General features: G+C 71.9%; 40 protein-coding genes and 3 pseudogenes. 21 read left to right on the top strand and 22 right to left on the bottom strand.

Translation table 11 applies throughout. The features are described 5' to 3' along the window. Nucleotides 1-23: 23 nt before the first annotated feature. The 4 genes from C3486_RS21625 to C3486_RS21610 all read right to left on the bottom strand — a co-directional run bounded on the left by C3486_RS21625 (nt 24) and on the right by C3486_RS21610 (nt 7,129). Nucleotides 24-1,379, bottom strand: a complete 1,356-nt coding sequence (locus tag C3486_RS21625; protein WP_181138640.1) for a cytochrome P450 — start codon at nt 1,377-1,379, stop codon at nt 24-26. 237 nt (nt 1,380-1,616) lie between these two features. Next, nucleotides 1,617-2,585 (bottom strand): phosphotransferase, encoded by a 969-nt coding sequence (locus tag C3486_RS21620; RefSeq protein ID WP_103834395.1) that lies wholly within the window; start codon nt 2,583-2,585, stop codon nt 1,617-1,619. Nucleotides 2,586-2,780: 195 nt separating this feature from the next. Beyond that, the gene (locus C3486_RS21615) at nt 2,781-4,121 is read right to left on the bottom strand and encodes an SWF or SNF family helicase (protein ID WP_103834394.1); all 1,341 of its coding nucleotides are present in this window, start codon (nt 4,119-4,121) and stop codon (nt 2,781-2,783) included. Beyond that, nucleotides 4,118-7,129 carry a DEAD/DEAH box helicase gene (locus C3486_RS21610; protein WP_103834393.1) on the bottom strand — a complete coding sequence of 1,004 codons (3,012 nt, stop codon included), beginning with the start codon at nt 7,127-7,129 and terminating at the stop codon, nt 4,118-4,120. The genes C3486_RS21615 and C3486_RS21610 overlap by 4 nt, the downstream gene beginning before the upstream one ends. Before the next feature lie 147 nt (nt 7,130-7,276). On the opposite strand from C3486_RS21610, the gene C3486_RS21605 reads away from it, so the two are divergent. Further along, the gene (locus tag C3486_RS21605) at nt 7,277-7,459 is read left to right on the top strand and encodes a hypothetical protein (protein ID WP_103834392.1); all 183 of its coding nucleotides are present in this window, start codon (nt 7,277-7,279) and stop codon (nt 7,457-7,459) included. A gap of 280 nt (nt 7,460-7,739) precedes the next feature. Here the strand turns inward: C3486_RS21605 and C3486_RS21600 are convergent, their stop codons facing one another. Then, nucleotides 7,740-8,489: a hypothetical protein gene (locus C3486_RS21600; protein WP_103834401.1), complete on the bottom strand. Its 750-nt coding sequence runs from the start codon at nt 8,487-8,489 to the stop codon at nt 7,740-7,742. Nucleotides 8,490-8,707: 218 nt separating this feature from the next. Next, entirely contained in the window at nt 8,708-9,019 is a 312-nt protein-coding gene (locus C3486_RS21595; RefSeq protein WP_258052919.1) for a hypothetical protein, read from the bottom strand. Nucleotides 9,020-9,115: 96 nt separating this feature from the next. On the opposite strand from C3486_RS21595, the gene C3486_RS21590 reads away from it, so the two are divergent. Beyond that, nucleotides 9,116-10,015, top strand: coding sequence for an oxygenase MpaB family protein (locus tag C3486_RS21590; protein WP_258052918.1), 900 nt, complete (start codon nt 9,116-9,118; stop codon nt 10,013-10,015). Nucleotides 10,016-10,072: 57 nt separating this feature from the next. Here the strand turns inward: C3486_RS21590 and C3486_RS21585 are convergent, their stop codons facing one another. Next, nucleotides 10,073-10,723, bottom strand: a complete 651-nt coding sequence (locus tag C3486_RS21585; protein WP_103834391.1) for a class I SAM-dependent methyltransferase — start codon at nt 10,721-10,723, stop codon at nt 10,073-10,075. 184 nt (nt 10,724-10,907) lie between these two features. Between C3486_RS21585 and C3486_RS21580 the strand changes: the two genes are divergently transcribed. The 3 genes from C3486_RS21580 to C3486_RS21570 all read left to right on the top strand — a co-directional run bounded on the left by C3486_RS21580 (nt 10,908) and on the right by C3486_RS21570 (nt 14,378). Next, nucleotides 10,908-13,205, top strand: a complete 2,298-nt coding sequence (locus tag C3486_RS21580) for a nitrate- and nitrite sensing domain-containing protein (RefSeq protein WP_103834390.1) — start codon at nt 10,908-10,910, stop codon at nt 13,203-13,205. Next, nucleotides 13,205-13,627 (top strand): roadblock/LC7 domain-containing protein, encoded by a 423-nt coding sequence (locus C3486_RS21575; protein WP_103834389.1) that lies wholly within the window; start codon nt 13,205-13,207, stop codon nt 13,625-13,627. The genes C3486_RS21580 and C3486_RS21575 overlap by 1 nt, the downstream gene beginning before the upstream one ends. Nucleotides 13,628-13,760: 133 nt before the next feature. Then, complete coding sequence (locus C3486_RS21570) at nt 13,761-14,378, top strand: ATP/GTP-binding protein (protein ID WP_103834388.1); 618 nt, start codon at nt 13,761-13,763, stop codon at nt 14,376-14,378. 25 nt (nt 14,379-14,403) lie between these two features. Here the strand turns inward: C3486_RS21570 and C3486_RS21565 are convergent, their stop codons facing one another. Beyond that, a complete protein-coding gene (locus C3486_RS21565) occupies nt 14,404-14,832 on the bottom strand; it encodes a PPOX class F420-dependent oxidoreductase (RefSeq protein ID WP_103834387.1) in 429 nt (142 codons plus the stop codon). A gap of 163 nt (nt 14,833-14,995) precedes the next feature. Between C3486_RS21565 and C3486_RS21560 the strand changes: the two genes are divergently transcribed. Both C3486_RS21560 and C3486_RS36975 read left to right on the top strand, forming a co-directional pair. After that, nucleotides 14,996-15,403, top strand: a complete 408-nt coding sequence (locus C3486_RS21560) for a roadblock/LC7 domain-containing protein (protein WP_103834386.1) — start codon at nt 14,996-14,998, stop codon at nt 15,401-15,403. Between the two features lie 80 nt (nt 15,404-15,483). Next, nucleotides 15,484-16,806 (top strand): DUF6397 family protein, encoded by a 1,323-nt coding sequence (locus C3486_RS36975; RefSeq protein WP_146075034.1) that lies wholly within the window; start codon nt 15,484-15,486, stop codon nt 16,804-16,806. On the opposite strand, the gene C3486_RS21550 is transcribed toward C3486_RS36975, so the two are convergent. Beyond that, a complete protein-coding gene (locus C3486_RS21550; protein ID WP_103834384.1) occupies nt 16,737-17,606 on the bottom strand; it encodes an acyl-CoA thioesterase II in 870 nt (289 codons plus the stop codon). The genes C3486_RS36975 and C3486_RS21550 overlap by 70 nt on opposite strands. A 121-nt stretch (nt 17,607-17,727) precedes the next feature. Further along, nucleotides 17,728-20,241, bottom strand: coding sequence for an RNA helicase (locus C3486_RS21545; RefSeq protein ID WP_103834383.1), 2,514 nt, complete (start codon nt 20,239-20,241; stop codon nt 17,728-17,730). Between the two features lie 175 nt (nt 20,242-20,416). On the opposite strand from C3486_RS21545, the pseudogene C3486_RS21540 reads away from it, so the two are divergent. Beyond that, a pseudogene (locus tag C3486_RS21540) lies at nt 20,417-21,207 on the top strand (metal-dependent hydrolase). 1,328 nt (nt 21,208-22,535) lie between these two features. Here C3486_RS21540 and C3486_RS21535 read toward each other — a convergent pair. Together C3486_RS21535 and C3486_RS21530 are read right to left on the bottom strand one after the other, a co-directional pair. Beyond that, entirely contained in the window at nt 22,536-24,317 is a 1,782-nt protein-coding gene (locus tag C3486_RS21535) for an ABC transporter ATP-binding protein (protein ID WP_103834382.1), read from the bottom strand. A 368-nt stretch (nt 24,318-24,685) separates the two neighbouring features. Further along, a pseudogene (locus tag C3486_RS21530) lies at nt 24,686-26,689 on the bottom strand (ABC transporter transmembrane domain-containing protein); the annotation flags it as partial. Nucleotides 26,690-26,979: 290 nt separating this feature from the next. Here C3486_RS21530 and C3486_RS21525 point away from each other — a divergent pair. Both C3486_RS21525 and C3486_RS21520 read left to right on the top strand, forming a co-directional pair. Next, the gene (locus tag C3486_RS21525) at nt 26,980-27,921 is read left to right on the top strand and encodes a hypothetical protein (protein ID WP_374936905.1); all 942 of its coding nucleotides are present in this window, start codon (nt 26,980-26,982) and stop codon (nt 27,919-27,921) included. 250 nt (nt 27,922-28,171) lie between these two features. Beyond that, entirely contained in the window at nt 28,172-29,638 is a 1,467-nt protein-coding gene (locus C3486_RS21520) for a cation:dicarboxylate symporter family transporter (RefSeq protein WP_258052917.1), read from the top strand. Between the two features lie 58 nt (nt 29,639-29,696). Here C3486_RS21520 and C3486_RS21515 read toward each other — a convergent pair whose 3' ends face one another. Then, nucleotides 29,697-31,187, bottom strand: coding sequence for a Gfo/Idh/MocA family protein (locus tag C3486_RS21515; RefSeq protein WP_103834381.1), 1,491 nt, complete (start codon nt 31,185-31,187; stop codon nt 29,697-29,699). Nucleotides 31,188-31,611: 424 nt separating this feature from the next. Here C3486_RS21515 and C3486_RS21510 point away from each other — a divergent pair, with 424 nt between their 5' ends. Beyond that, on the top strand, nt 31,612-32,991 hold the full coding sequence (locus tag C3486_RS21510; RefSeq protein WP_103834380.1) for an alpha-amylase family protein: 1,380 nt from the start codon (nt 31,612-31,614) through the stop codon (nt 32,989-32,991). Between the two features lie 37 nt (nt 32,992-33,028). On the opposite strand, the gene C3486_RS21505 is transcribed toward C3486_RS21510, so the two are convergent. Beyond that, the gene (locus tag C3486_RS21505; RefSeq protein ID WP_103834379.1) at nt 33,029-35,971 is read right to left on the bottom strand and encodes an FAD-binding and (Fe-S)-binding domain-containing protein; all 2,943 of its coding nucleotides are present in this window, start codon (nt 35,969-35,971) and stop codon (nt 33,029-33,031) included. Nucleotides 35,972-35,999: 28 nt separating this feature from the next. Further along, a complete protein-coding gene (locus C3486_RS21500) occupies nt 36,000-36,560 on the bottom strand; it encodes a MarR family winged helix-turn-helix transcriptional regulator (RefSeq protein ID WP_103834378.1) in 561 nt (186 codons plus the stop codon). Between the two features lie 209 nt (nt 36,561-36,769). On the opposite strand from C3486_RS21500, the gene C3486_RS21495 reads away from it, so the two are divergent. Together C3486_RS21495 and C3486_RS21490 are read left to right on the top strand one after the other, a co-directional pair. Then, a complete protein-coding gene (locus C3486_RS21495; RefSeq protein WP_258052916.1) occupies nt 36,770-38,701 on the top strand; it encodes an ABC transporter ATP-binding protein in 1,932 nt (643 codons plus the stop codon). Nucleotides 38,702-38,711: 10 nt separating this feature from the next. Then, complete coding sequence (locus C3486_RS21490; RefSeq protein WP_103834377.1) at nt 38,712-39,344, top strand: AAA family ATPase; 633 nt, start codon at nt 38,712-38,714, stop codon at nt 39,342-39,344. Between the two features lie 42 nt (nt 39,345-39,386). Here the strand turns inward: C3486_RS21490 and C3486_RS38805 are convergent, their stop codons facing one another. The 4 genes from C3486_RS38805 to C3486_RS21475 form a co-directional block, all read right to left on the bottom strand. Beyond that, a complete protein-coding gene (locus tag C3486_RS38805; protein WP_181138639.1) occupies nt 39,387-39,485 on the bottom strand; it encodes a hypothetical protein in 99 nt (32 codons plus the stop codon). Between the two features lie 321 nt (nt 39,486-39,806). Continuing rightward, the gene (locus tag C3486_RS21485) at nt 39,807-40,451 is read right to left on the bottom strand and encodes an LUD domain-containing protein (RefSeq protein WP_103834376.1); all 645 of its coding nucleotides are present in this window, start codon (nt 40,449-40,451) and stop codon (nt 39,807-39,809) included. Further along, nucleotides 40,448-41,941 carry a lactate utilization protein B gene (locus C3486_RS21480; protein WP_103834375.1) on the bottom strand — a complete coding sequence of 498 codons (1,494 nt, stop codon included), beginning with the start codon at nt 41,939-41,941 and terminating at the stop codon, nt 40,448-40,450. The genes C3486_RS21485 and C3486_RS21480 overlap by 4 nt, the downstream gene beginning before the upstream one ends. Nucleotides 41,942-41,987: 46 nt before the next feature. Continuing rightward, on the bottom strand, nt 41,988-42,740 hold the full coding sequence (locus C3486_RS21475) for a (Fe-S)-binding protein (RefSeq protein WP_103834374.1): 753 nt from the start codon (nt 42,738-42,740) through the stop codon (nt 41,988-41,990). A 407-nt stretch (nt 42,741-43,147) separates the two neighbouring features. Here C3486_RS21475 and C3486_RS21470 point away from each other — a divergent pair, with 407 nt between their 5' ends. After that, a complete protein-coding gene (locus C3486_RS21470; RefSeq protein ID WP_103834398.1) occupies nt 43,148-44,488 on the top strand; it encodes an MFS transporter in 1,341 nt (446 codons plus the stop codon). 106 nt (nt 44,489-44,594) lie between these two features. On the opposite strand, the gene C3486_RS21465 is transcribed toward C3486_RS21470, so the two are convergent. Continuing rightward, complete coding sequence (locus tag C3486_RS21465; protein ID WP_103834373.1) at nt 44,595-44,939, bottom strand: helix-turn-helix transcriptional regulator; 345 nt, start codon at nt 44,937-44,939, stop codon at nt 44,595-44,597. A 73-nt stretch (nt 44,940-45,012) separates the two neighbouring features. Between C3486_RS21465 and C3486_RS21460 the strand changes: the two genes are divergently transcribed. From C3486_RS21460 to C3486_RS21440, 5 genes are all read left to right on the top strand, one after another. Further along, entirely contained in the window at nt 45,013-46,335 is a 1,323-nt protein-coding gene (locus tag C3486_RS21460) for an MFS transporter (protein WP_258052915.1), read from the top strand. A gap of 45 nt (nt 46,336-46,380) precedes the next feature. Next, nucleotides 46,381-46,857, top strand: a complete 477-nt coding sequence (locus tag C3486_RS21455; protein ID WP_103834372.1) for a hypothetical protein — start codon at nt 46,381-46,383, stop codon at nt 46,855-46,857. A 557-nt stretch (nt 46,858-47,414) separates the two neighbouring features. Then, nucleotides 47,415-48,170: a hypothetical protein gene (locus C3486_RS21450; RefSeq protein WP_146075033.1), complete on the top strand. Its 756-nt coding sequence runs from the start codon at nt 47,415-47,417 to the stop codon at nt 48,168-48,170. Between the two features lie 184 nt (nt 48,171-48,354). Beyond that, on the top strand, nt 48,355-48,870 hold the full coding sequence (locus C3486_RS37390; protein WP_181138638.1) for a hypothetical protein: 516 nt from the start codon (nt 48,355-48,357) through the stop codon (nt 48,868-48,870). A 609-nt stretch (nt 48,871-49,479) separates the two neighbouring features. After that, nucleotides 49,480-49,989, top strand: a complete 510-nt coding sequence (locus C3486_RS21440; RefSeq protein WP_103834370.1) for a hypothetical protein — start codon at nt 49,480-49,482, stop codon at nt 49,987-49,989. Between the two features lie 1,292 nt (nt 49,990-51,281). On the opposite strand, the gene C3486_RS21435 is transcribed toward C3486_RS21440, so the two are convergent. Further along, complete coding sequence (locus tag C3486_RS21435; protein WP_103834369.1) at nt 51,282-52,355, bottom strand: class I mannose-6-phosphate isomerase; 1,074 nt, start codon at nt 52,353-52,355, stop codon at nt 51,282-51,284. A gap of 385 nt (nt 52,356-52,740) precedes the next feature. Here C3486_RS21435 and C3486_RS21430 point away from each other — a divergent pair, with 385 nt between their 5' ends. After that, on the top strand, nt 52,741-53,847 hold the full coding sequence (locus C3486_RS21430; protein ID WP_103834368.1) for an acyltransferase family protein: 1,107 nt from the start codon (nt 52,741-52,743) through the stop codon (nt 53,845-53,847). Nucleotides 53,848-54,030: 183 nt separating this feature from the next. Next, complete coding sequence (locus C3486_RS21425; RefSeq protein ID WP_103834367.1) at nt 54,031-54,534, top strand: Asp23/Gls24 family envelope stress response protein; 504 nt, start codon at nt 54,031-54,033, stop codon at nt 54,532-54,534. A 248-nt stretch (nt 54,535-54,782) separates the two neighbouring features. Here C3486_RS21425 and C3486_RS21420 read toward each other — a convergent pair. Further along, nucleotides 54,783-55,133 (bottom strand): annotated as a pseudogene (locus tag C3486_RS21420) (FUSC family protein); the annotation flags it as partial.

The following is a 55,133-nucleotide window of genomic DNA, read 5'->3' as shown; positions in this document are numbered from 1 at the left end:
CCCCCTCGGCCTTGTGCGCGGGTTCAGCCGTCGGCAGCCGCTCCGCGCGGCCGGCAGGTCATGAGCAGCGGTCCGGGACCGAGCGTTCCCCGGACCCGGACCCGCATCTTGGCACCGGGGTCGGGATGCACGCTCCAGCGGGCGCAGACGCTCGCCAGCGCCATGGTCATCTCCACCAGCGCGTACTGGTCACCGATGCACTTGCGGTTGCCGCCCCCGAAGGGGACGTGCGCGCCCCGAGGCGCGGCGTCGCCGCCCCCTTGGAGCCAGCGTTCGGGAGCGAACCGCTCGGGGTCGGGGAAGAGCTCGGACCGGTGGTGCAGCAGATAGGCGCTGTACAGAAGCGCCGTCCCCTTGGGGAGCTGCTGCCCGGCCAGGGTGGTGTCCGCGGTGGTGACGCGGGTGAAGAACCAGCCCGGTGGATACATTCGCAGCACTTCATGGACGACGCTGCGGGTGTAGGGCAGGCCGTCCATGTCGGCCGCGGTGGCGGTCCGTCCGGCCAGTGTGCCGTCGACCTCCTCGTGCACCCGTTTCTCGATCTCGGGATGCTGGCTGAGCAGCCAGAACGCGAACGCCAGGCTGTTGGCGGTGGTTTCGAAGCCGGCCCCGCTCATCACCACGAGCTGGTCGCGGACGTCCTTGTCGGACATCGGCGCACCCGTGTCGTCATGCGCCTCCAGGAGCATGCTGACCAGGTCGTCGCCTCCGGGCGAGGCCCGGCGCTCGGCAATGATGCCGTCGATGGCGCGGTGCAATCGGGTGCAGGCGCGGCGGTAACGGCGGTTGCCGGGGGTGGGCAGGCGGTAGAGCGGCCCGAGGGGCAGCATCACCCGCTGGTAGACGCCGTCGATCACGGTGTGCAGGCTGTGCTGCACCGCGGCGACGGCCTCGTCCTCCGCCTCGGCGGCGAGCACGCTGCGGGTGACGATGCGCAGGGTCAGGGTGGTCAGCGCGGCGGTGAGGTCGAAGCGCAGGCCCGGCCGCCAGGGGGCGGTCATGCGGTCGATCTCCTCGGCCATCACCGTGGCGTACGCGTCGATCCGCTCGGGCTGGAAGGCGGGCTGCATCTGGCGGCGCTGCCAGCGGTGCTCCCGCCAGCCGGCCATGGGCAGGCTGCTCCCGAACAGCACGCGGGCCTTGTCGAAGAACGGCCCGCCCTTGTCGAACGTGCGCGAGTCGGTGAGCATCCGGTGGGCCGCGTCCGGATCGCAGACGACGTACGCCGGATAGGGGCCCATCCCGATGCGTACGAGGGCGCCGTGGGCCGGGAGCGAGTTCAGGAACTCCAGGGGGCGGGAGTGCAGCTGCCAGGCGTGGCCGAGCAGCGGCCATGCGCCGGGGGCCGAGCCTGCGCGGGGCAGTGGGGTCGTGGTCACAACGGGGCACCTCCGGGGAACGAGCCGGGCTCTGAGCGCGGGTGGCCCCCGGATGTTCTCCCTCTCCGTACGGCCGGAACCCGGCGCGAAGGAGCCGACGCGGGCGCATCGGCGCCCAGCGCGGCGTCTTCCCGTGTGGAGGCGACGGCGGCGCCTTCGGGCCGAACGGACCGTGCCGGTGCCGGGCGGCGCAGCACCGGACGGTGCGGGCTGCGCAGGCGCCCGGCAGGTGCTGGGCTAGCGGCTGAGGACCTCCGGCGTGAGGGGAGCACGCCGGCGCCACTGGTCGACCATGGGCGCCATCATCGGGCCCAGCTCCGGCATCGACGGCACGACCGCCAGCGCGGCCACGATCTGCAGCAGGCGGGCCCGCTCCATGACGTCGAGCAGCGCGCGGTCCAGGGGCCGCCCGCTCGCCTCCTCGTACGCGGCCTGCGCACGCGGTGCCAGCAGGGCCAGGTCCCACTCCACGGGGCCGCGCGTGACGTCCTCGAAGTCGCTGAAGACATATCCGTCGGCGGTCCGCAGCAGGTTGTACGACGGCCCGTCCCCGTGCAGCGGCTGCACACGCGCTCCGGGGAAGTGGCCGGGCACGTCGGCCACGAGGGTCTCGAGGACCGCGTACTCCTGCTGCGCCCGGTCCAGTTCCGCCGTCGTCAGCCCCTGCGGGTCCTTCCGCAGCGCTTCCAGTAGCGGGGCGAGGGTGGGCACCAAGGGAGACAGCACCGGCAGTTCGCCGGGGTACCGGGCCAGGAAGGAGTGCAGTTCCGCCGCCCAGCCGGTCTGCTCGACGAAACGGTCCTCCAGTGCGTCCATGCCCGCGGCGGCGGCCTCCCGCATCGGCTCGCGCTCGTCGATGAACTCCCAGAAGACGAGCGACCTGCCCTCGCACTCGACGGGCTCCCGCGGCACCAGCGGGCTGGGCCTCACGACCGGCGCTCCGGCGTCGGCCAGCCAGCCCACGACGTCCAGTTCGCGCTGCTGCCGGGACGCCTGCTCCTCGGGCGGTACGAGGGCGAGCGACGGCACGCGCGCCACCACGGGATGCGGCGCGAGATGCACCAGTACGTTGAACATGTCGTGCAGGACCCGCGGTTCGTCCGCCCGCAGGCCCAGCCGCCGCCCGGCGCCGACCGCGATACGCACGGCACGCTCGGCACGTTCACTGAGCGGGGTACCGGAAATGTCCGACTGAGGATTCGTCATGGGGTGATCATGGCGCCCTACGGGGCGGACGTCGACGCGTTTTCGGGCGCTCGGGCACGAGGGGGGCGGCCGGCGCCTATCGGGTGGTGGGCAGCGGTGCGGCCTACGGAGAGGCGCGCTGCTGCCTTACAGGAGCCGGGCAGCGCTGGCCCCGAGGGAACCGTCGTCGTCGCCCCCTCGGAGCCGGAGCTTGGCCTACCCCTGATCCGTCTCTGCTGCCTCCGCCGTTCCGGTGGCGGAGGCCAGCGCCGCTGCGGGGTCCTCGTCCGGCGGCCCCGAAGGCAGCCAGTGACCCCGCTCCTTGCGGTACGGCCACCAACGGCCTTCCCGGTCCAGCCGCAGCTGCGCACCGGTGCCGACCACCGTCCACCGGTTGCGGGTGACCCGCATCCGGGGCCGGTCCGCGTCGTCGGCCCAGGATGCGGCGAGCCCGGCTGTGGCACGCGCCAGTTCCTCGGCCCCCGGAGTCCACTCCTTCTCCAGCACCGCGAGACCGGCCGGGCCACCCTGCCGCCATGCCCGTACGGCCGCCGCCAGGCCCTTGGCGTCCCGCCCGGAGCCGGCCGCGAGCCGCCCGGCGACCGCCGCGGGCGGACCGGCCGCGGCCATCCGCACCGCGTCCTCGGAGAGCGTCGGCCCGGGCGTCGGCGGGGTGTCCGCGTGCCAGGGGGACAGCGCCTCGGCGAGCTGCCTCCCGGCCCGCTCCGCGGAGTCGCGGATCAGGAACTCCAGGGCCGCGATGTCGACCCCGGGCCCGGGCGGGGCCCCGCCGCCCAACGCCGGCGCGGCGCCCGCCTCGTCCACCCGTGGCGGCGGTGCCGGCAGCGGCGCCGGCTCCTGCCCGGCCGCGAACGCCTCGGCCGCCAGGACACCGGCCCCGGCCACCGGTACCAGGCCGCTCTCCCCGTCGGCTTCCGGCTCCGGCGCGTACGCCTGCGCGCGGGCCGCGCTGCGCGCTTGGAGCTCGCCCAGCAGCTCCTCCTCGCCCCGCCCGCGCAACAGGAGCAGCACGAACGGGTCCTGGTCCAGCAGCCGCGCCATCTGGTAGCAGAGCGCCGCCGTGTGCGCGCAGTGGTCCCACGCCTCGCAGCCGCAGGACGGCTCCAGGTCGCCGATGCCGGGGAGGAGTTCGACGCCGGCCGCCGCCGCGTCCTCGACGAGCTGCGGAGGCATGTCGCGGTCCAGCAGTGCGGCGAGGTGCCCCGCCCGGTCGGCCACCATGTCCAGCAGACGGTCCCAGTCCGCTGCGCGCAGCTCCTGGAGGAGCACGTCCGCACGGTGCGCGGTGCCGTCGCGGTCCCGTACGACGGCGGTGAGGCGGCCCGGCCGTACGGACACCGCGCCCACGGCGCCCGCGCGGGCGTGCCGGCGGCCCAGCTTCACCTGCTGGCCGTCCAGTGCCGTGTCCTCCAGGGCCTGCAGCCAGGCGTGCCCCCACCAGGTGCGCGCGAAGCCGCGCCCTCGTGCGGGCGGCAGCGCCTCGAAGGTGCGTGCCTCGCGGTGCGTGCCGTCCTCGGTGCCGTGGAAGTCGCTCATCGTTCGCCCCCTCGGAGCTCGACCAGCTCCGCCAGTTCCGCGTCGGTCAGTTCGGTGAGTGCCGCCTCGCCGGCGCCGAGCACGGCGTCCGCCAGCCGCTGCTTGCGCGCGAGCATGTCCGCGATCCGGTCCTCGACCGTGCCCTCGGTGAGGAAACGGTGGACCTGTACCGGCCGGGTCTGCCCGATCCGGTGGGCGCGGTCGGTGGCCTGGGCTTCGACGGCGGGGTTCCACCAGCGGTCGAAGTGCACGACGTGCGAGGCCCTGGTGAGGTTCAGGCCGGTGCCGGCCGCCTTCAGGGAGAGCAGGAAGACGGGCACGTCGCCGTTCTGGAACCGGCGCACCAGCTCCTCCCGTTGGGCGACGGACGTGCCGCCGTGCAGCAGTTGTGCGGTGACGCCGCGCGCCGCCAGGTGCGCCTCCAGCAGTCGCGCCATCCGCACGTACTGGGTGAAGACGAGCACGCCGGCTCCTTCGGCGAGCAGTGTGTCCAGGAGTTCGTCCAGCAGCTCGACCTTCCCCGAGCGCTCCGCGAAACGGCGCGTGCGCCCTGCCCCGGCGCCGTCCTCCTTGAGGTACTGCGTGGGGTGGTTGCAGATCTGCTTCAGCGAGGTCAGCAGTTTGACGACCAGGCCGCGGCGGGCGAAGCCGTCCGCTCCTGCGATGCCGGCCAGCCCCTCGCGCACCACCGCCTCGTACAGCGCTGCCTGTTCAGCGGTGAGCGCCACGGCGCGGTCGGTCTCCGTCTTCGGCGGCAGCTCGGGCGCGATGCCGGGGTCCGTCTTCCGGCGGCGCAGCAGGAACGGCCGTACGAGCCGCGCCAGGCGCTCAGCGGCGGCGGGGTCGGTCCCGCCCTCGACGGCCTGCGCGTAGCGCGCACGGAAGCGGCTCAGGGGCCCGAGGAGGCCCGGCGTGGTCCAGTCGAGGATCGCCCACAGCTCGGAGAGGTTGTTCTCCACCGGGGTGCCGGTCAGGGCGACCCGGGCGCGTGCCGGCAGCGTCCGCAGCTTCCTCGCGGTCGCGGAGAACGGATTCTTCACATGCTGGGCCTCGTCGGCGACGATCATGCCCCAGTCCACGCCCGCCAGTTTCCCGGCGTCCACCCGCATCGTCCCGTACGTGGTGAGCACGAACTCCCCGTCCGTCAGGCCGGCGAGGTCGCGCCGCCCCGCGTGGAAGCGGCGTACGGGCGTACCGGGCGCGAACCGCTCGATCTCCCGCTGCCAGTTGCCCATCAGCGAGGTCGGGCAGACCACCAGCGTCGGCCCTGCGGCCGCGGGGACGGTACGGCGGTGCAGATGGAGCGCGATCAGCGTGATCGTCTTGCCCAGGCCCATGTCGTCGGCCAGGCAGCACCCGAGGCCGAGCGACGTCATCCGGTGCAGCCACGCCAGGCCGCGCAGCTGATAGTCGCGCAGCGTCGCGGCGAGCGCGGCGGGCTGTGCCGGCGCCTCGCCCCCGCTGCCCTCCGGATCGGCGAGCCGGTCGCGCAACTCCCGCAACGGGCCGGACGCCCGCACCTCCACGTGCGCGCCGTCGCCGCTGTCGGCCGCCCCCGTGAGCGCCGCTCCGAGCGCTTCCATGGGCGTGACCTTCCGGTCCCGCCTCTGGTGCGCGGCCCGCAGCGCCTCGGGGGCGACGAGCACCCACTGGTCGTGCAGCCGTACGAGCGGTCGCCCGGCCTCCGCCAGCCGGTCCAGCTCCACCCGGCTCAGCTCGTGCTCCCCGATGGCGAACCGCCAGCTGAACGACAGCAGCGCATCGGCCGACAGCAGCGAGGGCAGCGCGGACTCCGTACGGCCGGGCGCCTGCTCTCCGGAGCCGGCCGCGTCGGGAGAGCCCACCACCGCATGCGCGGCGAGGCTCCGGGCGAGCCGCTTGGGCCAGTGCACCTGTACCCCGGCCGCCGCGAGGGCCCGCGAGCCGGGGCCCAGCAAGTCGCCGATCTCCTCCTCGGCGAGGTCCAGCGCGTCCGGTACGGCCGCGGAGAGCAACGGGGACAGCGGAGCCCACGCGGAGGCCGCCCGCCGCAGCGTCAGCAGCGTGTCCGTACGAGCGCGCGCCCCGAACGCCCGGCCTGCCGGGGAGTCACCCGCCCACACCTCGGACACGTCGGCGACCAGAGCCGGATCGCTGGGGCTGTGCAGCTGGAGCACGGCAGTGAAGCGCGGACGGGCCGCCACGGCATCGGAGAGGCGTGCGGCGGCGTCCGGAGAGGCTGTCGCGTCGCCGTCAGCGCCCCCGCCACGGCCGGCGGAGGCCAGGCCCGCGCCACCCCCGCCCTCGTGGCCGCCCAGCCCGGGGATCTCGATCCGGAGGGACAGGCGGACACCGGCGTCGTGCCCCGCCGCCACGTCGGCCGCCCATGCGCGCTGCTCGGGAATGTGCTGCGGGAGCGCCGCCGCGTACGCAGGGCCGCCCGCGGCCAAGACGGCGGCGGGGGAGCGCGGCAGCCCGTCGGCCACGGCGTCCAGGAAGGAACGCAGCAGCGGTTCCGGTTCGGGCAACCGCAACGGGCTGCTTCCGGGGACCGGCGCGGCGTGCGCATACGGGGGCATCGCCGCGGCCAGCTCCCGTATGCGGGTCAGATCGGCGGGCTCGAGAGGGCCGCATCGCCAGGCGTCGTGGTCACCGGCGCTCAGCCCCGGAAGGAGCTTGCCGCGCGCCACTACGTGCAGTGCGATCAGGGCAGCCGCGCCCCAGAAGGCGGCGGCAGGGTGCGCGGTACGGGAGGCGCGGGCGCGGGTCAGTACGGGGAGCGCGGCGGCGACGGACAGCAGCAGGGCGGGCACCTCCCGAGAGGCGACCTCGCCTCCTTGCCGCGGGAGGGCGAGGGTCAGATGCTCGGCCGCCACGCCGTCGATGCCGGAGCCGTCCGGCAGCGGCTCACCGTCCGGCCGCCAGAACGCGACGCGCCCCGTGCGCGGTGGATCACCCGGCACGTACACCGCGGCGCACCGGGAGAGAGCGGCGATCCGGTCGAGGCTGAGCGCGGGAAGTTCGGGCACGTGCCGTCGACTCCTCAAATTTGACTACCTGCCTTCGGAGCGGCCGAGGGTACAGGACGGACCGGGCTTTCGTGGAACCTCCGGCGCCGATCCGGCGTTCAATGGAAGACAACGGACGCGGCAGCCGCCGCGGAAAGGTCGTGAAGGATGTCCACACGTGCGAAGGTCGCCGTCGGCGGCGTGGCGGCAGGCGTGATCCTGCTGTGGCTGCTGCCCTTCTGGGCGGCGTTGCTGGTCATGATCGGGGTGCCGGCGGTCGCCTATCTGACGCTGGACCCCTCGCAGCGGCGGCGACTGCGCCGCGTCACCCGCAAGGAGCTCGGACGCTGAGCACCCCCGGACCCGGGAGGGCAGGGGCGTCCGGGTGCCGGGCCTACGGGTGACCTGACGTGCGGGTCTTCAGGGCACGCTGCCGTAGGGCCCGGGCGCCGACGCACCATGCCCACCGGGGCAGGGCATGTCCCGTACTCGGCAGCGCGCGGCCAGGCCCGGGCGGCGGACCTGCGCAGCACTCGCCGCCGCGGCCGAGCGTGAGTGCGCATGAGGGCTGCGCGGCGCGTACACGGGGCCGTGCGCGCCAGTACCACGTGGTCCCGCGCTCGCGCCGCTCTCAGACCGGCCGGAAGGCCATCGCGTCCAGCGACTGCAGCAGCCCCGGAAGCTCCGGGCCGCGGCCCACCGGGAGCACCTCGCCCGGCTCGTCGTCGAGCAGCACGAAGGCGATGTCGTCGGTCCGGGCGACCATGCTCCAGCCCGGCCCGTCCACGCGCAGCGTGCGCGCCTCACCGGCGGCGAACGACGAGCGCACCCGTCCCGGCGGCGGAGGCTGCTGCACGTACCCCCGCGCCTCGTCCAGCACCCTGCGCACGCCCGGATGCGGCTTGGCGCCCGGCTCCACGAACGTGACCTCACCGTCGACCTGCTCGCGCCAGGCCGCCCACTGCAGGGCGATCTCGTCCGCGCCGAGGCGCCGTTGGGCCGGCCCCCACTCCAGCGCGTCCGGCGGCGTCAGGGGCTCGGGATCGCCCTCCTCGGGGGCCGGGTCGTGCGGCGCCGGCACTCCGGGCGCCGCCACCGCCAGGGCGAGCGGCCAGCCCGGCAGGGCCGCCACGATGCTGTTCTCGTCGGGGGAGAGGTCGTACTCCATGCCGCAGTCCCAGGCCGCTATCGCGCAGGCCACGAGGGAGACGTCGTCGGTCGCCACGGTCCAGCGCGCGCCGCGACCGTCCTGCCCGAGCACCAGCCCGTAGCCCTCTTCGTACGGCTCCAGGCGCAGCTTGGCGCACACCTCGGGATAGTCGTCACCGAGCACACTCGGGAACTGCCCGGGCGTCAGCAGCACCGCGGTCAGTACGAACAGCTGGTCGTCGTCGACCTCGCCGACGTCGCCGACGTCGCTGCCGTCGCCGACGTCGCTGCCGTCGCCGACGGCGCCCTCCGTCGCGGACACTCGGGCCTCCCATTCGCTCGCGGCCGGAAAGTCACCGGCCGCACAGATCACGTCGTCGGCGCACCTTAATTGGCCGGACAGGCGGTTGTCACGGCCCCGGCACCCGCATCCGGTGATATCGCCGCCGCTCAGGCGGCCGGCAGGCTGAGCAGGTCTCTGGCGACTTCCTGCGGCGACTGGCGGCGCTCCCGTGCGAGGGCGATCAGCGCCCGGCAGGCCAGCTCGTTGATCCCGAAGGCCAGCGCCTCGGGGGACACCCAGTCCGCCGCCTCGGCGCCCCGGTCCTCGTCGCCTTCGGCGCACGCCGCCACATGCGTGGCCGCCGCCTCGAAGAGGTTGTGCGGGCCCTTTCTGGCCGGTGGCCGCTGCGCACGCGGCCGCCCCGGTCCGGACCCGCCCCCGGTGAGACGGGCCCGGAGTCCGCGAAGGAAATCGGTCATCATTCCCCCATGCCGGTGGAGAAGCGTATGAGGCCTTCCAAGTCTCCCCTCTCCTCGTACTGTTGGACCTTCGGCGACCGAAGGGACGGTTCTCTCGTGGGGCGTTACGACCTGCTCAAGGAGATTCAGCGGCTGGATCCCGAGAAGGACTATCTGCGGATCTTCCGCATCACAGTGACGTATGAGTTCCCATGGGACATCACCAGAGCGCTTGAACTCGCCCTTTACCGCACGTACGCAGTGCCCAGCATCGGCCGTCTGCTGGCCGAAACCGCCGAGCTGACCGACCGTACGCAAAAGCGCTACGACGACACCGCGCTTCTACTGGACTCCGTGGTCGAGCACGGCTTCGATACGGAGGACGGCCGCACGGCCATCCGGCGCATCAATCAGATGCACCGCAGCTACGACATCAGCAACGACGACATGCGCTATGTGCTGTGCACGTTCGTGGTCGTACCGAAGCGCTGGATCGACCAGTACGGGTGGCGGCGGCTGAGCGAGCACGAGAAGCACGCGATGGCCGTGTACTACCGGACGCTCGGCGCGCACATGGGTATCAGCGAGCTGCCCCGCACCTATCAGGAGTTCGAGCGCTACCTGGACGACTACGAGCACGAGCACTTCGGCTGGGACGAGGGCGGCCGGCGCGTCTCGGACGCCTCGCTCGGCCTCATGGCCGGGTGGTACGGCCCGCTGGCCCCCGTAGTGCGCGCCGCGAGCACGGCGCTCCTGGACGACGCCCTCCTCGACGCCTTCCGGTACGAGCGGCCGCACCCCGCCGTACGGACCGCCGTACGCGGCGCACTCCGGCTGCGTGCCAAGGCCGTCCGTCTCATGTCGCCCCGCCGCGCCCCGCACTACGCCCGGCAGAATCCCGAGATCAAGGGCTATCCGAACGGTTACCGCATCGCCGAACTCGGCACCTTCCCTCAGCGGCGGCGGACCGGCACGGGCTGTCCGGTCCCGCACGCCGACGGCGCCGCGACGTCCTGACCGCACCGTCTTCTGGCGCTGCCGAACGTACCGGCGCCGGTCAGCACCGGCGTACGGTCAGCCCTGGCGTACGGCCAGCGCCAGGAAGCGCGCGTCCTCGTCGGCGTAACGGACCAGCTCCCAGCCGCTGCCGGCCAGCAGCGGCCGCAGGTTCGGCTCCGCCCGCAGGTCGTCCGGGGTGAGCTCGTGGCCCTTGCGGGCGGCGAGGGCCGCCCGCCCGATCGGATGGAAGAGGGCCAGCCGCCCGCCGGGCCGCACCACCCTGGCCAGCTCCGCGAGGTCGCGCGCAGGGTCCGCCAGGTGCGAGATCAGGCCGGCCGCGAAGACGCCGTCCAGCGCGCCGTCACGGACCGGCAGCGCGGCGACGTCCGCGCGCAGCAGGGCCCCCTCCGCGTCCCGTCCGGCCCGTACGGCCGCCTCCAGCATCTCCGGCGTCAGATCGGCCGCAAGCACCGTGCCGGACGGTCCTACGGCCGCACGCAGCGCCGGCAGGGCCCGGCCGGTGCCGCATCCGGCGTCCAGCACGCGGTCGCCCGCACGCAGGCCCAGCTCCGCGACGCCCGCCGCGAAGGCCGGCCCGTCATCGGGGAAGCGGGTGTCCCAGGTCAGCGCCCGTTGCCCGAAGAACTCCCGTACGTCGTGCGCCCGGCGGCCGGAGCGGCCGCGAGCACCGCCGTCGGACCGAGGGCTTTCGCTGAATTCGCTCATAGTGACGACATGATCCCCCATGGGGCGAGCCGCGCGGGCCCTTGGTTCCCACGAGAAGTGGGGGTCCGTGCGGCGCACACGTTCGGGCAACGGCCGATCGAGCGCTGGCACGGCGCCGCCAAATGGCAGCAGTTCCGGACTGTACGCGGGTGTGCCGCCTCTGCGGGTCTAGCGTCCCGGAGCCATGGGACACCTGGACCGCACGCCCATGAGGCGGCTGCTGAACGGCGCACGAGGGCGGGCCTTCCGCCGCCGTACGGTCCGCGCCCGCGTCGCCCGGCTGCTCGTGGTCCCCTCCGTGTCCCTGCTCGGCCTCCTGGGCTTCGTCACCGTCGGCGCGGTGCAGGAGGCCGCGGCGGCTCGGCGGGCGCAGCACATCGAGGACGAGGTCCGTGCGCCTCTGTACCAGGTGGTGCGCGCGCTCCAGGAGGAACGCCGGGCCGCCGTCGCCTACCTGGCCGCACCCACCCGGGCCCGGGAGGACGCCTTCGGAACGCGCGCGGGGGAGACGGCGAAGGCGGCGGCCCGGCTGCGGCTCGACGGCCGTCGGACGGCCGCCACCGGCGCAGGGCTCCCGGACCGTGCGGCGGACAGCCTGACCGCCCTTGACGGCGCGCTCGACGCGGTGACGAAGCAGCGCCGGCCGACGAGGGAGCGCGCCCTCCTCTGGCCCCAGGCGCACGGCCGCTACACCGCGGCCATCACCTCGGCCCTGACCGCCGACGCAACACTGGACGGAACGGACACCCGGCCGCCGGCGCGGCTTCTGCAGGCCGGCGAACTGCTTGCCCAGGAGGATGCCGTCCTGACCGCCGCGGACCTCACCGGGACCCTGGACACGGCCCAACAGCGGTCGTTCATGGGAACGGTCGCGGCGCGGCGCCTCATGGAGCGCACCGCCACCGACGACCTGCCGAAGGACGCGGCCACGGCGTGGCGCACCCTCGCCACCGGCCCTGAGTACGCCGACCTCCGCACCATGGAAGACGCGGTGAGCGCCGCCGCTCCGGGACGCGACGCGGCGCGGGCGGCCCCCGGAGGCCGCTGGCGGCCCACCTGTCAGACGCTGCGGCAGGACCTCCGGGTCATCGACAGCAAGGTGACCGCTGATGCCACGCGCCGGCATGACGGCCCTTACGTGTACGGCGTGCGGGCGGCCATCGCAGCGGCCGTCGGACTCGGGTTCCTGGCGCTGGGGCTCTCCTGGTTCGTTGCGGTGCGGGTCGGTCGCGGTCTGGCCGAGGACCTCACCGGCCTCCGTGACAACGCGCTGAGCATCGCCCGCGACGAACTCCCCGAGGCGGCGGGCGAGCCCGGCACCGAGCGGCCGTCCGTCGCACGCGGCGAGGCCGACAACGAGTCCCAGAACCTGCCGGAGAAGCCGCCCGAGGCGCCTGCCGCGCCACTGCCCGCCGACGAGATCAGTCAGGTCCGTGCGGCGCTGGGCAGCGTGCACAGGTCGGCCCTGGACGCGGCCGCGGAGCACGCCGAACTGGCCGACCGGATCACCGGCGTGTTCGTGAACCTCGCCCGCCGCAGCCAGGTCCTCCTCCACCGCCAACTCGCCCTCCTGGACGCCATGGAACGCCGCACCCAGGAGCCGGCCGAACTCGGCGACCTGTTCCGGCTCGACCACCTCACCACCCGTATGCACCGCCATGCGGAGAGCCTGATCGTCCTCTCCGGCGCGGCACCCGGGAGGGCCTGGCGCTCTCCGGTACCGCTCGTGGACGTGGTGCGCGCCGCGGTATCGGAGATCGAGGACTACGCGCGCATCGAAGTGCGGCGCCTCCCCGACGGCGCGCTACCGGGTGCCGCGGTCGCCGACCTCACGCACCTCCTGGCCGAGCTCATCGAGAACGCCGCCCAGTTCTCGCCGCCGCACACCAAGGTGCGGGTGCAGGGCGAACCGGTCGGCACCGGCCACGTCCTGGAGATCGAGGACCGCGGGCTGGGCATGGACGACGAGGCGCTCGAGGAGGCCAACCGGCGCATCGGGGACGCCGGCGCACCCGCGCCCTCGGACCGGGACCGGCTGGGGCTCTTCGTGGTGAGCCGGCTGGCGGCCCGGCACGGGGTACGCGTCGTGCTGCGCCCTTCGGTGTACGGCGGCACGACGGCCGTGGTCCTGCTGCCCCACGCCCTCGTACACCCGACGGGCCTTCCGGTGCCGCCCGCGCCTGCCCCTGGGCCGGTCCCCGACGGGCCACTGGAACGGGTACGGGCACACATCGGACGCCGCACAGGCCGGGCGCTGGCACCGCCGGCGCCCCCGGCCGCTGACAGCGTTCCCGGCGGTCCGGAGGTACTGCCGCAACGTGTCCGACAGCGCAGCCTGGCCGTGCGCCTGCGCGAGCCACCCCCTGCCGCCAAGGACCTGCCGCCCGAGGAGGAGCCCACGCTCTCCCCGGAACAGGCACGTGCACGTATGACCGCCTACCGCCTGGGCTGGGCGCGCGGTCTCACGGAAGGAGAACCGTGATGCACGAGGAACGAGCGAGTCGCACACCGTCGCGCCCCCGGAGCGAAGTCGGCCGGCTCCTGGACGACCTGGCCCACCGCGTACCGGAGGTCCGGCACGCCGTCGTACTCGGCGGCGACGGACTGGTGGCCGGGGCCTCGGGCTGCCTCCTGCGGGAGGACGCCGATCACCTGGCGGCCGTGGCCTCGGCCTTCCACAGCCTGGCCAGGGGCACCGGGCGGCACTTCGCCTCCGGAGCGGCGCGCCAGACGATGGTGGAACTGGAGGACGGCTACCTGTTCATCGCCGGAGCCGGCGACGGCTCGTGCCTTGCGGTGCTCAGCTCTTCGGATGCCGATATCGGCCTGCTCGCCTACGAGGTGGCGCGGCTCGTCCGCCGCGTGGGGGAGCTGCGCGGTACCGAGCCGCGCTTCGCCCCCTGAGAAGACCGGCCCCGGCAGCACACGAGAGTGATCCAGTTCACCGAATCACCCCGCGCCGCCGTACCGGACGGACTACGGTCCTGCCCACCCGCGCGCCCCCGACGCGCTCATCGCCTCCTGGAGGACAGCACCGATGGATTCCGTGGACTCCGTGCACCCCGGAACAGAGCGGGACGAGACCGAGCTCGCTCTGAAGATCCTCATAGCGGGCGGCTTCGGCGTCGGCAAGACCACGATGGTCGCAGCGGTCAGCGAGATCCGTCCGCTGCGCACGGAGGAGAACCTCAGCGCGGTGGGAGAAGCGGTCGACGACACCCGCGGTGTGGACAGCAAGGCCACCACCACGGTGGCACTGGACTTCGGCCGCATTACCATCAGACGCGGCCTGTCGCTGTACCTCTTCGGGACGCCGGGACAGGACCGCTTCTGGTTCATGTGGGACGACCTCTCCGCCGGTGCGCTCGGCGCCGTCGTCCTCGCCGACACCCGGAGGCTGGCGGACTGCTTCCCGGCGGTGGACTACTTCGAGAACCGCCAGGTGCCCTTCCTCGTGGCCGTCAACTGCTTCCCCGAGGCGCACTCGTACGGCGCGGACGACGTGGCACGGGCGCTGGACCTGGACAGCGGCACGCCGGTGATGCTGTGCGACGCCCGCGACCGCGACTCCGGCAAGGAAGTCCTCATCCGGCTGGTCGAGCACGCGGGCCGTATGCACACCGCCCGCATGCTCGACACGGCGGGCCGGCCCTAGGTCCCCTGCCGGCCCCTCGCCGGGCTCAGTTCGCGACCTCCGCCAGGGCCACCGCCTTGTCGACGCGGACCCGGACCAGCACCTCACCGGGCACGCCGTTGCGCGCCCCGTACTGCTCGGCCAGCTCGTCACCCATGTAGCGCGCGGCGAGACGAGTCGCCCACGCGCGCACCTCCGGCAGGTCGTCGCTCACCTGCGCGCGTCCCTCGATCACGACGAAGTCGAACGGCGGCCGGTCGTCGTCCACGCACAGCGCCACCCGGCCGTCCCGGATCAGGTTCTTGCCCTTCACCGTGTCAGCGCCGGTGGCGAAGACCACGTCGTCGCCGTCCAGCAGGAACCACACGGGCGCGATGTGCGGCCGCCCGTCCGCCCGCACGGTCGCCAGCTTGCCCGTGCGGGTCCCGGCGGAAAGGAACGCCTGCCACTCGTCCTTGGTCATCTTTCGTGCCATGGGGCCATCCTGCTGTATCGGGCGTCCCGTCGGCAGTAGGGCGCGCGCCGACGTGCCGGGCCGCTTGCCGAGACGGCAGAGGTGAGCGAGGCTGGCACAGCGGTGCGCGACAGGTGGTGCCGCACGCCAGTAGGTAGCACGGTGTTACGGGGAGGAAGCGGGTATGGCACTGAGCAGCGGACTGGACTGGCTGCTGGACGACCTGACAGGACGCGTCGATCAGGTACGGCACGCCCTCGTGCTGTCCAACGACGGCCTGGTCACCGGGGCGAGCAAGGGGCTGGTGCGGGAGGACGCCGAGCATCTGGCCGCGGTCGCTTCCGGGCTGCACAGTCTGGCCAAGGGCTCGGGGCAGCAATTCCGGGCGGGCCGGGTGCGGCAGACCATGGTCGAATTCGACGACGGAGTGCTGTTCGTGACGGCGGCGGGCGACGGCAGCTGCCTGTGCGTGCTGGCCGAAGCCGATTCGGACCTCGGGCAGATCGCGTACGAAATGACCTTGTTGGTGAACCGGGTCGGCGAGCATCTCGCCGTGGCGGCGCGGCAGCCGGAAAGTTATCCACAGGTCTGAGGCGGGGGTTGACCCGCTGTCACACTCCGCGACTACAGTCGTGACTGTCAGTGATTGGACTGTAGCGGGGGAGAAGTGACATGACCGCGATGTACGAGGGCCAGGAAACACTCGCGATGGGGCGAGCGGCCCGAGAACTGGGATTGAAGACCGGCGAGTTCGAGCTCGCCGTGCAGCTCGACGAGGTAAGTACGGTACCGCCGGGGCCCGGCAGCGTGGCCGGCCGCCGGCGGGTGCCCGCAACCGAGATCGCGCGGTTGCGGGAAGAAGGGGGATTCCCCGACACGCTCCGTGAGCGGATCCGAGTGGTCGGCGCGACGGAGGGCGCCGAGCTCATGGGAATCGCGCCCGGCAGGTTCCTCCGGCTGGCCCGCGCCGGCTGCTTCGGTCCCGTCCGCTTCTATGTGAACCGCTACGGCGCGATCGTCTGGCAGTACCTGGCCACGGAGCTGGCGTCCTTCGCAGGCAAGGAATGCGGGCTCATCCACGGGCCTACGCCACCGCCCATGCGGGCGCTGCTGACGTCGGGCCAGGACTGGCGGGGTCGGCTGTGGCGGAGCCGGCGAGTGGCACAACTCGTGACGGCGGCGGATGGTTCCTGGGCGGTTTCCGCCGCGATCGCCGCCGTGCTGCCACCGGAAGAACTGGCATCGCTGGTGCGCGACCCCGCCGAGCGGATCTGGCTGCGTAAGCTCAGGCCCTGCCTCTCCTCGGCCAACGCGAATACGCCCCGCACCCGCGAGGCGGTCGAAAGGGCCGAGACGGCGGAGGAGTTCGACGAGGTGATGTGGTACCGCATCAGCCTCTCCCGGCAGCTCGACGCCGCCCGCCAGGAACACCCGGCCCCGGCCCTGCGGCCCTCGGAGGCTGTCATGCACTTCGGCGCACCGCCTCCGGGGGAGGCCGAGGCAGTGCCGGAAGCCGGAAAGGCGGCCGGCGGACGTACGAAGCCCGGAAAGCGGGACGGCGCTGCCGGACCCCGCGCAGCCGACCAGGCGGCAACTGGCAATGCGGAGACGAGCGGGACCGACGGGATCGACGACCGGCGGGGCGCACTGAGCGTTTCGAGCGCTTGCGAAGTCTCCAGCCCGCCGGGCGCGCCGAGGACACCAGGCCCATCCGGCGCTCCCGGTGCACCGAGCGCGCCGACCACAGCGGCCGTACCGACGGCATCCGCGGGACCCTCACCCCGCGCGCGGCTCACTCGCGCCCGCACGGCTGCCGGCCCGGCGTCCCGGACCCGCCCCAGGCCGGCGGCCACCGGAGGAGCCCCCGCACGGCACGGCGTGTTCCTGACCCGCCGCGCCCGCGGCTCCGCCGGCCGGACCCGGCCTCAGTCACCCAGCTTCCGGAAGAGCCCTTCCTGGACGACGGAGACGAGCAGCCTGCCCTCGCGGTCGTAGATGCGGCCGCGGGCCAGACCCCGGGCACCCGTGGCGATCGGCGACTCCTGGTCGTAGAGGAACCACTCGTCGGCACGGAACGGCCGGTGGAACCACATCGCGTGGTCGAGCGACGCCATGTCGAATCCGCGCGGACCCCACAGCGGTTCGATCGGAATCCGCACGGCATCCAGCAGCGTCATGTCGCTGGCGTACGTCAGCGCGCAGGTGTGGACGAGCGGGTCGTCACCCAGCGGCCCGACCGCCCGCATCCATACGGCACTGCGCGGCTCCGCACCCTCGATCTCCTCCGGCAGCCAGCGCAGCCGGTCGACGTACCGGATGTCGAAGGGCTGGCGACGGGCCATGCGCTCCAGCGCCTCGGGCAGTCCGCCCAGGTGCTCCCGGACCTCTTCGGAAACGGTCGGCAGTTCCTCCGGGGGCGGCACGACACGGCCGATCGGAAGCTGATGCTCGAACCCCGGCTCGGGCTTGTGAAAGGAGGCGGTCAAATTGAAGATCGTGCGCCCCTGCTGGACGGCCACGACGCGGCGCGTGGTGAAGGAACGCCCGTCCCGCACCCGCTCCACCTGGTACACGATGGGCACCCCGGGCCGGCCCGGCCGAAGGAAGTACGCGTGCAGCGAGTGCACCGGGCGGTCGCCTTCCGTGGTCCGGCCGGCGGCCACCAGTGCCTGCCCGGCGACCTGGCCGCCGAAGACGCGTTGCAGGGACTCGTCGGGGCTGCGGCCGCGGAAGATGTTCACCTCGATCTGTTCCAGATCGAGCAGGTCCACCAGCTTTTCCGCCGGATTGGTCATCTACGGGTGTCCTTCGTCGTCGGAGAGCGGTCGGAGCAGAGGCCTTCGGTCGGAGGAGTGTGAGTCCCGGCGCCCGGTCCCGGGCGAGCGCCCGCGACCGGGACCGGACGGATATCCATGGTCAGAGCTGGCCCACGGACGTGACGCGCACGACCGCACGGCCCTCCTCGTCCGAGGCGGCGAGATCCACCTCGGCGGAGATGCCCCAGTCGTGGTCGCCGTTCGGGTCGGCGAAGGTCTGGCGCACGCGCCACAGGCCGTGCTCCGGGTCCTCCTCGATCTGCAGCAGCTTGGGGCCCCGGGCGTCCGGGCCGGTGCCCAGGTCCTCGTACTCGTCCCAGTAGGCGTCCATCGCCTCGGCCCAGGCGTCCGCGTCCCAGCCGGAGTCGGCGTCCAGCTCGCCCAGCTCCTCCACCTTGTCCAGCGCCGCGAGCTCCACCCTCCGGAACATGGCGTTGCGGACGAGCACCCGGAAGGCCCGCACGTTGGTGGTGACCGGCTTGACCTCGTCCGCGTGCTCCATGGCCTCCTCGGCCGTCTCCTCCTCCGGGTTGGCGAGCTGTTCCCACTCGTCCAGGAGGCTGGAGTCGACCTGGCGGACCATCTCGCCGAGCCAGGCGATGATGTCCTCGAAGTCCTCGGACTTCAGGTCGTCGGGCACGGTGTGGTCCAGCGCCTTGTAGGCGCTCGCGAGGTAGCGCAGCACGATGCCCTCGGTGCGGGCCAGCTCGTAGAAGGAAACGAACTCCGTGAAGGTCATGGCCCGCTCGTACATGTCGCGGATGACCGACTTGGGCGAGAGGGGGTGGTCGCCGACCCAGGGGTGGCTGCGGCGGTAGAGGTCGTAGGCGTGGGAGAGCAGCTCCTCCAGCGGCTTGGGGTACTCGACGTCCATGAGGCGCTCCATGCGGTCCTCGTACTCGACGCCGTCGGCCTTCATCTGGGCGACCGCCTCGCCCTTGGCCTTGTTCTGCTGGGCGGCCAGGATCTGCCGCGGGTCGTCCAGGGTGGACTCCACGACCGAGACCATGTCCAGCGCGTAGGAGGGCGACTCGGGGTCCAGCAGGTCGAAGGCGGCCAGCGCGAAGGTGGACAGCGGCTGGTTGAGCGCGAAGTCCTGCTGCAGGTCGACGGTGAGCCGTACGATCCGGCCCTCGGCGTCCGGCTCCTCCAGGCGCTCGACGATCCCGCCGTCCAGCAGCGAGCGGTAGATGGCGATGGCCCGCCGGATGTGCCGCAGCTGGTTCTTGCGCGACTCGTGGTTGTCCTCCAGCAGCCGGCGCATGGCCTCGAAGGCGTTGCCGGGCCGCGCGATCACGGAGAGCAGCATCGCGTGGGTGACGCGGAAGCGGGAGGTCAGCGGCTCCGGCTCGGAGGCGATCAGCTTCTCGAAGGTGTTCTGACCCCAGTTGACGAAGCCCTCGGGGGCCTTCTTCCGCACGACCTTGCGGCGCTTCTTCGGGTCGTCACCCGCCTTCGCGAGCGCCTTCTCGTTCTCGATGACGTGCTCGGGTGCCTGGGCGACGACGAAGCCGGCAGTGTCGAAGCCGGCGCGTCCGGCCCGGCCGGCGATCTGGTGGAACTCACGGGCCCGCAGGGTGCGCACCCGGTTCCCGTCGTACTTCGTCAGCGCGGTGAACAGCACGGTTCGGATCGGCACATTGACGCCCACGCCGAGCGTGTCCGTCCCGCAGATCACCTTCAGCAGGCCGGCCTGGGCCAGCTTCTCCACGAGCCGCCGGTACTTCGGCAGCATGCCGGCGTGGTGCACGCCGATGCCGTGGCGTACGTACCGCGAGAGGTTCTGCCCGAATTTGGTGGTGAAACGGAAATTGCCGATCAGCTTGGCGATCTCGTCCTTCTCGGCCCGCGTGCACATGTTGATGCTCATCAGGGCCTGCGCCCGCTCCACGGCCGCGGCCTGTGTGAAGTGCACGATGTAGACCGGCGACTGGTGCGTCTCCAGCAGCTCGGTCAGCGTCTCCGTCATCGGTGTCGTGCGGTACTCGTACGACAGCGGCACGGGCCGCGTCGCGGACCGCACGACCGAGGTCTGCCGGCCGGTGCGCCGCGTCAGGTCCTTCTCGAACATCGCGACGTCGCCGAGCGTCGCCGACATCAGCACGAACTGTGCCTGCGGCAGCTCCAGCAGCGGGATCTGCCAGGCCCAGCCGCGATCCGGCTCGGCGTAGAAGTGGAACTCGTCCATGACGACCTGGCCGATGTCGGCGTCCTTGCCGTCCCGCAGCGCGATCGAGGCGAGCACCTCGGCGGTGCAGCAGATGACGGGCGCGTCGGCGTTCACGGAGGCGTCGCCGGTGAGCATGCCGACGTTCTCGGTGCCGAAGAGCTTGCACAGGTCGAAGAACTTCTCCGACACCAGGGCCTTGATGGGGGCCGTGTAAAAGGTGACCTGATCATTGGCCAGGGCGGTGAAGTGCGCGCCCGCCGCGACCAGGCTTTTTCCGGAGCCGGTGGGGGTGGACAGGATGACGTTCGCCCCCGAGACCACCTCGATCAGTGCCTCCTCCTGGGCAGGGTAGAGCGAGATGCCCTGCTCTTCGGCCCAGGTCGAAAAGGCTTCGAAGAGGGCATCGGGGTCGGCGTCGTTCGGCAGATGATCGATGAGGGTCACGCCCCCATACTGCCTTCCTTCACCCCCGAAGGGGGAACCGGCGGGTCCTACGGTGATCATCTGACGCTACGCTGTGTCGCCGACCACGCGTCATCTTCGCGACCAGAAGCGCCGGCGGCGCGACCGCGGAGGGCATCGGCGCGAGAACCAAAACGACTAGGGGTGGGGAACAACCATGATGGGACCGGCGCACTCGCTGTCCGGGGCCGCGGCCTGGCTGGGGGTGGGCGCGGCGGCCGGCGCCCTGGGCCACCCGATGCCCTGGCCGGTGGTTGTCGTCGGCGCGCTGATCTGCGCCGGTGCGGCCCTCGCCCCCGACCTGGACCACAAGGCGGCCACGATCTCTCGTGCCTTCGGGCCGCTGTCCCGGGGCCTGTGCGAGGTCGTCGACAACATCTCGCACGCGGTCTACAAAGCCACTCGGATGAAGGGCGACGCACGCCGGTCCGGTGGTCACCGCACCTTGACGCACACCTGGCTGTGGGCGGTGCTCGTCGGCGCCGGCATGTCGGTACTGGCCATGCAGGGCGCCGCTGGGCGGTGCTCGGCATCCTCTTCGTGCACATGGTGCTCGCCATCGAAGGGCTGCTGTGGCGGGCGGCCCGGGTCTCCAGCGATGTGCTGGTCTGGCTGCTGGGTGCGGCCTCGGCGTGGATCCTCGCCGGAGTGCTGGACCAGCCGGGGAACGGCTCGCACTGGCTGTTCACCGAGCCGGGGCAGGCGTACCTGTGGCTGGGGCTCCCGATCGTGCTGGGTGCGCTGGTGCACGACATCGGCGACGCGCTCACGGTCTCGGGCTGCCCGATCATGTGGCCCATCCCGATCGGCCGCAAGCGCTGGTACCCGGTCGGCCCGCCCAAGAGCATGCGCTTCCGCGCGGGCAGCTGGGTGGAGCTGAAGGTCCTGATGCCGATCTTCACCCTCCTCGGCGGCATAGGCGGCCTGACGGCCCTCGGCCTGCTGTAGGCCACTGGCCGGTACGAAAGCGAGACTCGGTACCGGTCGGCCGCCGGCCGGTAGCAGAACGAGACCCGGTGCCGGTCGGTCGTCGGCTCGTAGGGGAACCAGGCGCGGTGCCGTTCGGCCGTCCGCCCGTAGGGGAACGAGGCGCGGACTCGGCTGGCCACTGGGCCGTACGAGAAGGAAGCGCGGCAGTCCACCGGCCCGTGCGGAGGGCCGGAGTCCCGGCGCAGGGGTGCCCTGCCCGGCGGCCGGGCCACCGACGAGTACGTCCGTCGGCAGCGGGGCTTCGCGGCGGTCGATGCGGCCGGGCGGCAGGTGGACTGCTTTCCCAGCGGCCTGGCTGCCCAGCGCCCGCGCGCGCCGAACGGCTCGCGCGGCTGTCGCGGGGCGTGCTCCTCGGAGGCAGGGGGACTCGGCCTTGGACAGGTCTCCGGGTTACGACAGGCCCCCGGACGACGCCAGGCTCCCCGCTCACGGCAGCCTCCCGGGCTCGGCTTTCTGGCGCCCGGCTTGCCGGTAGGTTCGCCGGGGGCCTTGGGGCTCGGCTTCCGGCAGGTGTCCGGGCTGCGACAGGCTCCCCCCTCACGGCAGCCTCCCGGGAGCAGCTTCCTGGCAACCGGCCTGCCCGTAGGTTCCCTGGAGACCCTGGGCTTCGGCCTTCGGCAGGTCCCGGAGCTACGGCACACCTCCGGTCTCCGGCAGGCTCCCCGGCCGCGGCGGGCCCCCAGGTTGCTGCCGGGCCCAGGGCCGCGGCTGGATCCCGGGCACGGCCCCGGCCCTCTGGCGACCGGCCTGACCGCAAGCTTCCTGGCGAACGGCTCATCCGCAGGCCGCCTGGCGACCGGCGGCTCGCCTGCAGGTCCCCAGGCGATCGATCTGCCCGCAGGCTCTCCGGCGACCGGCCCACCTGCCAGCTGCCTGGCGACCGGCCGCTTGCCTACAGGCTCCCTGGCGACCGGCCCACCTGCCGGCCTCCCGGCGACCGGCCACCTGTCGCCCTCCCGGCGACCGGCGGTTCGTCCGTCGGTCCCCTGGCGACCGACCCACCCGTCAGTTGCCTGGCGACCGGCCGCTTGCCCGCAGGTTCCCTGGCGACCGGCCCACCTGTCACCCTCCCGGCGGCCGGCGGCCGGCGGCTCGTGCGCAGGGCCTCTGGCCACCGGCTCATCTGCCAGCTGCCTGGCGACCGGCCCACCTGCCGGCCTCCTGACAACCGGCGGCTCGCCCGTGGGGCGTCCCCTGGCGAACGTCCCACTCGCGGATCCTTCAGTCACCGGGTCGGCGGCCTCAGGTGCCTGGGGCCGTCGGCCGGCGCAGCCGCGGGGCCGTGGTCAGGCGTGCCAGGAGCGCCAGAGGGCGGCGTAGGGGCCGTTGGCGGAGACCAGGGCGTCGTGGCTGCCCAGTTCGGTGATGCGGCCGTCCTCGACCACGGCGATGACGTCCGCGTCGTGGGCGGTGTGCAGCCGGTGGGCGATGGCGACGACCGTGCGGCCGTCCAGGACCTTGCCCAGCGAGCGCTCCAGGTGACGGGCGGCCCGCGGGTCCAGGAGCGAGGTGGCCTCGTCGAGGACCAGCGTGTGCGGGTCCGCCAGGACGAGCCGGGCCAGCGCGATCTGCTGGGCCTGTGCCGGCGTCAGCGCGTGCCCGCCGGAGCCGACCTCCGTGTCCAGTCCCTTCTCCAGCCCCCGCGCCCAGCCGTCCGCGTCGACCGCGCCCAGCGCCGCCCACAGTTCGGCGTCGTCCGCGCCGGTGCGGGCCAGCAGCAGGTTGTCGCGGAGCGAGCCGACGAAGACGTGGTGCTCCTGGTTGACCAGTGCCACGTGGGCACGTACTCGCTCCGCCGGCATCCGGGACAGCTCGGCGCCGCCGAGGGTGACCTCGCCCTTGCGGGGCGCGTAGATCCCGGCGAGGAGCCGGCCCAGCGTCGACTTGCCCGCGCCGGACGGGCCGACGAGTGCCACCCGGCTGCCGGGCCGGACCCGCAGCGAGACGTCGTGCAGGACGTCGACGTCGGCGCGGTAGCCGAAGCGGACGCCGTCGGCGCGTACGTGCCGGCCGTCGGGGGCGATCCGCTCGTCCGCGGCCTCCGGCTCGATCTCCCGCACGCCGACGAGGCGCGCGATCGACACCTGGGCCACCTGCAGTTCGTCGTACCACCGCAGGACCATGCCGATCGGCTCGATCATCATCTGCGAGAGCAGTGCGCCCGTGGTGAGCTGGCCGATCGTCATCCAGCCCTGGAAGACGAAGACACCGCCGAACATCAGGACGGCACCGAGATTCAAGGTGTGGGTGCCGTTGATCACCGGGAAGAGGACCGAGCGGAGGTAGAGCGTGTAGCGCTCCCACTGGGTCCACTCGCGAATGCGCCGCTCCGACAGCCGGGTGCGGCGGTCGCCGAGCCGGTGGGCCTCGATGGTCCGGCCCGCGTCGATCGTCTCGGTGAGCGCGGCGGACACGGCGGCGTATCCGGCGGCCTCGGAACGGTACGCACTCGGCGCCCGTTTGAAGTACCAGCGGCAGCCGACGATCAGCAGGGGCAGCGGGACGAGGACGGACAGGGCGAGTGGCGGTGCGGTCAGGCCGAGCGCCCCGAGGAGCAGTCCGATCCAGACCACGCCGATCGACAGCTGCGGCACCGCCTCGCGCATGGCGTTGGCCAGTCGGTCGATGTCCGTGGTGATACGGGACAGCAGGTCGCCGGTGCCCGCCCGTTCCAGCACGCCGGGCGGCAGAGCGACGGACCGTACGAGGAAGTCCTCGCGCAGGTCCGCCAGCATCCGCTCGCCGAGCATCGCGCCGCGCAGCCGGACCATCCGTACGAAGACGGTCTGGATGATCAGGGCGAGCGCGAACAGGCCGATGGTGCGCTCCAGATGGATGTCGCGCGCGCCGTCCGCGAGGCCTTCCACGAGGCCGCCGAGGAGATAGGGGCCGACCATCGAGGCGATGACGGCGATGGCGTTGACGGTGACGAGGAGGACGAATGCCGTGCGGTGGCGGCGGATCAGCCCCGCGACGTAGCTGCGTACGGTCGCGGGGGAGCCGACGGGGAGGATGGTCGTGGTACGTGCGGCTTCCGGATCGTGCTCCGGCGGCGCCAGGCCGATCATGCCGTCTCCTCGATGGAGTCGAGCGCGCCCACCCGGGCGCGCGAGGGGGTGGAGTCGTGATCCGCGGGCGGCGGAAGGAGCGCGTCGGAGTCGCCTTCCGGGGCGATGCCCGGGGCGGTGCCTGGCACAGTGCCCCGGCCGCCGCTCGGAGGACCGTCGTCTCCGCTGCCGTCCCGTCCGGCGTCCGCGCCGCGGTGCGACGCGTGGGCCGGGTCATCGCCCACCGGACCATCGCCCACCCGGCCATCGCCCATCGGACCATCGCCCACCGGGCCGTTGTCCGGGCCATCGCCCACCCGGCCATCGCGCACCGGGCCGTTGTCCGGGGCATCGCCCGGGCGGGCGGCCGTGTCCCCGGTGGTGTCCTCGTCGGGTTCTCGGGTGACGACCGCGTGGTAGGCCGGGCTGGTGCGGAGGAGTTCGCGGTGCGGGCCGACCGCGGTGACCTTGCCGTCGGGCAGGAAGACCACCTGGTCCGCGCGGTCCAGCAGCAACGGGCTGGAGGTGAGCACGACCGTGGTCCGGCCCTCGCGCAGGGCGCGCAGGCCGTCCGCGATCCGGGCCTCGGTGTGCGAGTCGACCGCGCTGGTCGGCTCGTCGAGCACCAGCACCTCGGGATCGGTGACCAGCGACCTGGCCAGTGCGAGCCGCTGGCGCTGGCCACCGGAGAGCGAGCGGCCGCGTTCGGTGATGCGGCTGCGCATCGGGTCGTCCGATCCATCGGTGCCGGCCTGGGCGAGCGCGGCCAGTACGTCGTCGCACTGGGCGGCGGCCAGGGCCTGTTCGGCGGTGACCGAGCCGGAGGACGGTACGTCGAACAGTTCGTGCAGTGTGCCGGAGAGCAGCACCGGGTCCTTGTCCTGGACCAGCACCGCCGCGCGGGCGGCGTCCCGGGGCACGTCGTCCAGCGCGGTGCCACCGAGTTCGACGGAGGGGACGGGGGAGGGGTGGGCGGTGTGCGCGGGCGCCGCTCCGGTCGCCGCGACGTTGCCGTCAGTGTCGCCGCCCACTGCGTACGCCGGGGCCACGGCGTTGGCCGTATTCATCGCACCACCCCGTTCCGCGGCAGTCGCCGTATCAGTCGCGCCTGCGGTGTTCGCCGCATCGGCAGCCTCCGCGGCAATCACGGCGGCCCGCGCGGTACCTACGGCAGGCGCCGCGTCCGCCGTCTTCGCCGAATCCGTCAGGCCCGCCCCCTGCTCGGGCTCCTCCGGTGCGCTCGCCGGGTGGCCGCCGAGGCGTTCTGCCAAGTGGCCTGCCGCGTCCGGGTCGCCGCAGACCACTGCCGTGAGGCGGCCGGCCGGGGCCAGCAGGCCGGTGACCGGGTCGTACAGGTCGCCGGTGAGCGGAGCGTGGTCCGTGACGCGGCCCTCGGCCGGACGGCTGAGCGCCAGGACGCGGGCGGCCCGCTTCGCGGAAGGGCGGGAGAAGGAGTACGCCTGGGCAATCTCCTCGAAGTGCTGCAACGGATAGAGCAGGAAGGTGACCGCGCTGTACATCGTGACCAGTTCGCCGACCTCGATGCGTCCGTCCAGGGCCAGCCGTACCCCGTACCAGACCACCGCGATCAGCAGCAGCCCCGGCAGGGCCACCTGGACGGCCGAGATCAGCGACCACATCCGGGCACTGCGCACGGCGGCCTTGCGGACGTCCTGGGAAGCGTTGCGGTACCGGCCGAGGAACAGCTCCTCGCCGCCGATGCCGCGCAGCACACGGAGGCCGGCGACGGTGTCGGAGGCCAGCTCCGTGGCGTACCCGGCCTTCTCGCGCTGTTCGTCGGCCCGGCGCGTCGCCCGCGGCAGCAGCGGCAGCACGGCCAGCGCCACGACGGGCACCCCGACCGCGACCACGACGCCCAGCGCGGGCTGGTAGAGCACCAGCGCCACGCACACGCCGACGGAGGTGAGCGCGGCGGCCGAGAAACGGGAGACGGCCTCGACGAACCATCCGATCTTCTCCAGGTCACCGGTGCTCACCGCGACCACTTCGCCGGCCGCGACCCGCCGGGTCAGGGCCGAGCCCAGCTCCGCGGTCTTACGTGCGAGCAGCTGCTGGATGCGGGCGACGGCGGTGATCCAGTTGGTGACGGCGGCGCGGTGCAGCATCGTGTCACCGACCGCGACCAGCACGCCCAGCAGCAGCATCAGCCCGCCCGCGAGGGCGAGCCGGTCGCCGGAGCGGTCGGCGACGGCCTGTACGGCGATGCCCACCGGCAGGGGGAAGGAGGCGACGGCACCGGTGTGCACCAGACCCCAGGCCATGGCCTTGAGCTGGCCGCCCAGTTGCCTGCGGTAGAGCCAGACCAGGAAGCGGCCGCCGGTACGGACGTCGGGGACACCCGGGTCCAGATGCGGTAGATCGCGAATCTGCATGACGTCCAAGCGTTTCGTCGATTGTGGAGGCCGGCGCGAGCCCCGGCCGGAAGAGTGGGGTGGTGCCCCGCCGGGCGAGGCAGGCGCAGCGGACAGGAGCGTGCCGCCGGCGCCCGTGGCGGGAGCGGGGCGGAGCCATGGAAGGTTGGCGTGGAATGGCCGGGTTTTTCAATCGTTTTTCTGACGGAACGCATGGATCGGGCCACGATGTCCGGCCTTTCGTACAGCTCCGTACAGGGGGTGATACCTCGGCGGATCATGCGAGGACGGGCGGTGCGACCATGGGGACCATGCTGAGTACAGGTAGGACGGCCGGGCGGAAGCGGACGGTCGCGGGGATACGGGCTGCCGCGCTGGCTGCCGCGGGGCTCGTTCTCGTCGCCGGCTGCGGCGGAGCGGAGGGCCAGGGCAAGGGCAAGGAGTCCGACGGGCGCGCGGGGGAGCCCGGCAGCATGGCGTCGACGGGGCTGAAGCGGATTCCCGGCGTCGGGCAGCGGCTGCAGTCCCGGATTCCGGCCGACTCCCGGCAGGTGATCGCGGTCTACGGGACCGGCGAGGACGCCACCACGTCGACGGTCGTGCTGTACACGAGAGACGCGGACGGCGCGAAGAACGCGGACGGCGCGGAGAACTCGAACGACGCGGAGAGCGCGAAGAGCGCCAGCCACGTGAAGAACGCCAACAGTGCGAACAACGCCAACAACGCCAACAACGCGAACGGCGCGAAGAACGCGGCGAGCGTGAAGAACGCCAGCGACGCGAAGGAGACCGGGAGCGCCGGCAACACCTGGACCCGCGTCCGCACTTGGCAGGGCCACAACGGCAAGCGCGGGTGGACGCTGGATCACCACGAGGGGGACAAGCGCAGCCCGGTCGGGGTGTACTCGCTCACTGACGCCGGCGGCGTGCTGCCCGATCCGGGCGCGAAGCTGCCGTACACCGCGTCGGCGGCCTTCACCCCGCCCTCGTACTGGGCGAAGCGGACGCGGCACGACTTCGACTACGTCATCGCCATCAACTACAACCGCGCCCAGGGCGTCTCGCCGCTGGACCCGGCCCGTCCCGAGGGGCAGGCCAAGGGCGGCAGCATCTGGCTGCACCTGGACCACGGGAGCGGTACGTCCGGCTGCGTCAGCATTCCGAAGTCCGGCATGCGGTACCTGCTGCGCACGCTCGATCCGGCACAGCACCCGGTCGTGGTCATGGGCGACAAGGCCCACTTGGAGGGCTGACCCTCGGACCTCTGACCCTCGGACCCCTGAACCCTCGGACAGGGCGACCCCCATGGTGACGGAAAGGCGTACCGCCGGTTACTTGGAGCAATCTCCAAGATTTTCTTCGATGTAACACCGGCCTCTTCTATGAGGAACGAGGCTCGGCCATAGTGACGGACCACGGAATTCCCTTTCCGTATCCCAAAATCCGTCCCAGGGAGAGCCCGTGCCGCACGCCACCGGAGCGCTCGTTCGCCGGGCTGGCCGCATGCTGCGCACCAGTCTGTTCACGCAGGTCCTCGTGGCCCTGTTCGTCGGGATCGTCGTCGGACGGCTGTGGCCGGAGTTCGGCTCGGCCGTCCAGCCGCTCGGTGACGGTTTCGTCCGGCTGATCAAGGCGATGATCGCGCCGCTCGTCTTCTGCGTCGTCGTCGCCGGCATCACCAAGGCCGGCGACCTGAAGGCGTTCGGCCGGATCGGCCTGAAGGCGCTGATCTGGTTCGAGGTGGCGACCACCGTCGCGCTGGTCGTCGGCCTGCTCGCGGGCAATGTGTTCGGTCCCGGTACGGGCATGAACGTCGACCCCGCGTCGCTCGACCAGGGCGCGGTGGACGCGAAGACCGGCGGCGGGCACCTGCCCTCGACCGCGCAGTTCATCCTCGAATCGCTGCCGGACAGCGCGGTCGGGGCGTTCGCGGAGAACTCGCTGCTCCAGGTTCTCGTACTGTCCTGCCTGGTGGGCGCCGCGCTGCTGCACCTCGGGCAGACGAGGGTGCCGCAGATCCTGCCGTTCATCGAGCAGGCGCAGGACGTCGTCTTCACGATCGTCGGCTACATCATGCGCCTCGCCCCGCTCGCCGTCTGCGGCGCCACCGCGCACCTGGTGGGCGAGTACGGCCTCGGCGCGATGACGACGTACGCGAAGCTGATCGCGGTCTGCTACGGCGTCGCGCTGGCCTTCCTCGTGCTGCTGGGGCTCGCGCTCAAGGCGGTCACCGGGCTCAGCCTGTGGAAGTTCGTCCGGTACACCCGTGAGGAGCTGCTGCTGGCCCTCGGGACGGGCTCCAGTGAGACGGTCATGCCGCGCATGATGCAGAAGCTGCGGGCGGCCGGCTGCCGGGACGACGCGGTCGGCCTGGTGCTGCCGACCGGCTACTCCTTCAACCTCGACGGAGCGTCGATCTACCTGTCCATCGGCACGCTCTTCATCGCGCAGGCCGTCGGGGTCGATCTGTCGATAGGTCAGCAAATCACTGTCGTGCTGGTGCTGATGCTGACCAGCAAGGGGATGGCGGGCGTGCCCGGTTCGGCGTTCCTGGCGCTGTCGGCGACCGCGTCCGCGCTGGGTGTCATTCCCGCGGCGGCGGTGGCGCTGCTGCTCGGCGTCGACCGGATCATGGACTCGATGCGGGTGGCGACCAACCTGCTCGGCAACTGTGTGGCGGTGTTCGCGGTCTCGCGGTGGGAGGGTGCGCTGGACCGTGTGACGGCGAAGAAGGTCCTCGACGGCGAGCTGCCGGCCGCCGCGCCGGAGACGCCCGGCGTGCCGAAGGTGCCCGGCGCCCCGCAGGCGCCCGCGACTCCGGACGCCGATGCCCCGCAGGCGCCCGCGACTCCGGACGCCGATGCCGCGAAGGCGCCCGCGACTCCGGACGCCGCCGCGCCGAAGGCGTCCGCCGCCGAGACGTCCGCCGCCAAGACGCCCACCGCTCAGGACGCGGCCACCGAGAAGTGAGTACTCGGGACGCCGGAGCCCGGCACGCAACGGCCGGGCTCCGGCGTCCCACCTGCGCTCACCCCTCCGGCTTCGCCGAGTCCATCCCCGGCCGCGCCTTCTTCCAGTCGCCGCGCGTGAAGTCCGGGATCTCCATCGGCTTGCCCTGGGCCTTGATCGACAGGTCGCTGAGCGGCACGGGCGAGGTCCAGGTCGCCGCGTCGTACACGTCGAAGTCCGGGACCAGGCCCAGGTGCATGCACTGGGTCAGCCGGAAGACCAGCATGTAGTCCATGCCGCCGTGGCCGCCCGGCGGGTTGGCGTGTTCCTTCCACAGCCAGTGGTCCCACTCGGCGTACGCGCCGAAGTCGCCCCACTGGTCGTTGCTGTGGTCCGGCTCGAGGTAGATCCGCTCCGGGTAGTCCTCGAAGACGCCCTTCGTGCCGCCCAGGCTGTTGATGCGGCTGTACGGGTGCGGGGTCGAGACGTCGTGCTCCAGCCGGATGACCCGGCCCTTGGCCGTCTGGACCAGGGAGATCGTCCGGTCGCTCTCGATGTACGTCTCCTTCCAGCTCGGGTCGCCGGCCGGCATGTGCGCCTTGCGGTACGCGGCCAGGCCCAGTGAAGGAGTGCCGAAGCTGGAGATCCGTACGGCGCGGTCGCCGCGGTTGACGTCCATGTAGTTGGCGACGGGCCCGAACCCGTGGTTCGGGTACAGGTCGCCGCGCAGCCGGGTGTGCCACAGCCGCCGCCACGGGCCCTCGTAGTAGTCCGGGTCGAACATCAGGCCGCGCAGGTCGTGGTTGTAGGCGCCGGCGCCGTGCAGCAGGTCGCCGAAGAGGCCGGCGTGCGCCATCCGCAGCACCCGCATCTCGTTCCGCCCGTAACAGCAGTTCTCCAGCTGGAGGCAGTGCTTGCGGGTGTACTCCGAGAGGTCGACCAGTTCCCACAGCTGGTCCAGCCGGAGCGCTATCGGGCACTCGACGCCCACGTGCTTGCCGTTCAGCAGGGCCGTCTTCGCCATCTCGAAGTGCCAGTCCCAGGGCGTGGCGACGTACACGAAGTCGATGTCGCCGCGCTTGCAGAGGTTCTCGAAGTCGTGGTCGCCCTTGGCGTAGACGGCGGGCGCCGGCTGCCCCGCGTCGGTGACCTTCTTCGCGGCCCTGGCGGTCTTCTCCTTGACCGGGTCGCAGATGGCCACGACGCGGGTGTTCGGCACGGCGAGGAAGAGGTCGATCATGGAGCCGCCGCGGTTGCCGAGGCCGACGATGCCGACGCGTACGGTGCTGCGGCCCTCGAACGGTACGCCGATCATCGTCTTGCCGCGCCGCTTCGGGGCGGCGGCGGTGTCCGGGGTGGCTTCGGGTGCCGGCGCGGCCGCCGCCGGGGTGCCCCCGCCGAACGCCGCGAACCCGGTCAGGCCGAGCCCGGCACCGGCCGTGGTCGCGGTCCGCAGGACCGACCGGCGGCTCGGGCCGTTCTCCCGCGGCGCCTCGGCCGGCTCCGTGCCGTCCGGGGCGGCGGGGCGGCGGTTCTCGTCGTCGTGCTGCTCGGGTCTTGCCTCATGCATGGGGCCTCCTGGAGTGCGGACAGTGCCCGGCGGCTGCGTACGTGGACCTCGGACGGACCTCGGGTGGGGCTGTGTGCGGACGGGGCTCGGCATGGACGGCCGGGTGCGCCCCGGCCGCCGTGCGGACGTGCGAGTACTCGTGCGCGTGCGGACGGCTCGCGGCACCGCGTATGCCGGCGGACGTTCGCGAACCCCGGTGAGGACCCTGGCGGTTGATACGTACGCGCCACAAGGGGGCGAATTGGACTCCTGAGGCGAACACTTGGACTCTTCTCTTGCGCAAGCCGCTGGAAATTCTTGCGGAATGCCTTGACGTGTTCACTTCGTAAAGGCAGGCTCCCTCGCGGATTCCCCCCACGGCGGCCTCGGCGCGTGGCTGCCTTCGAGGGCGCGGTCCGCCGCGCCCGAACGCTGAAGGAGCCGCATGTTGCAGCATCGTTCCCGGATACTCGGCGGCACACTGGCCGGCGTGCTCGTCGCCGGCGGCCTCGCCGCGCTCGCTCCCTGGAGCTCGCAGGCCACCCCGCCCGGCAAGAAGACCGTCACGGCCACGCTGTTCGAGCGGCCGTACGCGGACGTCGCCAAGATCTGCACCGACCAGCTCGGCCCGGCCGGCTACGGCTACGTCGAGGTCTCGCCGGCCTCGGAGCACATCAAGGGCGACCAGTGGTGGACGTCGTATCAGCCGGTGAGCTACAAGATCGCGGGCCGGCTCGGCGACCGCGACGCGTTCGCGTCCATGGTCTCCGCCTGCCACAAGGCGGGCGTCAAGGTCGTCGCCGACGCCGTCATCAATCACATGTCGTCCGGCTCCGGCACCGGGACCGGCGGCACGCAGTACACGAAGTACGACTACCCCGGGTACTTCAAGGACCAGGACTTCCACTCCTGCCGCAAGGACATCTCCGACTACGGCGACCGCGACAACGTGCAGCAGTGCGAACTGGTCGGGCTGGCCGACCTGGACACCGGCAGCGACGCCGTCCGCACCACCATCGCCAAGTACCTCGACGACCTGCGCTCGCTCGGCGTCGACGGCTTCCGCATCGATGCCGCCAAGCACATGGCGGCCGGCGACCTGGCCGCGATCAAGGGCAAGATGAGCGACCCGGGCTTCTGGGTCTCCGAAGTCATCTACGGGGGCGGCGAGGCGGTGCAGCCCGACGAGTACACGAAGGTCGGCGACGTCGACGAGTTCCGTTACGGGGGCCACCTCAAGAGCGCCTTCCAAGGGGGCAGCATCGCCCAGCTCAAGAATGTCGCCGACGGCAAGCTCAGCAGCGGGTCGGCACGTACCTTTGTCGACAACTGGGACACCGAGCGTAACGGCTCGACCCTCACGTACAAGGACGGCGCGGCGTACACGCTCGCCAATGTCTTCATGCTGGCCTCGCCCTACGGCTCGCCGAACGTCTTCTCCGGCTACGAGTGGTCCGACAAGGACGCGGGCCCGCCCAGCGGCGCCGACGGCTGGACGGACATGCACGCCAAGCAGGAGATCACCGGAATGGTGGGCTTCCGCAACGCGGTCGGCGGCGCCGAGCTGACCGACTGGTGGGACAACGGGTCGAGCGCGCTCGCCTTCGCACGTGACGGCAAGGGCTTCGTCGCGCTCAACGCCGGGGACGGCGAGCTGTCCGAGACCTTCGCGACCTCGCTGCCCGCGGGCACGTACTGCAACGTCGCCAAGGCCGCACCCGACGACTGCGACGGCAACACCGTCAAGGTCGGCGACGACGGCAAGGCCCAGGTGACCGTGCCCGCCAAGGGCGCGGTGGCGCTGCACGTGGGTGCCAAGAGCTGACCCGGCGCCCGTGGCACCGGCGCGCGCGGCCCGTCCCTCAGGCGGGCCGCGTCGCGCGTTCCAGCTCCATCAGCACCGAGTAGTACCCGCGGCCCCGCGTCGCGTGGTCCATGCCCACCTCGCACATGCGGTTCGCCGAGAGGTGCGCATCGAAGTGACGGGACGTCACCTCGGCGGCCTCCCGGGCCGTCGCCGCCTCGGTCAGCTCCCGGTGCAGCATGCCGCGGTCGCCCGCGAAGGCGCAGCAGCCCGCGTCGTCCGGCACGACGACCTCCCGGGCGCACGCCTCCGCGACCGTACGCAGCTGTGCCTCGTCACCCAGGTGGCGCATCGAACAGGTGGGGTGCAGCACCGCGGAGTCCACGGTGCGCAGCACTTCGAGGTGCGGCAGCAGTTCCTCGGCGGCCCAGACGACGGAGTCGACGACGGTCAGCTCGGCGTGCAGCTGCTTGTTGTCCTCGGTGAGGTACGGGACGACCTCGTGGGCGATGCCGAGGGTGCAGGACGAGGCGTCCACGACGAGCGGCAGCCGGCCGCCCGCCGTCCAGCCCCAGGCCGCCGCCACGATCCGGTTCGCCATCACGGCGTTGCCCTCGTCGTATCCCTTGGAGTGCCAGATGGTGGCGCAGCAGGTGCCGGCGACGTCGTCGGGGATCCACACCGGCTTCCCGGCCCGCCGGGAGACCGCGACGACGGCCTCGGGGAGCGAGGGCCCCTCGTATCCGTCCGGTTCGCCGAAGATGCGGTTCACGCAGGCGGGGTAGTAGACGGCGACCGCGTCCTGCTTGCGGGTGGGCGGCAGCCGGCGGGCCGCGGCGCCGGGGACCTCGGGCAGCCAGCGCGGTACGAGGTCGGGGTGCACGGCCCTGCGGGCGGCGTCCGTCACCGTCTCCAGCAGCCGGTCGCCGAGCCGCTCGCCGATCCGGTCGGCCGCCGCGACGGCGAGCCGGGCCGACGCCTCGACCGCCTTGAAGCGCTTCGCGGCGAGCGCGGCGGCCTTCTCCTCGCGCGGGGAGTGCCGCCGGTGCCGGAACTCCTTCATCATCGCGCCGGTGTCGATGCCGACCGGGCAGGCCAGCTTGCACGTGGAGTCGCCCGCGCAGGTGTCCACCGCGTCGTAGCCGTACGCGTCCAGGAGCGCGCCGGTGACCGGCGAGTCCGGGTGCTGGCGCATCATCTCGCGGCGCAGCACGATGCGCTGGCGGGGCGTGGTGGTGAGGTCGCGGCTGGGGCAGACCGGCTCGCAGAAGCCGCACTCGATGCAGGGATCGGCGACCGCCTCGACCTCGGGGATGGTCTTGAGGCCGCGGAGGTGGGCCTTGGGATCGCGGTCCAGGACGACGCGCGGCGCGAGGATGCCGTGCGGGTCGAACAGCTCCTTGATCCGCCACATCAGGTCCGTGGCGCGCGGGCCCCACTCCAGCTCCAGGAAGGGCGCGATGTTGCGTCCGGTGGCGTGCTCGGCCTTGAGTGAGCCGTCGAAGCGTTCCACGGTCATCCGGCAGAACTCGTCCATGAACGCGGCGTAGCGCGCCACGTCCTCGGGCTTGGCGGCGTCGAACGCGAGGAGGAAGTGCAGGTTGCCGTGGGCGGCATGGCCGGCGACCGCGGCGTCGAAGCCGTGCCGGGCCTGCAGTTCCAGCAGCGCGGTGCAGGCGTCCGCGAGCCGCGCGGGCGGTACGGCGAAGTCCTCGGTGAGCAGGGTCGTACCGGTCGGCCGGGAGCCGCCGACCGCCGTGACGAACGCCTTGCGGGCCTTCCAGTAGCCCGCGATGGTGCCCGGGTCGCGGGTGAACTCGTTGGTGACGGACTCGACCGGCGCGACCAGGTCCAAGTCGTTCAGTACCTGCTCGGCGGCGGCCTCGTACGCCGCCTGCCGCTCTTCGTCGGGCGCGCGGAACTCCACGAGCAGCGCGGTCGTTTCCGTGGGGAGTGCCGCCCAGTCGGCGGGCACTCCGGCGACCCGGACCGAGGCGCGCAGGGTGTTGCCGTCCATCAGCTCCACGGCGAGCGCGCCCGCTTCGTTGAAGCGCGGGACGGCGGCGGCAGCGGCCCGCAGATCGGGGAAGAAGAGCAATGCGGTGGAGGTGTGGCGGCCCAGCGGGAGGGTCTCGAATACCGTCTCGGCGATGAAGCCGAGGGTGCCTTGTGAGCCGACGATCAGGCCGCGCAGGATCTCGACGGGCGTGCTGCCGTCGAGGAACGCGTCGAGCCGGTAGCCGTTGGTGTTCTTGAGGGTGTACTTGGCGCGGATGCGGGCGGTCAGCTCCGGGTCGGCCTCGATCTCCGCCTTCAGGGCCAGCAGACCTTCGCACAGTGCCGGTTCGGCGTGGGCCAGCTCCTCGTCGGCGGCGGGGTCCGCGGTGTCCACGACGGTGCCGGAGGGGAGGACGACGGTGGCGGAGGCCAGGGTGCGGTAGGAGTTCCGGGTGGTGCCGGCGGTCATGCCGGAGGCGTTGTTGGCGACGACGCCGCCGACGGTGCAGGCGATGGCGCTGGCCGGGTCGGGGCCGAGCAGCCGGCCGTGCCGGGCGAGCGTGACGTTGGCCCGCGCGACGGTGGTTCCGGGGCCGATGCGGGCCCGCTCGCCGTCGCCCAGTACCTCGATGCCGTCCCAGTGGCGGCGCACGTCGACGAGGATGTCCTCGCCCTGTGCCTGACCGTTGAGCGAGGTGCCGGCGGCGCGCAGGACGACCTTCCGGCCGTGGCCGTGCGCGTAGGAGAAGACCGCCGAGACGTCGTCGACGTCCTCCGCGACCACGACCACCTGCGGCACGAAGCGGTACGGGCTGGCGTCCGAGGCGTATTTCACCAGGTCGGACAGGCCGTGCAGGACCTTCTCCGGGCCGAGCAACGCGATCAGGTCGCCGCGCAGCGGTTCGGGGGTCCCGGACGCCTGCCCGTCCGGCACCCGGTCGACCGTCGGGCCCTCGGTCGTGGCGGGCCGCAGGGCGGTCGGCTCCGGCTCCAGCAGCGGCATGGCTCCTCCTCGTCAGCGGCCCAGCGGGTCAGCAGCGCCGCCCCGGCCCGTCGACCAGGGTGGCCAGCAGGCCGCCCAGCTGCTCGCGCTGGTCGGCGGTCAATGGAGCAAGGATGTCCTCCGCGGCGGCCCGGCGCGCGTTCCGCAGCGCCCCGAGTGTCGTCCGGCCGGTCTCGGTCAGCTCGATCCGCACCACCCGGCGGTTGGCCGGGTCCGGCACCCGGCGTACCGCGTCCGCCGCCTCCAGCGCGTCCACCAGGGTGGTCACGGCCCGCGGTACGACGTCCAGGCGCGCTGCCAGGTCCGCCATCCGGGGCGGGGTGTCGCAGTGCGCCACGATGCGCAGCAGCCGGGACTGCGCGGGGGTGAGGGCGAGCGGTTCCAGGTGCCGCTTCTGGGCGCGGTGCATCCGCCGGGTGAGCCGTACGAGCTGTTCGGCGAGGTCGGTGTCGGGTGCGGCGGGCGTGCCGTCGGGCCGGCCGGCGCGCGCCACCGGGTCCGCGCCGGCCACGGGGCCCGCGTTCGCCACGTGGCCCGTGTCGACGGCCGGGTCCGCGCTCGTACCGGGATCGGTCTGGGGGGAGGGCATGCCCGGAGAGTATCAGGACTAGGTTCATTGTGAGTATAGGTAACAATGGGCTAGGCTCGGCTGGCGCCCGAGCCGCCGGCCTCCGGGCCGCCGGTCTCCAAGCCGCCTGCCACCGGGCCGACGGCTCCGAGCCGCTTGCCTCCGAGCACCGCGGAACGCCCGCGCCGCCGGCCCCGCATACCGCTCGCCGATCTCCCCGAAGGAGCTCATTGCGTCCCGAGACCATCGACTGGACCCCACCGCCCAAGGACGAGCAGCAGCCCGTCCAGCTGCGGCGGATCCTCCGCCTGTTCCGTCCGTACCGCGGCCGGCTGGCCCTGGTGGGCCTGCTCGTGGCCGCCGCCTCGCTGGTGTCCGTCGCGTCGCCGTTCCTGCTCCGCGCCGTCCTCGACGTGGCGATCCCTGAGCGGCGCACCGGCCTGCTCAGCCTGCTCGCGCTCGGCATGATCGCCACCGCGGTGATGAACAGCGTCTTCGGCGTGCTGCAGACCCTGATCTCCACCACCGTCGGCCAGCGCGTCATGCACGACCTGCGGACCGGCGTCTACGCCAAGCTGCAGCGCATGCCGCTGGCGTTCTTCACCCGTACGCGCACCGGCGAGGTGCAGTCCCGCATCGCCAACGACATCGGCGGCATGCAGGCCACCGTCACCTCCACAGCGACCTCCCTGGTCTCCAACCTCACCAGCGTGGTCGCCACCGTCGTGGCCATGGTCGCGCTGGACTGGCGGCTCACCGTCGTCTCCCTCCTGCTGCTCCCGCTCTTCGTCTGGGTCAGCCGGCGGGTCGGCAACGAACGCAAGCGGATCACCACCCAGCGGCAGAAGCAGATGGCCGTGATGTCCGCGATGGTCACCGAGTCGCTGTCGGTCTCCGGCATCCTGCTCGGCCGCACGATGGGCCGCGCCGACTCGCTCACCCGGGGCTTCACCGAGGAGTCCGAGCGGCTGGTCGGCCTGGAGATCCGCGCCAACATGGCGGGCCGCTGGCGGATGGCCACCATAGGGATCGTCATGGCCGCCATGCCCGCGCTGATCTACTGGGCGGCGGGCCTGGTCCTCCAGCTCGGCGGCCCGGTCTTCTCCATCGGCACGCTCGTCGCCTTCGTCTCCCTCCAGCAGGGCCTGCTGCGGCCGACCGTCTCGCTGCTGACCACCGGCGTGCAGATGCAGACCTCGCTCGCGCTCTTCCAGCGCATCTTCGAATACCTCGACCTGCCGGTGGCCATCACCGAGCCCGAGAAGCCGGTACGGCTGGCGGCGCCGCGCGGCGAGGTCCGCTTCGAGGACGTCTCCTTCGCGTACGACCCCGCTGCCGCGCCCACGCTGAGCGGCATCGACCTCACCGTCCCGGCCGGCGGCAGCCTCGCCGTGGTCGGCCCCACCGGCAGCGGCAAGTCCACGCTCAGCTACCTCGTGCCGCGGCTGTACGACGTGACCGGCGGCCGGGTCACGCTGGACGGGGTGGACGTCCGGGAACTGGACTTCGACACCCTCGCCCGATCGGTCGGCGTGGTCTCCCAGGAGACCTACCTCTTCCACGCCTCGGTCGCGGAGAACCTGCGCTTCGCCAAGCCCGACGCGACCGACGAGGAGATCGAGCGGGCCGCGCGGGCCGCCCAGATCCACGACCACATCGCGGCCCTCCCGGACGGCTACGACACCGTCGTGGGCGAGCGCGGCTACCGCTTCTCCGGCGGCGAGAAGCAGCGCCTGGCCATCGCCCGCACCATCCTGCGCGACCCGCCGGTCCTGGTGCTGGACGAGGCCACCAGCGCCCTGGACACCCGTACCGAGCACGCCGTGCAGCGGGCCATCGACAAGCTCTCGGCGGGCCGTACGACCATCACCATCGCGCACCGGCTCTCCACCGTGCGCGACGCCGACCAGATCGTCGTGCTGGACGCGGGCCGGATAGCCGAGCGCGGCACGCACGACGAACTGCTCGCCGCCGACGGCCGCTACGCAGCGCTCGTACGCCGGGACGCACACCTGGCACCGGACGGGGCGGCACCCGAAGCCGCGGGGCCGGACGCGCCCGCGCCGGATGCGCCCGCGCCGGATGCGCCCTCGTCGGCCGCGCACGGGCCGGAACCGGACGGCGGGGAGCCGAAGGCCCCGTCCCGCGCCGCCGTCTCCTAGGCTCGGGCCCATGCTCCTGTGGATCAACGGCCCCTTCGGCGGCGGCAAGACGCAGACCGCGTACGAGATCCGGCGGCGGCTGCCCGGCAGCGTGGTCTGCGATCCCGAGCACATCGGCTTCGGCCTGCACCGGGCGCTGCCGCCCGCGCTGCGCGGCGACTTCCAGGACCTGCCCGCCTGGCGGCAGGGCGTGTACGAGGTACTGGACCGGGCCCTCACCGGCCACGACGGCACGGTGATCGTCCCCATGACGGTCGTGGAACCGGACTACTTCGAGGAGACCGTCGGCCGGCTGCGCGACCGCGGCCACGACGTCCGGCACTTCGCCCTGCTGGCCGACCGCCGCACGGTGCTGCGCCGGCTCCGCGAGCGCGGCGTCGGGCGCGCCCTCCATCTCCTCGCGGGCCAGGACGCGCCCCCGCGCCACGAGACCTTCGCCGTACGGCGGCTGGACCGGTGCCTGGAGCAGCTCGCGAAACCGGAGTTCGCCGAGCACCTGTGGACCGACCGCCTCACCGTCCCCGAGGTGGCCGGCCGCATCACCGCCTCGGCCGGGCTGCGACTGGCCCCGAACACCGACGGCCCGCTCCGGGGAAGGCTCCGCCGCGCCGGGGTCGGCCTGCGCCACATGCGCTTCGACTGACCTGCGACGGCCGCGGACAACCGCGGCCGTCGCAGCCACCCGTCACGCCGGCGTCAGCCGGTACGCATACCTGTACTCCCGGTCGGCATGCAGCAGATACCGCTCCAGCGGCGGCGCGCCCCAGGAGTCGTTGCCGCCCACGCCGGGCAGCTGTCCGCGGGTTCAGGTCGGGACTTCGACGGGAGCGTCGGGCATCATTTGCGGGGACGGAGAGGCAGGAGGGGAAGTGCAGCAACGAGGCGAAGTCTGGCGCGAGTTACAGAGCAGGTTGCTCGACGCGCAGAGCAAGGCGACCGAGTCGGCCGAGGGCCTTCGCCGTTCACTCGGGCGGGCCGACGAGGCACTCAAGGCCCTCGAAGCGGAGCCGGCCGTGCGGTCCAGCCGCCCTCCCCGCTCACCGCGGCGAAGGCCGTTGTCCGCCTCACGCACGCCATTGCGCTCAGAAAGCCACCCAGGCCCCACTCATGGCGTCATCAGCACCACCTCCAGCGCACGCGGTCCGTGTACGCCCTCCACGCGGTCCAGTTCGATGTCGCTCGTCGCGGACGGGCCCGAGATCCAGGTCAGCGGGCGGCGCGGGTCCAGCCGAGCCAGGCCCTGCGGTACGGACGCCACGACCTGGTCCGGCACCCGTACGACGCAGATGTGGTGGTCGGGTACGAGCGTGATGCGGCGCCGGCCCTGGTCGGGGCCCGCGTCCAGGATGATCGTGCCGGTCTCGGCGATGGCCACCGCGCAGCCGGTCACCACGCTGTCGACCGCGTCCAGTTCGGCCGGCGTGGTGTCCGGCGCGTCGGGCACCACCTCGACGTCGCAGTCCGCCAGCCACTCCGGGGGCAGCCCGGCCGGCACCACCACCGACCGTGAGCCGCGCTCGCACAGCAGATGCGCCAGCAGCCCCGGCAGCCCGGCGGCGTGGACCTCGTGGACCACGGCGCGGTAGTCGGCGAGGTTCTCCGCGAGCAGCCGGGCGGTGTCCGCCGCCGGCCGCTCGCCGTGTGCCCGCAGGTAGTCACGCGGGACCGGGGTCTCCTCGGGACCCGCTGCCCGCGGTACGTCCGCCAGCGCCCGGCGCACCCGCGCCAGCACCACGTCCCGGCTGCTCACTCCGCGCCTCCTTCGTGTCCGCCGCGCTCAGCGCCCCGGGTGCGCTGCCACCAGTCCCGGAACGACTCCGCCGGCACCGACGGCAGATCCCGCGTGTCCGACCAGGCGCGGCCCGGCCCCGGCAGCCGCCGGGGATGCAGCTTTCGGGTACGCGCCGCCAGCCGCTGGCCCGCACGCAGCACACCGGGCCGATCGAACGCGAACCCCGCCGCCCGCATCGCGGCCCGCTCCGCCGCATGCCCCTTCGCCGGCCGGATCACCGTCTTCACCCCGCGCCGGGTCACCTTGCCGCCCTCGACGACCCGTTCCCGCAGGTGCACCAGCACTTCGGGAATGTCGATCGCCACCGGACAGACCTCGTAGCACGCGCCGCACAGGGACGACGCGTACGGCAGCGAGGCGTCCAGCTCGCTCGCCGTGCCGCGCAGCTGCGGCGTCAGGATCGCGCCGATCGGCCCAGGATAGGCCGAGCCGTACGCATGGCCGCCGGCCCGCTCGTACACCGGGCAGACGTTCAGGCACGCCGAGCAGCGGATGCAGCGCAGCGCCTGCCGCCCCACCGTGTCCGCGAGCGTGTCCGTCCGCCCGTTGTCCAGCAGGACCAGGTGGAAGGTGCGCGGCCCGTCCCCGTCCGACGTACCGGTCCACATCGACGTGTACGGGTTCATCCGCTCGGCCGTGGACGACCGCGGCAGCAGCTGCAGGAAGACCTCCAGGTCCTGCCAGCTGGGCACCACCTTCTCGATGCCGACGACCGAGATCAGCGTCTCCGGGAGCGTCAGGCACATCCGGCCGTTGCCCTCGGACTCCACGACGACCAGCGTCCCGGTCTCCGCCACCATGAAGTTGGCGCCCGAGATGCCGACCTTGGCGCGCAGGAACTTCTCCCGCAGGTGCAGCCGCGCCGCCTCGGCCAGCTCCGCCGGCCGGTCGCTCAGGCCCTCCGGCGCCGGCCGCCCCCAATCGCCCATCTCGCTGCGGAAGATGTCGCGGATCTCGGAGCGGTTGCGGTGGATCGCCGGCACCAGGATGTGGGACGGGCGGTCCTTGCCGAGCTGCACGATCAGCTCCGCGAGGTCCGTCTCGTACGCGCTGATGCCCGCCTCGGCCAGCGCCTCGTTCAGCCCGATCTCCTGCGTGGCCATCGACTTGACCTTGACGACCTCGCGCTCACCGGTGGCCCGCACCAGCCGCGTCACGATCCGGTTGGCCTCCGCCGCGTCCGCCGCCCAGTGCACCTGGCCGCCGGCGGCGGACACCGCCTCCTCCAGCCGCTCCAGATAGTGGTCCAGGTGGCGCAGCGTACGGTCCTTGATCGCACGCCCCGCCGCGCGCAACTGCGCCCAGTCCGCCAGCTCACCGACGGCCCGCGCGCGCTTGTCCCGGATGGTGTGCGTGGCGTACCGGAGGTTGGCGCGCAGCCGAGTGTCCCGGGTGGAGCGGTCGGCGGCGGCCGGGAAGGCCGGCATGCCCAGGTCGGTGACGCTCACAGCACGTTCCCTTCGCTCGGCGAATCGGCGGAATCGGCCCTTGCCGTCACAGCACGTCCCCTTCCGTACTGGCCAGGATCTCCGCGATATGGACCGGCCGGGCCGTCGAGCCCTGCCGCGAGAGCATGCCGCCGATGTGCATCAGACAGGAGTTGTCGACCGTGCAGACGGCCGCCGCGCCGGTCTCCTGAATGTGCCGGGTCTTGTCGGCGCCCATCGCGGCGGACACCGCGGGGTTCTTCACCGCGAACGTGCCGCCGAAGCCGCAGCACTCCTCCGCCCCCTCCAGCTCCCGCAGCTCCAGCCCCTTCACATGCGACAGCAGGGTGCGCGGCCGCTCCCCGAGCCCCAGCATCCGCAGCCCGTGGCAGGTCGGGTGGTACGTGACCGGGTGCGGGTAGTACGCACCCACATCCGTCACCTTCAGCACATCGACCAGGAACTCCGTCAGCTCGTACGTCTTCGGCACGGCCTCGGCGGCCGCCTCGGTGAGCGCCGTGCCCCGGCCCTCGGCGGCGGCCCGCTCGCCCAGCCGCGGATAGTTCTCCCGCACCATCGCCGCGCACGACCCGGACGGCACGACGACGTATTCGTAGTCCCGGAAGGCCCGCGCGTACCGCAGCGCCAGCGGCTCCGTGGCGTGCCGGTAACCGGTGTTGAACTGCGGCTGCCCGCAACAGCTCTGCGCCGCCGGGAAGCCGACCTCCACCCCCAGCCGTTCCAGCAGGGTGACCACAGCCCGGCCGGTCCGTGGATAGAGCGTGTCGTTGATACAGGTGACGAACAGTGCTACACGCACGTTGCCATCTCCTTTCGGCCGCCCTCGCACCTGGCGGCCACCGGCCTCGCGGGGGCATGATCACCTGGTGGCTCTTCCTGCCCGAGCGGCAGGGTCACGTGAAGCACCCGGGAGCGGAGGCGCATGTCGAGCGCGCAGAACAAGAAGGCGGAACGGGCGGCGGAGGCCCCGGCGGGGGACCGGCGCCCGGTATCCGCGGTACGCCAACATGGTGCCGCGTCCGGGGTGCTGCTCGGTTTCCTCGCCTCCGCCCGGGGCGAAGCGGACTGCCTGCTGTCGGCTTGTCGACTTGGCCGGCGGGCGGTCAGCGGTGCCGCGAGCACCTGAGCCGATTCCTTGCGAGTGCGCATTCCGGAGAGGTCGGCGCGGCGGAATTGCCGTGCCCGTAGACGGGGAGATTCGTGATCATGACAGCTTCCAGCAAAGGGCCCGAGCCCGAGGGCGGGTCGGTTTCCGCTACTGGTGAGGCATCTCGTGCGGGCGCAGTGACCCCTCCGGCGCGCCCTGTGCGGCAGCTGTTCGCGGCCTCGGTCGGCAATGCCGTCGAATGGTACGACTGGTACACATATACCTTCCTCGCCACGTACATCGCCGCGCAGATCTTCCCCAAGAGCGCGTCGAACTCGCTGGTGCCGCTGCTGTCGACGTTCGCGGTCTTCGCGGTGGGGTTCTTCATGCGGCCCGTCGGCGGGCTGCTGATGGGCGCGGTCGCCGACCGGCGCGGGCGCCGTGCGGCGCTGACGGTGACGATTCTGCTGATGGGCGGCAGCAGCCTGCTGGTGGGCCTGACGCCGACGTACGCCGCCGCCGGCGTCCTCGCGCCGATCGTCCTCGTCCTGGCCCGGCTGCTGCAAGGGCTGTCGGTGGGCGGGGAGTTCGCCGCCTCGACCACGTTCCTCGTGGAGTCCGCCGGACCCGGCCGACGCGGACTCTTCTCCAGCTTCCAGTACGTCTCGACGACCATCGGGCAGCTCGTCGCGTCCGGCATCGCGGCACTCCTCGTCGCGAACCTCGCGCCCGCCACCATGGACAGCTGGGGCTGGCGGGTCCCGTTCGTGCTGGGCGCCGTTCTGAGCCTGGTGGGCTTCTGGGTCCGGCGCGGCGCGCACGAGACGCGCAGCGAGGAGCAGGCGAAGGCACCCCGCCCCGGCCTCTTCGAGGCGCTGCGCCGCCATCCGCGCGAGTCGCTCCTGATCTGCGGCATCACCGCGGGCGGCACGCTCGCGTACTACACATGGACCTCGTACCTGCCCACGTACGCCGAGCTCAACGCCGGGGTGACGAAGTCGGACGCGCTGCTGGCCGGCACCCTCTCGCTGACGTTCTTCGCCGTGCTCCAGCCCCTCACGGGCCTCGCCTCCGACCGCTTCGGGCGCAAGCCGCTGCTGCTGATGTTCGGACTCGGCTTCGCCCTGCTGAGCGTGCCGCTGCTGCGCGCGCTCGACGACTCCTTCGTCACGCTGCTGCTCGTGCAGTGCGCCGGCATGATCCTGCTGAGCGGCTTCACGGCCATCTCGGCAGCGGTGAACGCAGAGGTCTTCCCGGCCCGGGTGCGCGCCGCTGGCATCGGCTTCCCCTACTCCCTCACCGTCGCCCTCTTCGGCGGCACGGCTCCCTACATCGGCACCCTGTTCAAGGACCTGGGCCAGGCCGGCCTCTTCCCCGTCTACGTGGCCGTACTGTGCCTGGTGTCCTCCGCCGTCTACTTCCGACTGCCGGAGACCGCCCATCGGCCGCTGGAGCGGTAGGACGCGGGGCGCCGACTCGCGAAGACCACCGACCGACGGCCCTGCTCAGGAGCTGGATAAGGGAGAAGGCGCCCGCTCAACCGTGTAACGGCCGGCCTGTGCCGTCTCACCAGCCGGCGATCACGTCACGCCCTTGCGGGACGGCGATGTCGAGGAGCCCGGGGAAGCGGGCGTCGAGGTCTTCTCGGCGGAGCCGGTTGAGCCGCCGGGTTCCCTCGTCCCGCTGGCGGATCACGCCTGCTTCCCGGAGGACCTTGAAATGGCCGCTCTGGGTGGACTTGCTGACCGGCAGCGCGAACGTCGTGCACGCCAGTTCGCCGTCGGGTTCGGCCTCTGCGAGCCGGGCGACGATGGCCAGACGCACCGGGTCGCTCAGGGCTGCGAGGACGGTGGTGAACTGCAGTTCGGCGCGGTCGGGGTGCACAAGTTTCGTCGCGGTACGGCTGGCCATGTCTGCAGCATAACCAATCATGTTCGGGGTTGACGAACATCTGCTATGTTCGTGAAACCCGAACATGATGGCTGTGGAGGAACGGATGCCGCTCGATCGCCTCACCGCCGCACACAGCGGTCGGACACCACGCCGCGACCACCGGGCCGAGCCCTCGGTCTGTCCCCACACGGATCAGGACACGCGGGCCAGGCCGGGTGGGAGGTGGAGGTTCTGGGGTGCGGCCTATGCGCTGCTGATCCTGCTCACCGGTACGAACCTGCCGACGCCGCTGTACCGGGAATACCAGGCGCAGTTCGGATTCTCGCCGCTGGTCGTCACGCTGATCTTCGCGGCATACGTCGCCGCTCTCATTCCGTCCCTGCTGGTGGCCGGCCCGTTATCGGATGCGGTGGGCCGCCGGAAGGTGCTGCTGCCGGCGGTGGTCCTGGCCGCACTCGGGTCGATGGTCTTCGCCCTCGCCGAGGGCACGGCGTGGCTGTTCGCGGCGCGCATCCTGCAGGGGCTTGCGCTCGGCGCGGCCTCGGGGCCGTTGACCGCTTCGCTGGCAGAACTGGAGCCCACCGGGAACCGGCGCAAGGCCGCACTCGTGGCAACCGTGGCTTCCGTGGGCGGCCTGGGTCTGGGCCCGGTACTCGCCGGTCTGCTTGCTCAGTACGCTCCGGCGCCGCATGTACTGCCGTTCGTCGTCGAGATCGTGCTGCTGGTACCGGCGGCGGCAGTGATCATCGCTCTGCCGGTAACCCGCCCGGCGACTCGATGGCGCCCCCGCCGGCCCGAAGTCCCCACCGAGGCGCGGGGAGCCTTCGCCACCAGTGGAACGGCCGGTTTCCTCGCGTTCACCGTCATCGGACTCTTCCTCACGCTGATCCCCACCTACGTGACCACCCTGTCGGGCAGCAAGAATCTGCTGCTGGGCGGCGCAGCCGTGGCCCTGATGCTGGCCTGTTCCGTGCTCGCCCAACTCGTCGCCTACGGACGGCCGGCCCGGGCCCTGGAGCTGACCGGCCTCCCGCTGCTGGCCACCGGGCTGGTGGCGCTGGCCCTCGCGGGTGCCGTGTCCTCGCTGACGCTGCTCCTCATCGCGACGGTGGTCGCCGGCACCGGGCAGGGGCTGGTGTTCCTGGGCGGCCTCACTGCGGTCAGCCAAGCAGCTGCGGCCGAGCGTCACGCCGAAGTGCTGTCCAGCTTCTACGTGATCGTCTACCTCGGTGTCGGCCTGCCCGTCATCGGAGTCGGCTTCCTCGCCACCGTTGCCGGTCTCCTTGCCGCAGTCCAGTACTTCGCAGGCGGCGTCGCCCTGCTCTGCGTGACCGTACTGATCGTCCTCGCCCGAGTACGTCACCGTGACCCGGCCATCCGGTCAGCCGCGCCGTTCCGCACCGCTGACGACTGACAGCGGGCCACATAGGTCACAGCCCAATTCCTCCCGGAGGTCCCCGTGGACACCACCGAACTCGACAACGCCTATCGGCACCTGCTCGCCGCAGCGGGAGTGATCGGCGATACCGCCCCCTTGGCGCCGGATTCCCGATCCGGCATCGACTGGACACTGAGCCACATCGCACTCAGCGACCGCATACTCGCCGCCGCAGCGCGTGATGTGCTCACCGGTCTTCCCGCCATCGTTGACAACCGCGAGGCCATGGACGAGGCCGCGATCAGCTCATTGATCGCCTCGACCACCCACACTCAGCGCGTCGACCTCGTGAGCCGCAACGCCGCAGACCTGAGTGCTGTGCTCCGGGCGACCCCCGACCAGGCCGCCGCCATACCCGTGACACTCCGCCTCGTCAGCCGCGAGGGCCGACCACTGCCCGAACAGCGTGTGCCCTGGGGCGACTTGATCCGCTTGCGCGCTACCGAGCATCTCCCCGGACACACGACGAGGATCCGCCTGCTCGCCTCCGCGCAGTAGCTCCTCCCGCACGAGCGGCTTGCTCTTCTGGCCGTCGGGGCGGGACCTTCCCGTCGGCCAGGAGTCCGGCAGGGCCGTGGACGGGCGGGCCGAGCGCCGGGCCCTCAGCAAGCGCGCTCCGCGTGACGGGCGCCCGCCTACGCTGCTGTCCATGACGATCGACTGGAGCGAGCGCACCTGGCCGGCCCCGATGCCAACGTGGAACTCGCGAAGTTCGCGGCCCGTCTGGAAGACGGCACCTGGGAGCCGTCGGCGGCAGGCTCAGAGCTGCCCGCACGGTCGACGACCGGAGCGGGCTCGGGATTGACCACGCGTGTCAGCAGGGCATCCTGGCCCTGGGCATCCCGCGCCGCGGGGGAGACGCCGGCTTCGCTCGACTGCTGGCCTTCCTGGCATACCGGCCCGAAAAGTATCCGGGCCTGTCACCGCAGATGCGGGTCCTCGTTGGCGTCATCCTCCGTACCGAACAACCCGAATGGGGCCCTGCGGGCAGCCCCAACATCTGAGCAGTGTCTGCCGATTGGAACTGATCAAAAGATCGGCTCATACTGCCGTTCATGATTGGTGCGCCTGCGACGACGATGCTGAGCAACAAGTACACCAAGTGCCGCTTAGGGCGTTCAGACCTTGTCGCACTCTTCTCGCTCGCGGCGGGACCGATCTCGGCGACGAACGCGACCGTGACGACGGTGCACAACAGCACCCGTTGGAGCGCCCGCTCTCTGGAAGACCTCATACGCGATATCACGTCCGCCCCTGGCTACGACGATCGCGTCCGCTGGGACAACCTTCAGTACAGCGCGAAAGATCCGGCCGGTGAACTGGAGGTCGCTCTCGACATCCGCTCCCGCAAGATCAGCGTTGACATCAGCGGCTCCAACGAAATCCTTGTACGTGGCCAGGAAGCCCGCATCGAACTGTTCCTGCGCAACAGGGGAGCCGAAGGACCCCCCGTAAGGGATTACGGCACTCTGCACGAGCTGGTGATGATCTCCATGTGTATGTTGATGATCGTTGTCCCTTGGAAGGGCAACCAACAACATGCGCCGACCGGAACCACGGCGCCGACCGGGTCCAGCAAGGTCGACAGCTGGATGGTCGTAGTGGAGTGCTGCCTCGCGGTCGCGATGCTCATGTTGGTGCCGACCTTCCTCTACATCCGACGAGCCCAACTCAAGGTTCTCGAAGACATCCCGGCTGGGTCAGTCTGGAGCCGCTTGACAACGACAGAGAAGTTCTCCGCGGTCGGCATCTACGCAACTGTGCTCGCTGGGGTGGCTGCGGCCGTGTCAGCGGTGACGGACGTGCTGTAGCGCTCGACCGTTTGCCTGCCGGCCCAGGGGCCTCCTCGCTACGGTGATCATTATGACCGCCTTAGAGTTCATCGTCGCGATAAAGCGGCCCTTCACCGTCCTCATTGTCCTGGCCTTCTTCGGCGTCGTCCTGTGGCGCAGCCCAACCTTCGGAGATCGCTGATTTCGGCTGGAGGCCGCCGGCATGGCGCTGGAGGCCCGTACCCAGGATCTGGAACAGGATCTGGTGGCGGTTTCCGCTCCCCCGCCTCAGCCGGCAGAACAAGAAGACTCCGCGAACCCGGTGGTTGTCACGGGGAGGCACGGCGGGACCATCAACTTGGCAGTGGGGGAAGGCAACGGAGTCGACCGCGATGCCGCCTACCAGCTGGGCATCCAGCGACTCGTACATTCAGCTGCAGAGTGGGGGTTCGGTGCGGCAGAGGCCGGCTTCCCTACGGTACCGCCGCTTTCTATCGAGTGGACTGGCGACGGGCCGTCGCTGAAGTACCCGGGCCGAGACATCTTCAGCTATCTCGCAGGACGCTTCGAAAATGATGAGGAACTGGAAAGGGCAGTCATGCAGCTCCTGGCCCGTGCCACGGGGGTGGACCTTGCTGACAGGACCGCAGCGCTGAACATCTTGCAACGACGTCGCAAGTACAACAGGTATCACGGCCCGAACCGCAGCCGACTCGTGGACGGGCCCGCTCATGAATAGACGTGAACCGGCAGCGGAGCCGGGATGCCGCCCATCGAGCGCAGGACGAAGGCCCGGCCCTCGAAGCGTGGATATCGGGCCCTGCACGCCGGAAAGCGGGGTCCTACTTCCGCTGCCGCGGCTGCTCGGCTAGCCCTTGCCGCTCTCCTCGTCGTTGTCCTGGAAGGCTTTCAGCTGCTCATTCATCTCCTGGATAGCCTGGTCCTTGGTCGTCCACCTCTTCGGCCTACGCTCACCCACTGCAAGCTCCTCTCGACGAGGCGCACGGCCCACGCCGGGCCGCGCTGCCCACGATCGGACGCTAAGCCGCGGAGACCCGCCCGCCGTTCGAGAGGCCGGCTGCTCAGGCAGGCGAGTGAGAGATGTTGTCGGGCAGGCCCGTCCATTCGCCTCTGCGGCTGGACGGGCCCATTGCCGTCAGGAGGCTGCTGGAGCCGACTCGGTCAGGGGCCGGCGTCGTAGGCGGAACGGCGAAACAATGGGGTACCGCGCCCTGGTGGGCCGTAAGGCGTGGTCCCACTGCTGTGGCTGTCCGCCTCATCGCCTTCGTCAGCGGCCGACTGCGCAAGCCTTGGATGAGCCCGCTAGCTGCCGGGCAGACTGTTACGCGTGAAGATGACTACCGACTTTGCGACGGCAGTGTCAGCTCTAGCCCCAGTCATCATGCTGGCGGGATTTGTCGAGATGATCCCGTATGCCAAGCAGGCCCGAGAGAGGGGCATCGAAGCTGTACGGACCAAAATGGAGCCACTGGAGGGCGAGGGAACTTGGCGCCACATGCGCAGGTATTCTCGCGGAGTGCTGCTCCCGCTAGTGATGACAATAGCCTGGCTAATCATGGGAAGCGTGCTCGTCGGCGTGGAGATGCAGTCGTTAGCTTACCTGGCGGGCCAGAAACCAACGATAAGCTCATCCGACCGTGCAGAAGACATTTATCGGTGCATACAGATGGGGATGGTCCTCCTGGTGGTCACACCGCTCACCTACTTCATAAAGATGGATTCCGGCATTTTTAAGGCCCAAATGGCCGCCCTGGCCGATGAAGAGCCGGAACGGCGATCTGAAAACGCAAAGCCCAGGCCGCGTAGCGGGAGCCGGGGTAAGCGCCCCCGTCGCTAAGGGTGCCCATGCCGGCGGTGCGATCCCGTTTCGATTCCGGGAATGTCGGGGTCGCGCCCGCCGCGCGCATGCGTACCCCCGAATTGAAATCACCTCAAAAACAAGCACCCCGAGTAGGGGTTCCCTCCGCGTCTCCGACAGCACGACAGTGAAGGTGGATGAACGGCGAGATCAACAACTGAACTGAGATTGAAGATCGAACACTGAACGCCGAACACAACAAGATCAAAGATCTAAGATCTGTGAACCGCAAGGACGCTGAGCATTGCCGTTTGTCGCAAAGCTCGTGCCAGGTGCAAATCCCCTCGCCTCCCCACAAGGAAGCGCCCGCGATAGGGGTCGGAGTGACACGCCGTACCAGCCCACGCTAGAGGCGCACCCCAGCCCCGAACCACCGCAGCTGACGGGCGGTCAGCAGTGCCCATCGGGTCAAGTCCCCCGACGTCCTTCGGTACCGCTGGACAGCCGACTATAGGCGCGTAAGTTGGCCGGGCCGTCCCACTTGATCTTGGCTACGAGCGCGTACCGCACCGGCCGACTCACAGACCGCAACCGTCCCGGGCGCGCGAGTGCACGTGCGTTCACGCACGCGCGGGCGCCCCTGGCCAGCCCGCACGGCTCGAACTGAGCAGCCGTCAGGTCAGGAGGCTGCTGCGAAGGCGGGGAAACGGGGCACGCGGACCGCTCCGATGAGTGCTCGGAAGCGGCGAAGGCGAGGCTGTCGCAGCCGGCGCTCGCGAATTCCGTCAAGCCCATCGTCGATCGGGAGCCACCCATCGGCGAGCTTCCCTTTGGGGCAGCCGTCAAGTTATAGGCGTTCATCGCGAGCGGTGCCCGATTTTGCGAGGATTTTTGGTGCGGACGGACGCAGTCTCGGTGGGAGCCTGCTTGGAGGTCTGCTGCCGGTACGGGGCGGCACATGACGGCGGGCGCCGCTCCTCCGTGGGACGAGGGGGAGCGGCGCCCGGTCTTGTGGTTCTGTCAGACGAGCCAACCCACGAAGTGGACGACGCCGGCCAGCAGGTTGGTGAGGAAGTTCATCTCGTCGTTCTCCTTGTGCATGGTGCATTTTCTGGGACACGCCCCCGCTCCGGAAAGGGACTTCGGCCGGGGGCGGCGCGGTGACGGTCTGCAGCCCGTCGCTTGCGCCCCGTAAGCTTCGCCTGCCTCAGGCAACTAAAGAAAGCCCTTCCGGGACTGATCACGCGTTCCGGGGAACAACCGCTCCCGTGTTCGCGTGTTCGCAAGGCGAAGGGGCGGCTGTTCGCACAAGGCGAGACTGCGTCGCGGGGTCAGATGGGGACCTCGCCGAGTGATGTGATGGCTGCCGGGGCGTGGCCCGCGGTCAGGAGTGGGGTGCGGACGTCGTGTTCCAGGTCGGGGAGGTAGCCGATCAGTACGTCGGCGGGGCCGTGCAGTTCCACCCGGCCGAGCGCGGCGGGCAGCAGCAGCGTCTCGGCACGGCCGAGGGGTTCGCTGCCCGTGCCGTACGCCACGGTCACCGGGGGCCCGGCGTTGCTCAGTACCAGGGCGGTGTCGAACGAGCGGACCAGCGGCGGCGATTCTGCCGCGGCCGGGGCCTGCCACCGCTCCAGTGCGAAGTACGGGCCCGCGCAGAGCATCCGGCCCGTCCAGCCGCCGGACGACGGAAGCCGCAGCCCGGGATGGAACTCCGGGCGGTGCTCCGGCACCCACTCCGCCAGCAGGGCCTCGATGTTGGCCCGCCACGCGCTCTCGTCCAGCGCCGAGCCGTCCTCCATCCGGTGCCGCATCGCGTGCTGCTGGAGGTCCGAGGTCTGCTCGATCTCGTAGACCAGCGTGTCGGGCCCGAAGCGGTGCGGCGTCCCGCCCGGTACGTACAGCGTGTCGCCCGTGCGTACCGGCAGCCGCCGCAGCACCGCGTCGAAGTCCTGGTCGAGCAGCGCCTGCCGCAGCCGCTCGCGGTCGACCCCGGGCAGCACGCCCGCGTACGCGGTGGTGCCGGGCGGCGCGTCGAGGATGTGCCACGCCTCCGTCTTGCCGTTCGGCTCGCCCTCCCGTTCGCGGGCCGCGGTGTCGTCGGGGTGCAGATGGACCGGGAGCGGGCGGTGGCCGTCGATGAACTTGGTCAGCAGCGGGAAGCGCGGGCCCCGCCAGCCTCGGCCCACCAGCCCGTCGGGGTGCTCGTGCGTCAGCCGGCGCAGGGTCTGCCCGGCCAGCGCACCGTTCCCGATCCGGGCGCCGTCCCCGTCCACGTCGCTGACCTCCCAGGTCTCCGCGACGGGTCCGTCGGGCATGCCGCCCCGGCCGAGCCCGTCGGGAATGGCGCGGCCGCCGAAGACGTGCTGTTTCACGGGCGTGGTCAGGCGCAGCGGGTACCAGTCCATGCGGCCAGTGTCACGCGCGGCGGCCGCCTACGCAGCGCGCCGCCACGGCCCGGCGCGGCGCATGCCCGGTGAAGATCCGGGTACCCGGGCTGATGCGCTTCCTGGAGCGGAACGGTACGGATCGATGCGCTTGCGGGAGAGCGCACCGATGCGCCTCGTGGGAGAGCACGCTGATGCGCCCCATGGGGGAGCGGGTCGGTGCGCCCCATGGGGGAGCGGGTCGGTGCGCTTCGTGGGGGAGCGGGCCCTCTTCGGCTCGGCGGGCGGCGCCGTGGGCGGTGCCGGGAGCCGGGTGCCGACACACGGGGAACCGCATTCGACGCCGGGCCCCACGGGCCCCTAGGGTCGCAGCGGGCGGAGTCGTGGTCGTCGCCGAGGAGGTCATGTGGGACAGCGCTCGCCGGACGGACAAGGAGCGGGGCGGAACCCGTTCTTCGACAACGCGAAGCTGCTGGCCATGGTGCTGGTCGTGGCCGGTCACGCCTGGCAGCCGCTCAAGGACAGCCACGCGGTCTGGTCCGCCTACCTGTTCCTTTACATGTTCCACATGCCGCTGTTCATCATGATCTCCGGCTATTTCTCCCGGAGTTTCGTGCTCAAGCCGGAACAGGGCAAACGGCTCATCACCGGCGTCGCCGTCCCGTACCTCGTCTTCGAGACCGCGTACACGCTCTACGGCAACGTCGTCGACGGCCGGCACAACGACCTCAGCCTGCTCTCGCCGTGGTACCTCACCTGGTTCCTCGCGGCGCTCTTCGTGTGGCGGCTCACGGCGCCCCTGTGGCGGGCGATGCGCTGGTGGGTCGCGGTCGGACTCGCCTTCGCCGTCGCGCTGGTCGGCGCGGCCACGTCGGTGAGCGGCATCCTCAACCTCGACCGCGTCCTGCAGTTCCTGCCGTTCTTCGTGATCGGCCTCGTGCTGCGCCCCGAGCACTGGGAGCTGCTGCGGGCACGGTGGGTACGGATCGCGGCCGTGCCCGTACTGGCGGCCGGTGCGGCCGTGGCGTACTGGGCCAAGGGCCGCATGACGGCGCAGTGGGCCATGCACAACCACAGCTGGGGCGAATTGCACGTCTCCTGGCCCGTCGGCGTGGCGATGGTGCTGGCCACCACGGCCTGCTCGCTCATCCTCTCCGCGGCGTTCCTGGCGCTTGTGCCGCACCGCCGTACCTGGTACACCTCGCTCGGCGCCGGCACGCTCTGCGCCTACCTGCTGCACGGCTTCTTCGTGCGGACCGCGGCCTGGAAGGGCTGGTTCGACGCGGCGTTCTGGCACACCCCGGCCGGTGAACTGGCCGTCACCGCCTTCGGGGTCGGCCTCGCGCTGGTGCTCACCTCGGCGCCGGTGCGCCGGTTCTTCCGGCCGGTCATGGAGCCCCGCATGGACTGGGCCTTCCGGCTGCCGGCCGTACGCCGTCCGAAGGCCGAAAAGCCGGCCGAGGAGACCCGCGTACCGGCCACGGCCGGGAGCGGCCGTGCGACCGGCGGCTGACCGATCGGCGGCCGTGCGACCGGCGGCTGACCGGGCGCTGGCCGATCGGCGGCTGGCCGGCCGGGAAACTGACCGGCCGAAGAAGTCCGGCGGGGCGCGTGACGCGCGCGGCGGGGGCGGGTCCAAGCGGACGAGAGCGGGTGGCAGTCACCGGAGCGCCCCCGCCCGACCGAGGAGAGCCCCATGACGCAGCAGCTGAACGCCACCGAGGAGAGCGCCGCCGCCTCGCCCAAGAGCGGCACCGCCGGCGGGAGCACCACCGTGAGCGGCGGCGCCACCGGAGCCGGGCGGCCCGCGGCGACGCGCGGCAGGACCTCCATCGCCGACGTCGTGGTCGTGAAGATCGCGGGCATGGCGGCACGGGAGGTGCCCGGGGTGCACGACATGGGCGGCGGGCTGTCGCGCACGTTCGGCGCCGTCCGCGACCGGGTGCCCGGCGGCCGCCCGAACGTCGGCCGCGGCGTGAAGGTCGAGGTCGGCGAGCGGCAGACGGCCGTCGACCTGGACCTGGTCGTCGAGTACGGCGTGCCGGTCACCGACGTGGCCCGCGACGTACGGGAGAACGTGATCGCCGCCGTGGAGCGCATCACCGGCCTGGAGGTCGTCGAGGTGAACATCGACGTCAACGACGTCCACCTGCCGGAGGACGACGACGCGGCAGCGGCGGCCGACCCGCGCGTGGAGTGAGACCCCGGCGACCCCGCGCCGCGGACCCGGCCCCCACCGCCCGCACCGGCCAGCAGGCCACACCGCCCGCACCGGCCAGGCCACCTCGGCCCCGGCCCGCCCGCACCGGCCTCACAGCCCAGGCCACCTCGGCCCCGGCCCGCCCGCACCTGCTCCGCCCGCACCGGCCTCGCCCGCCCACGCCGCACCAGCCCGGCCCGTCGGGCGCCGCAAGGCACGGCCCGCCGGGCGCCGCGTCCGGGCGGGGGTCAGCCCGTCGACCCCACGCTGCGTCCCGCGACCGGTACGTCCAGGGGCCGGGCGAGGCCGACCACGCCCTCGTCCAGGCGTTGGAGGTGGCGCAGGACGCGGTAGGTGACCGTGCCGGTGCGCGGCGTGCCGGTGTCGTCCACGTCCAGGATCGAGGCGATGCTCGCGCCCGCGGTGACCTCGCCGCGGGCGCTCTCGTCCACCACGCGCGCCACGATGACGTCGATGTTCCGGGCGATGCGCTTGCCGGCCCGCTCCAGACGCGGGTCGGCGGCGACGGTCTTGCTGTACGGCACCAGCTCGGCGGTGGCCGCCAGCGAACGGGCGTGGTACGCGCAGGTCTCCAGCAG

Origin of the sequence: Streptomyces sp. Ru73 (assembly GCF_002920575.1) — a bacterium.
GTDB lineage: Bacteria > Actinomycetota > Actinomycetes > Streptomycetales > Streptomycetaceae > Streptomyces.
This window is presented reverse-complemented; position numbering and strand designations above follow the sequence as displayed.

Coding starts and splice junctions, on each gene's coding strand:
- C3486_RS21620 (WP_103834395.1), bottom strand. CDS start 2,585: ATGACGAATCCTCAGTCGGACATTTCCGGTACCCCGCTCAGTGAACGT.
- C3486_RS21615 (WP_103834394.1), bottom strand. CDS start 4,121: ATGAGCGACTTCCACGGCACCGAGGACGGCACGCACCGCGAGGCACGC.
- C3486_RS21605 (WP_103834392.1), top strand. CDS start 7,277: ATGTCCACACGTGCGAAGGTCGCCGTCGGCGGCGTGGCGGCAGGCGTG.
- C3486_RS21595 (WP_258052919.1), bottom strand. CDS start 9,019: ATGACCGATTTCCTTCGCGGACTCCGGGCCCGTCTCACCGGGGGCGGG.
- C3486_RS21585 (WP_103834391.1), bottom strand. CDS start 10,723: ATGAGCGAATTCAGCGAAAGCCCTCGGTCCGACGGCGGTGCTCGCGGC.
- C3486_RS21580 (WP_103834390.1), top strand. CDS start 10,908: ATGGGACACCTGGACCGCACGCCCATGAGGCGGCTGCTGAACGGCGCA.
- C3486_RS21575 (WP_103834389.1), top strand. CDS start 13,205: ATGCACGAGGAACGAGCGAGTCGCACACCGTCGCGCCCCCGGAGCGAA.
- C3486_RS21570 (WP_103834388.1), top strand. CDS start 13,761: ATGGATTCCGTGGACTCCGTGCACCCCGGAACAGAGCGGGACGAGACC.
- C3486_RS21565 (WP_103834387.1), bottom strand. CDS start 14,832: ATGGCACGAAAGATGACCAAGGACGAGTGGCAGGCGTTCCTTTCCGCC.
- C3486_RS21560 (WP_103834386.1), top strand. CDS start 14,996: ATGGCACTGAGCAGCGGACTGGACTGGCTGCTGGACGACCTGACAGGA.
- C3486_RS36975 (WP_146075034.1), top strand. CDS start 15,484: ATGACCGCGATGTACGAGGGCCAGGAAACACTCGCGATGGGGCGAGCG.
- C3486_RS21550 (WP_103834384.1), bottom strand. CDS start 17,606: ATGACCAATCCGGCGGAAAAGCTGGTGGACCTGCTCGATCTGGAACAG.
- C3486_RS21535 (WP_103834382.1), bottom strand. CDS start 24,317: ATGATCGGCCTGGCGCCGCCGGAGCACGATCCGGAAGCCGCACGTACC.
- C3486_RS21525 (WP_374936905.1), top strand. CDS start 26,980: ATGCTGAGTACAGGTAGGACGGCCGGGCGGAAGCGGACGGTCGCGGGG.
- C3486_RS21520 (WP_258052917.1), top strand. CDS start 28,172: ATGCTGCGCACCAGTCTGTTCACGCAGGTCCTCGTGGCCCTGTTCGTC.
- C3486_RS21515 (WP_103834381.1), bottom strand. CDS start 31,187: ATGCATGAGGCAAGACCCGAGCAGCACGACGACGAGAACCGCCGCCCC.
- C3486_RS21510 (WP_103834380.1), top strand. CDS start 31,612: ATGTTGCAGCATCGTTCCCGGATACTCGGCGGCACACTGGCCGGCGTG.
- C3486_RS21505 (WP_103834379.1), bottom strand. CDS start 35,971: ATGCCGCTGCTGGAGCCGGAGCCGACCGCCCTGCGGCCCGCCACGACC.
- C3486_RS21500 (WP_103834378.1), bottom strand. CDS start 36,560: ATGCCCTCCCCCCAGACCGATCCCGGTACGAGCGCGGACCCGGCCGTC.
- C3486_RS21490 (WP_103834377.1), top strand. CDS start 38,712: ATGCTCCTGTGGATCAACGGCCCCTTCGGCGGCGGCAAGACGCAGACC.
- C3486_RS21470 (WP_103834398.1), top strand. CDS start 43,148: ATGACAGCTTCCAGCAAAGGGCCCGAGCCCGAGGGCGGGTCGGTTTCC.
- C3486_RS21465 (WP_103834373.1), bottom strand. CDS start 44,939: ATGGCCAGCCGTACCGCGACGAAACTTGTGCACCCCGACCGCGCCGAA.
- C3486_RS21450 (WP_146075033.1), top strand. CDS start 47,415: ATGATTGGTGCGCCTGCGACGACGATGCTGAGCAACAAGTACACCAAG.
- C3486_RS37390 (WP_181138638.1), top strand. CDS start 48,355: ATGGCGCTGGAGGCCCGTACCCAGGATCTGGAACAGGATCTGGTGGCG.
- C3486_RS21435 (WP_103834369.1), bottom strand. CDS start 52,355: ATGGACTGGTACCCGCTGCGCCTGACCACGCCCGTGAAACAGCACGTC.
- C3486_RS21425 (WP_103834367.1), top strand. CDS start 54,031: ATGACGCAGCAGCTGAACGCCACCGAGGAGAGCGCCGCCGCCTCGCCC.